Source organism: Candidatus Spongiihabitans sp. (assembly GCF_965237845.1).
GTDB lineage: Bacteria > Pseudomonadota > Gammaproteobacteria > Arenicellales > Poriferihabitantaceae > Spongiihabitans.
The window spans coordinates 1,151,798-1,209,468 of the sequence record NZ_OZ250154.1 but is presented as its reverse complement, the minus strand read 5'-3'; the positions used below and the strand labels follow the sequence as shown (position 1 = coordinate 1,209,468).

Annotated in this window: 47 protein-coding genes, 1 tRNA gene and 1 pseudogene (2 of these 49 running past the window's edge); 19 read left to right on the top strand and 30 right to left on the bottom strand. The window is 48.2% G+C overall.

The window, feature by feature from the left end; all coding sequences use genetic code 11:
- The 4 genes and pseudogenes from ACPXXB_RS05845 to dusA form a co-directional block, all read right to left on the bottom strand.
- A protein-coding gene (locus ACPXXB_RS05845) for a Trm112 family protein (protein ID WP_423910480.1) crosses the window boundary here: on the bottom strand, positions 1 to 163 show its 5' portion. 104 nt of this gene lie to the left of the window's left edge; the window shows 163 of its 267 coding nt (coding positions 1–163); the start codon lies at positions 161 to 163; the stop codon falls past the left edge of the window.
- A 64-nt stretch (positions 164 to 227) separates the two neighbouring features.
- Entirely contained in the window at positions 228 to 1,022 is a 795-nt protein-coding gene (locus ACPXXB_RS05840) for a sterol desaturase family protein (protein ID WP_423910477.1), read from the bottom strand.
- A 73-nt stretch (positions 1,023 to 1,095) separates the two neighbouring features.
- Entirely contained in the window at positions 1,096 to 2,004 is a 909-nt protein-coding gene (locus tag ACPXXB_RS05835; protein ID WP_423910475.1) for an aminotransferase class IV, read from the bottom strand.
- A 204-nt stretch (positions 2,005 to 2,208) separates the two neighbouring features.
- Positions 2,209 to 3,201, bottom strand: a pseudogene (gene dusA, locus ACPXXB_RS05830) (tRNA dihydrouridine(20/20a) synthase DusA); the annotation flags it as partial.
- 210 nt (positions 3,202 to 3,411) lie between these two features.
- Here dusA and gshA point away from each other — a divergent pair.
- The 5 genes from gshA to ACPXXB_RS05805 all read left to right on the top strand — a co-directional run bounded on the left by gshA (position 3,412) and on the right by ACPXXB_RS05805 (position 8,667).
- Positions 3,412 to 5,034 (top strand): glutamate--cysteine ligase, encoded by a 1,623-nt coding sequence (gshA, locus tag ACPXXB_RS05825; RefSeq protein WP_423910472.1) that lies wholly within the window; start codon positions 3,412 to 3,414, stop codon positions 5,032 to 5,034.
- Positions 5,035 to 5,123: 89 nt separating this feature from the next.
- Positions 5,124 to 6,311, top strand: coding sequence for a trans-sulfuration enzyme family protein (locus ACPXXB_RS05820; protein ID WP_423910470.1), 1,188 nt, complete (start codon positions 5,124 to 5,126; stop codon positions 6,309 to 6,311).
- Between the two features lie 81 nt (positions 6,312 to 6,392).
- Positions 6,393 to 6,469 (top strand) — tRNA-Arg (locus tag ACPXXB_RS05815).
- A 182-nt stretch (positions 6,470 to 6,651) separates the two neighbouring features.
- On the top strand, positions 6,652 to 7,962 hold the full coding sequence (locus tag ACPXXB_RS05810; protein WP_423910467.1) for a DNA methyltransferase: 1,311 nt from the start codon (positions 6,652 to 6,654) through the stop codon (positions 7,960 to 7,962).
- Positions 7,963 to 8,667 (top strand): MvaI/BcnI family restriction endonuclease, encoded by a 705-nt coding sequence (locus ACPXXB_RS05805; protein WP_423910464.1) that lies wholly within the window; start codon positions 7,963 to 7,965, stop codon positions 8,665 to 8,667.
- A gap of 105 nt (positions 8,668 to 8,772) precedes the next feature.
- Here the strand turns inward: ACPXXB_RS05805 and ACPXXB_RS05800 are convergent, their stop codons facing one another.
- From ACPXXB_RS05800 to ACPXXB_RS05785, 4 genes are read right to left on the bottom strand one after another with little or no spacing between them, the layout of a single operon-like run.
- On the bottom strand, positions 8,773 to 9,393 hold the full coding sequence (locus ACPXXB_RS05800) for a sarcosine oxidase subunit gamma (RefSeq protein ID WP_423910461.1): 621 nt from the start codon (positions 9,391 to 9,393) through the stop codon (positions 8,773 to 8,775).
- The gene (locus ACPXXB_RS05795) at positions 9,386 to 12,424 is read right to left on the bottom strand and encodes a sarcosine oxidase subunit alpha family protein (protein ID WP_423910458.1); all 3,039 of its coding nucleotides are present in this window, start codon (positions 12,422 to 12,424) and stop codon (positions 9,386 to 9,388) included. Before ACPXXB_RS05795 ends, ACPXXB_RS05800 begins: the two co-directional genes overlap by 8 nt.
- Positions 12,421 to 12,711, bottom strand: a complete 291-nt coding sequence (locus tag ACPXXB_RS05790) for a sarcosine oxidase subunit delta (protein WP_423910456.1) — start codon at positions 12,709 to 12,711, stop codon at positions 12,421 to 12,423. Before ACPXXB_RS05790 ends, ACPXXB_RS05795 begins: the two co-directional genes overlap by 4 nt.
- Positions 12,712 to 12,722: 11 nt before the next feature.
- On the bottom strand, positions 12,723 to 13,976 hold the full coding sequence (locus ACPXXB_RS05785) for a sarcosine oxidase subunit beta family protein (RefSeq protein WP_423910453.1): 1,254 nt from the start codon (positions 13,974 to 13,976) through the stop codon (positions 12,723 to 12,725).
- A 166-nt stretch (positions 13,977 to 14,142) separates the two neighbouring features.
- On the opposite strand from ACPXXB_RS05785, the gene ACPXXB_RS05780 reads away from it, so the two are divergent.
- Genes ACPXXB_RS05780 through ACPXXB_RS05770 form a run of 3 tightly spaced genes read left to right on the top strand, consistent with a single transcriptional unit; the run spans position 14,143 to position 15,818 of the window.
- Positions 14,143 to 15,045: a metFprotein gene (locus ACPXXB_RS05780; RefSeq protein WP_423910451.1), complete on the top strand. Its 903-nt coding sequence runs from the start codon at positions 14,143 to 14,145 to the stop codon at positions 15,043 to 15,045.
- 51 nt (positions 15,046 to 15,096) lie between these two features.
- A complete protein-coding gene (locus ACPXXB_RS05775) occupies positions 15,097 to 15,378 on the top strand; it encodes a nucleotidyltransferase family protein (RefSeq protein ID WP_423910448.1) in 282 nt (93 codons plus the stop codon).
- Entirely contained in the window at positions 15,375 to 15,818 is a 444-nt protein-coding gene (locus tag ACPXXB_RS05770; protein WP_423910445.1) for a nucleotidyltransferase substrate binding protein, read from the top strand. Before ACPXXB_RS05775 ends, ACPXXB_RS05770 begins: the two co-directional genes overlap by 4 nt.
- Before the next feature lie 47 nt (positions 15,819 to 15,865).
- On the opposite strand, the gene ACPXXB_RS05765 is transcribed toward ACPXXB_RS05770, so the two are convergent.
- The 6 genes from ACPXXB_RS05765 to ACPXXB_RS05740 form a co-directional block, all read right to left on the bottom strand.
- Positions 15,866 to 16,564 (bottom strand): LutC/YkgG family protein, encoded by a 699-nt coding sequence (locus ACPXXB_RS05765; protein ID WP_423910442.1) that lies wholly within the window; start codon positions 16,562 to 16,564, stop codon positions 15,866 to 15,868.
- Between the two features lie 17 nt (positions 16,565 to 16,581).
- Entirely contained in the window at positions 16,582 to 18,033 is a 1,452-nt protein-coding gene (locus tag ACPXXB_RS05760; RefSeq protein ID WP_423910439.1) for a LutB/LldF family L-lactate oxidation iron-sulfur protein, read from the bottom strand.
- Positions 18,034 to 18,042: 9 nt separating this feature from the next.
- Positions 18,043 to 18,837 carry a (Fe-S)-binding protein gene (locus ACPXXB_RS05755; RefSeq protein ID WP_423910436.1) on the bottom strand — a complete coding sequence of 265 codons (795 nt, stop codon included), beginning with the start codon at positions 18,835 to 18,837 and terminating at the stop codon, positions 18,043 to 18,045.
- Between the two features lie 20 nt (positions 18,838 to 18,857).
- Entirely contained in the window at positions 18,858 to 19,679 is an 822-nt protein-coding gene (pyrF, locus tag ACPXXB_RS05750) for an orotidine-5'-phosphate decarboxylase (protein WP_423910434.1), read from the bottom strand.
- An 11-nt stretch (positions 19,680 to 19,690) separates the two neighbouring features.
- Positions 19,691 to 21,970, bottom strand: a complete 2,280-nt coding sequence (locus tag ACPXXB_RS05745) for a LysM peptidoglycan-binding domain-containing protein (protein ID WP_423910431.1) — start codon at positions 21,968 to 21,970, stop codon at positions 19,691 to 19,693.
- Positions 21,971 to 22,333: 363 nt separating this feature from the next.
- On the bottom strand, positions 22,334 to 24,196 hold the full coding sequence (locus ACPXXB_RS05740) for an SLC13 family permease (protein ID WP_423910429.1): 1,863 nt from the start codon (positions 24,194 to 24,196) through the stop codon (positions 22,334 to 22,336).
- A 266-nt stretch (positions 24,197 to 24,462) separates the two neighbouring features.
- Here ACPXXB_RS05740 and ACPXXB_RS05735 point away from each other — a divergent pair, with 266 nt between their 5' ends.
- Positions 24,463 to 25,386, top strand: coding sequence for a lysophospholipid acyltransferase family protein (locus ACPXXB_RS05735; RefSeq protein WP_423910426.1), 924 nt, complete (start codon positions 24,463 to 24,465; stop codon positions 25,384 to 25,386).
- A gap of 81 nt (positions 25,387 to 25,467) precedes the next feature.
- Positions 25,468 to 26,853 carry an aminotransferase gene (locus tag ACPXXB_RS05730; protein ID WP_423910423.1) on the top strand — a complete coding sequence of 462 codons (1,386 nt, stop codon included), beginning with the start codon at positions 25,468 to 25,470 and terminating at the stop codon, positions 26,851 to 26,853.
- 199 nt (positions 26,854 to 27,052) lie between these two features.
- On the opposite strand, the gene ACPXXB_RS05725 is transcribed toward ACPXXB_RS05730, so the two are convergent.
- On the bottom strand, positions 27,053 to 28,240 hold the full coding sequence (locus ACPXXB_RS05725; RefSeq protein ID WP_423910420.1) for an MFS transporter: 1,188 nt from the start codon (positions 28,238 to 28,240) through the stop codon (positions 27,053 to 27,055).
- Between the two features lie 1,055 nt (positions 28,241 to 29,295).
- Between ACPXXB_RS05725 and ACPXXB_RS05720 the strand changes: the two genes are divergently transcribed.
- Entirely contained in the window at positions 29,296 to 30,492 is a 1,197-nt protein-coding gene (locus tag ACPXXB_RS05720; RefSeq protein WP_423910417.1) for an aromatic ring-hydroxylating oxygenase subunit alpha, read from the top strand.
- 56 nt (positions 30,493 to 30,548) lie between these two features.
- Here the strand turns inward: ACPXXB_RS05720 and ACPXXB_RS05715 are convergent, their stop codons facing one another.
- The 5 genes from ACPXXB_RS05715 to ACPXXB_RS05695 form a co-directional block, all read right to left on the bottom strand.
- A complete protein-coding gene (locus tag ACPXXB_RS05715) occupies positions 30,549 to 31,391 on the bottom strand; it encodes an ABC transporter permease subunit (RefSeq protein WP_423910414.1) in 843 nt (280 codons plus the stop codon).
- Between the two features lie 13 nt (positions 31,392 to 31,404).
- Entirely contained in the window at positions 31,405 to 32,370 is a 966-nt protein-coding gene (locus tag ACPXXB_RS05710; protein WP_423910411.1) for an ABC transporter permease subunit, read from the bottom strand.
- A 26-nt stretch (positions 32,371 to 32,396) separates the two neighbouring features.
- Positions 32,397 to 33,572: an ABC transporter ATP-binding protein gene (locus ACPXXB_RS05705; RefSeq protein ID WP_423910409.1), complete on the bottom strand. Its 1,176-nt coding sequence runs from the start codon at positions 33,570 to 33,572 to the stop codon at positions 32,397 to 32,399.
- A 127-nt stretch (positions 33,573 to 33,699) separates the two neighbouring features.
- Positions 33,700 to 34,815 (bottom strand): extracellular solute-binding protein, encoded by a 1,116-nt coding sequence (locus ACPXXB_RS05700; protein ID WP_423910406.1) that lies wholly within the window; start codon positions 34,813 to 34,815, stop codon positions 33,700 to 33,702.
- The gene (locus tag ACPXXB_RS05695; protein WP_423910403.1) at positions 34,812 to 34,961 is read right to left on the bottom strand and encodes a hypothetical protein; all 150 of its coding nucleotides are present in this window, start codon (positions 34,959 to 34,961) and stop codon (positions 34,812 to 34,814) included. Before ACPXXB_RS05695 ends, ACPXXB_RS05700 begins: the two co-directional genes overlap by 4 nt.
- Before the next feature lie 276 nt (positions 34,962 to 35,237).
- Between ACPXXB_RS05695 and ACPXXB_RS05690 the strand changes: the two genes are divergently transcribed.
- The 3 genes from ACPXXB_RS05690 (at position 35,238) to ACPXXB_RS05680 (ending at position 41,425) form a co-directional block, all read left to right on the top strand.
- A complete protein-coding gene (locus ACPXXB_RS05690) occupies positions 35,238 to 37,157 on the top strand; it encodes a hypothetical protein (protein ID WP_423910400.1) in 1,920 nt (639 codons plus the stop codon).
- Positions 37,135 to 39,174: a DEAD/DEAH box helicase gene (locus ACPXXB_RS05685; protein WP_423910397.1), complete on the top strand. Its 2,040-nt coding sequence runs from the start codon at positions 37,135 to 37,137 to the stop codon at positions 39,172 to 39,174. The genes ACPXXB_RS05690 and ACPXXB_RS05685 overlap by 23 nt, the downstream gene beginning before the upstream one ends.
- A gap of 163 nt (positions 39,175 to 39,337) precedes the next feature.
- Positions 39,338 to 41,425 (top strand): Zn-binding domain-containing protein, encoded by a 2,088-nt coding sequence (locus tag ACPXXB_RS05680; protein ID WP_423910395.1) that lies wholly within the window; start codon positions 39,338 to 39,340, stop codon positions 41,423 to 41,425.
- A 377-nt stretch (positions 41,426 to 41,802) separates the two neighbouring features.
- Here the strand turns inward: ACPXXB_RS05680 and tadA are convergent, their stop codons facing one another.
- The 9 genes from tadA to ACPXXB_RS05635 all read right to left on the bottom strand — a co-directional run bounded on the left by tadA (position 41,803) and on the right by ACPXXB_RS05635 (position 50,218).
- Complete coding sequence (gene tadA, locus ACPXXB_RS05675) at positions 41,803 to 42,282, bottom strand: tRNA adenosine(34) deaminase TadA (RefSeq protein WP_423910392.1); 480 nt, start codon at positions 42,280 to 42,282, stop codon at positions 41,803 to 41,805.
- Positions 42,279 to 43,868 carry a glutamine-hydrolyzing GMP synthase gene (gene guaA / locus ACPXXB_RS05670; RefSeq protein ID WP_423910390.1) on the bottom strand — a complete coding sequence of 530 codons (1,590 nt, stop codon included), beginning with the start codon at positions 43,866 to 43,868 and terminating at the stop codon, positions 42,279 to 42,281. The genes tadA and guaA overlap by 4 nt, the downstream gene beginning before the upstream one ends.
- 50 nt (positions 43,869 to 43,918) lie before the next feature.
- On the bottom strand, positions 43,919 to 45,379 hold the full coding sequence (gene guaB / locus ACPXXB_RS05665; RefSeq protein ID WP_423910387.1) for an IMP dehydrogenase: 1,461 nt from the start codon (positions 45,377 to 45,379) through the stop codon (positions 43,919 to 43,921).
- 123 nt (positions 45,380 to 45,502) lie between these two features.
- Positions 45,503 to 45,985, bottom strand: a complete 483-nt coding sequence (locus tag ACPXXB_RS05660) for a peroxiredoxin (protein ID WP_423910384.1) — start codon at positions 45,983 to 45,985, stop codon at positions 45,503 to 45,505.
- A 227-nt stretch (positions 45,986 to 46,212) separates the two neighbouring features.
- Positions 46,213 to 46,485: a nitrile hydratase accessory protein gene (locus tag ACPXXB_RS05655; RefSeq protein WP_423910381.1), complete on the bottom strand. Its 273-nt coding sequence runs from the start codon at positions 46,483 to 46,485 to the stop codon at positions 46,213 to 46,215.
- Positions 46,472 to 47,167 (bottom strand): nitrile hydratase subunit beta, encoded by a 696-nt coding sequence (nthB, locus tag ACPXXB_RS05650; RefSeq protein ID WP_423910378.1) that lies wholly within the window; start codon positions 47,165 to 47,167, stop codon positions 46,472 to 46,474. The genes ACPXXB_RS05655 and nthB overlap by 14 nt, the downstream gene beginning before the upstream one ends.
- On the bottom strand, positions 47,164 to 47,796 hold the full coding sequence (nthA, locus tag ACPXXB_RS05645) for a nitrile hydratase subunit alpha (protein WP_423910375.1): 633 nt from the start codon (positions 47,794 to 47,796) through the stop codon (positions 47,164 to 47,166). Before nthA ends, nthB begins: the two co-directional genes overlap by 4 nt.
- Positions 47,797 to 47,913: 117 nt before the next feature.
- Positions 47,914 to 49,281, bottom strand: coding sequence for a glutamine synthetase family protein (locus ACPXXB_RS05640; protein WP_423910373.1), 1,368 nt, complete (start codon positions 49,279 to 49,281; stop codon positions 47,914 to 47,916).
- Positions 49,282 to 49,321: 40 nt separating this feature from the next.
- Entirely contained in the window at positions 49,322 to 50,218 is an 897-nt protein-coding gene (locus ACPXXB_RS05635; RefSeq protein WP_423910370.1) for a DMT family transporter, read from the bottom strand.
- A gap of 271 nt (positions 50,219 to 50,489) precedes the next feature.
- Between ACPXXB_RS05635 and aceE the strand changes: the two genes are divergently transcribed.
- The 3 genes from aceE to lpdA are packed head-to-tail and all read left to right on the top strand — an operon-like array spanning position 50,490 to position 56,392.
- Complete coding sequence (aceE, locus tag ACPXXB_RS05630; protein ID WP_423910368.1) at positions 50,490 to 53,177, top strand: pyruvate dehydrogenase (acetyl-transferring), homodimeric type; 2,688 nt, start codon at positions 50,490 to 50,492, stop codon at positions 53,175 to 53,177.
- A gap of 9 nt (positions 53,178 to 53,186) precedes the next feature.
- Complete coding sequence (gene aceF / locus ACPXXB_RS05625; RefSeq protein WP_423910365.1) at positions 53,187 to 54,530, top strand: dihydrolipoyllysine-residue acetyltransferase; 1,344 nt, start codon at positions 53,187 to 53,189, stop codon at positions 54,528 to 54,530.
- Positions 54,531 to 54,577: 47 nt separating this feature from the next.
- Positions 54,578 to 56,392, top strand: a complete 1,815-nt coding sequence (gene lpdA, locus ACPXXB_RS05620; protein WP_423910362.1) for a dihydrolipoyl dehydrogenase — start codon at positions 54,578 to 54,580, stop codon at positions 56,390 to 56,392.
- Between the two features lie 211 nt (positions 56,393 to 56,603).
- Here lpdA and ACPXXB_RS05615 read toward each other — a convergent pair whose 3' ends face one another.
- Positions 56,604 to 56,966: a hypothetical protein gene (locus ACPXXB_RS05615; RefSeq protein WP_423910359.1), complete on the bottom strand. Its 363-nt coding sequence runs from the start codon at positions 56,964 to 56,966 to the stop codon at positions 56,604 to 56,606.
- A 182-nt stretch (positions 56,967 to 57,148) separates the two neighbouring features.
- Here ACPXXB_RS05615 and ACPXXB_RS05610 point away from each other — a divergent pair, with 182 nt between their 5' ends.
- Together ACPXXB_RS05610 and ACPXXB_RS05605 are read left to right on the top strand one after the other, a co-directional pair.
- Positions 57,149 to 57,445: a hypothetical protein gene (locus tag ACPXXB_RS05610; RefSeq protein WP_423910356.1), complete on the top strand. Its 297-nt coding sequence runs from the start codon at positions 57,149 to 57,151 to the stop codon at positions 57,443 to 57,445.
- A 47-nt stretch (positions 57,446 to 57,492) separates the two neighbouring features.
- A protein-coding gene (locus ACPXXB_RS05605) for an efflux RND transporter permease subunit (protein WP_423910353.1) crosses the window boundary here: on the top strand, positions 57,493 to 57,671 show its start. Its footprint extends 2,164 nt past the window's final position; only the first 179 of its 2,343 coding nucleotides appear in the window; its start codon is at positions 57,493 to 57,495; the stop codon falls past the right edge of the window.

Genomic DNA, 57,671 nt, shown 5'->3' with positions numbered 1-57,671 from the left:
CTTCCTGCAGTGGTTCTGAAATAGATTCGCCATCCATAGTTTGGAGAGATCTTTCGGATATTAATTTATTTAATTTCTGCAGTTTTTGTTCTTTCAAAATGAAAACCGGTAACTTTGTGATTGGACAGACCAGAATTTCCAGGAGCTTTCTATTTATAGGCATGGCGATTTATGGGCATGGTTTTATAGGTAGCATTTAACCGTCGGCTATTTCTCACTGCTATTTCTCACTGAGATCGAAAGGGCTGGGTGAGCAATTTATCCAGTCTTGCATCCTCTTTTTGGTTGAAAATCTCAAGCCCAATCGTCATTCCGCAATGCCCGTCTTTCGGTTGAGAGACGTAACTGCCAAACAATCGATCCCACCAGGACAGGCAAAACCCGTAATTAAAATCATGTTCATCCTTATAGACCGAATGATGCACACGGTGCATATCCGGGGTCACAACAATGTAACGAAGATATTTATCGAGCCACCGCGGTATTCGCACATTGCTATGGTTAAACATAGCCGCGCTGTTTAATATGATTTCGAATCCGATGACAGCAAGAATCGGCGCGCCAAGCAGAATGATTACAGCCCCCTTAATTAAAATAGACAGCAGTATTTCGATGGGATGAAATCGAAGCGCGGTAGTAACATCAAACTCAGTATCGGTATGGTGCATCCGATGAATTCGCCACAATAAACCAAACCTGTGAAACAATCTGTGCTGCCAGTATATTGCCGCATCCAATATCAGCAAGGTCAGTATAATCGAGGGCCATAGCGATGCCTTGAACCAGATAAACAATCCAAATTTATATTCCAGAGATAGCAAGGACGCCCCCAGAGCCGACGCTGGAATGACCACAAGCAACACTGAATTTATCAGGAAAATCCCGAAATTGGATGGCCAGCGCAGTTTCCTTAATATGTTTAAGCGTCTGGGCGCCAACAATTCCCATAACACCAGCGCCCCGAGCACAATTGAAAATGCATAAAGGCGAATAACCATGTCGGGGCTTAAATTTTCAAACATCCACAGTCTCGATAGTTATAATTGCTTTATGCAGCATAATTGAGTCGAATAATTAAGCATATTAATGAAAGGATTAGAACCAGGCATTTTCCTTGTTTTCTTTAACAAAATCTTCCAACATCCGTTTATAAAACTTCATGGCTTGGCGGGTCTGCTCCCCTCCCCCGGCTTTGAAATCAATCTTGTTTCCATCGACCGAATATAACGCACGGACCGGCATGACCTCGCGGGTGGCGCTGGTCACGAAACACTCCGTTGCATCAGCGAGTTCTTGATTATGAATGGGCCGTTGCACAACCTCGATATTGGCGTCGGCAAACAATGAAATTAGCGAACGCCGTGTCAGTCCGTCCAGGTTGCCGCCAACGGGCGTAACCAGTTTTCCATCCACAACAAACCAAACATTGCTGTTTGAGCATTCGGTGACCCGCCCTTTTGCATCGAGCATCAAACAATCATCCGCACCCAGTTTTTTGGCTTCGCCCAATGCAATAATATTGTTGAGATAATTTCCGCTCTTGATATTGGGGTCAAGACTGTTCACGCTATTGCGGCGCAATTTCGGCACCGCCAAGGTCACCCCTTTATCATAGAATTCCTGATTCCACTGAGGCGCGGCCTTGACAATGATAATCAACCTGGTTTGTAGCGACAGTCCAGGATTAAGATCAATCGGGCCTTCACCGCGCGTAATCTGGCAGCGCGTATAAACCTCTTCTCCCGCAGCCGGCAAACTTGCACGAACAGTGCGCTTCACTGCGGAAATGATTTCCTGTTTGCTTTGGTTGATGTTCATTTCGATTAAACGCGCTGAATTCAAAAGCCTTTGATAATGCTCATCAAACAGAAACGGGATTCCCGAATAAGTTCTAAACACCTCATACACCGAATCGCCATACAGAAACCCTCGATCAGCCACCGGAATGCGCGTATTCGCTAACTCACTGATCTCCCCATCAATATATCCAACCGCTTTAACCAAGTTAATCTCCCAGTAATGTAAGCAAGGGTTCAGTCACTGCATGAGCCACAGACAACATCGGCGTATCACCCATATACAGCCCTGCTGTTCATGGCTTCACTATGATACCGCTCTCAGCAAGTGCGCCTGCATTGGCACTGTTAAGCTGTGTGCATGTAGCGATCGGCAATCAGTTCGCACTGCGTTGACATCGGCATCCGCGTCAACCAATTTTAACGCTGCATGAATAACTTCAATACCTGCATTTTTCTTTGCACCCTGTTCAGACAGATACCTGCGCCATCTTTTAGCGCCAGGCTGAGCATGAAAAAGTCCCAGCATGTGTCGAGTCATACGACCTAGGTAAACCCCTTTGCTCAACTGTTTTTCTATGTAGGGTAAATAATCTTGCACAATATCCCGACGACTATGCGCTTGCACAGAACGAGATGAACCCGGTTTGCTGCTTGGCAAATTATTGCTGGCAAAAAAATAATCGTCAATTTCCTTAATTATCCAAGGGTTTTGGTAAGCCTCACGACCGGCCATCACGCCGTCCACCTTAGACAGATGAGTTTTAATTTGATCGATGCCAGTGATGCCGCCATTTACGGTAAATCGAACACTTGGAAAATCCTTTTTCAAGCGATATACCCGATCGTAATGCAACGGGGGCAGGTTGCGGTTTTGTTTAGGACTCAAACCTTTTAACCAGGCCTTTCGGGCATGAATAATAAAATGTCGGCAACCGGCATTCGATACGGCGTTAACGAAACTGACAAGGTGTTCATAACTATCGCAATGGTCGATGCCAATTCGGGTTTTAACCGTAACCGGAATAGCAACGCTGTTAACCATATGCTCAATACAGTCTGCCACTAACTGCGGTTCAGCCATCAAACACGCTCCGAATTGCGCGCCCTTCACTCGGTCACTTGGGCAGCCAATGTTTAGATTGACTTCATCGTATCCCCATTGTTCCGCTAATTGCGCGCAAAAACCGAGTTTCCCTGGGTCGCGCCCCCCGAGTTGTAACGCTACAGGATGTTCACAGGGGTCGAATCCTAAAAATCGTTCTCGGTCACCATGAATGATGGACCCGACAACCACCATTTCCGTATATAGCCGGACATTGCTGGAAAATAACCGAAAAAATGCCCGGCAATGCCGGTCGGTGAGGTCAAGCATTGGCGCAATGGAAAAATATGAATTCACAATAACAAGACAAAATAGTCAGGCGATACGATAGAAATTGATTTTACCACCAACTACCCATCAGGGCGCAATAACCGCGCGGTCTGCTGATGAAGTTTGCCAACCAAGACGGCATTTGACTGTTATTAAATGGACCAGGAAATTCACTAAAAACAGTTGATTTTCTCCCTGACTACCGCCACGCTATAGTCAATCAAAATAACAAGTCCGGCCGTGTCTGCAAATATCGAACAAACCCTGGATTTCCTTGTTTCCCGAGGACTCGAAAAACATCTGAGGAACTTACAACGGGGCCTCGAAAAGGAAAGCCTGCGGGTTGATTCGGATGGATTACTCGCGCAAACCCCGCACCCATGGAATTTGGGATCGGCGTTAACCCACCCGATGATAACTACGGATTACTGCGAATCCCTGCTCGAGTTTGTTACCCCGGTTCATAATAATATCGAGAACCTGTTAAAGGAACTCCAGGATATTCATCATTTCACCTACCAACATATTGGCGATGAAAAACTCTGGGTAAACAGCATGCCTTGCATCGTTGAAAGTGAGGAAAAAATTCCTATCGCACGCTACGGCTCATCCAATATCGCTAAAATGAAAGAAGCCTATCGCCGTGGTCTTAGTTACCGTTATGGCGCATTGATGCAAACCATCGCCGGCATACATTTCAATTTCTCCATGCCGGATTCATTTTGGAGTGATTATTTTGAATTTGATTCACCCAACCAATTATCCAATCAATTACAAGCGAAAAAGTCGGATAAGTATTTTTCGTTAATTAGAAATTTCCATCGTAATTCATGGATTGGAAGCTATTTATTTGGTGCATCACCTGCGGTTTGTCGATCTTTTCTCAGGGGGCGTGCAAAGTGCCCGACACAGAATATAGGGTTGGGTCAACACATGCTCGAAGATTTTGAGGCGCATAGTTTCTACGCCCGCAACGCCACATCATTAAGACTGAGTGGCTTGGGATACAGCAATGCTGCTCAGGCTGATATTGAAATTTGCTACAACGGCATTGATCACTTTGTTCAATCGTTGAGACGCGCCATTCAGACGGTGAATCCCGATTATGAAAAATTTGGAGTCAACGTAAATGACCAATACCAACAACTCAACGCCAACCTGCTGCAAATCGAAAATGAATTTTATTCCTCAATTCGTCCGAAACGGGTCGCCGCTTCAGGTGAAAGTCCCTCCACAGCGCTTCAGCAACGAGGCGTGGAATATATCGAAGTGCGCAGCATTGATTTAAACCCTTTCGCGCCGGTCGGAATTGATGCTGACTGTATTCGCTTCATGGACGTGTTATTACTCTATTGCCTGTTTTCGGATAGCGGCCCACTGAGCCCGGATGATTTTCGGGCAGCGCAAGCAAACCAACAAAAAATTGTCATGCGCGGACGAGACAAACATCTCAAAATTAATACTGAGCAGGGAGAAAAACCGGCTGAACAGGCAATGATGAAACTGCTTGGTCAAATGCGCCCAGTCGCGGAATTATTGGATCAGGTCAACAATTCAAATCGTTACCTGTCTATGATGGCACAACAAATCAACAAAGTTGAAGATTCGGAGCTGACGCCTTCGGCAAGAATTATTAATCAGATGCGCTCAGAAAATCTAAGTTTCTATGAATTTTCAACCAAGATGTCGGAAAACTCCGAAAGGCTGTTCAAACAAGAATCCCTTGATCCCGAGACCAATCAAAAATTTGAAAATCTTGCCACTCAATCCCATACCACGCAGATTGAAATAGAAAGCAGCGATAAGTTATCTTTTGATGAATTTCTTGAAGATTACTTCAAGCGGCAGAATTCACTTCAGTAAGTGGATAATTAACCAAACCAGATGTTTCCCAATCAATCGTGGTGCTAGAATCCGGGCTTATTTTGCAATTACACCAACCGGGATAACCAATGAACACCGACCAACAACCCGATGTTAAAACCCGGGCCGATTTTAAAACCAGAGAAGTACATGCTGGCGTCCGACCCGATCCGGTAACCGGCGCGATTTTAACGCCAATTTACCAATCAACCACCTATGTCCAGGAATCGGTGGACAAATATCTTGATAAAGGCTATTCATACAGTCGATCCGGCAATCCCACGGTGACGGCTTTGGAAGATCGGATTACTGCATTAGAAGGCGGTGTGGGCAGCGCCTGTTTTGCTACCGGTATGGCTGCGACCAGTTCGGTAATGATGGCAATGCTCAACGCCGGTGATCATGCGGTATTGTCAGACGTGGTTTATGGCGGCACCCACCGACTCTGTACCAGGATATTGACTCGATTTGGCGTGGATTATAGTTTTGTTGACACCGCAAATCCGAAAAACGTTGCCGAAGCACTGCGCAATAATACCAAACTGATTTTCACCGAAACCCCGGCAAATCCAACTTTAAAACTCACCGATATTGCAGCGGTATCTGAAATTGCCAAAGTTAAAGACATTCCTCACGTTTGTGATAATACATTCCTGACCCCGTACTACCAACGACCGTTGGAATTGGGCGCTGATATATCATTGCATAGCACAACCAAATTCATGGAAGGACATAATGTTAGCGTCGGCGGTTCAATCACCGCCGCGGATGAAGCACAATTGGAAGCGATAAAGTTTGTCCGAAATTGTCTGGGTTGTAATATGTCACCCATGGTGGCTTTCTATACCTTGCAAGGCTGTAAAACCATGAGCACCAGGTTGGAAGCACAATCCGCCAACGCGCTTAAAATCGCGAATTTTCTTGAAACCCATGCCATAGCAGAGCGAGTCACCTACCCCGGTTTAGATTCATTTCCTCAAAAAGCGCTGGCCGACAGCCAAGCCAGCGGTCACGGTTCCATGCTGTGGTTTGAAGTCAAAGGCGGTATGGAATCGGGTAAAAAACTGATGGCCGGGTTGCAACTATGGAGCCTGGCGGAAAACCTCGGTTCAGTGGAATCCCTAGTCACTCATTCCGTAACCATGACCCATGCCGACATGCCTCGGGAACAACGCATGACAGCGGGAATCACCGACGGTTTAGTGCGATTGTCCGTAGGACTTGAGTCTGCCGATGACCTGATTGCCGATCTAAAACAGGCACTGGACCGATTGTAAAAATGGATTGCAAGACAACTCGCACTCGCCGATTGGCTGATAAAATTTTTACCTCGGCACTTGCGATGCAATTCAATTCACGCCCCGGTAGCTCAGTCGGATAGAGCGGCCGCCTCCTAAGCGGCAGGTCGGAGGTTCAAATCCTCTCCGGGGCGCCAGTTTTTTATAAATTTTATCTGTCAAGCAACTATTGGCGTTCCATATCAGTGTTTTCCAGGGATAAGCCCCCAGAGACACAAAAGGATATTGATTGTCGTTTTCCGGCATAGCCTATTTCCGGTGACGGTCGAAATTGCGCAAATTTAACAGAGCAAGGGAAGCCGCCTGTTGATGGCATATAATGAGCAAAGAAAATACATTGCCGAAGGGCCGTGTTTTAGAGACTGAAAAGCATGAAATTCAAAACATGAAATACGAAGACTATAGTTGGGATTTTCGCGATGCCGACACCAAAGAACTTACGCATTGCATTCACGCCTATCCGGCGATGATGATTCCGCAAATTGCAAGAAGATTATTGCGAAAATATGGCTCTTCATCCGATCTCTTGTTCGACCCTTATTGTGGTAGCGGAACTTCGCTGCTGGAAGCGAATATGAAAAATATAAATGCAATCGGAACCGACTTGAATCCACTGGCTCGATTGATTGCGGATACAAAAACAACCCCAATCGATATGCAGGCTTTGGATTTGTATCTAAAGGATTTTCATGATTATTCCTTTAATTTCCAGTTTAATATCCGAAAAACATTTTCCATCGTTATTCCGCAATTTGACAATATTAATTTTTGGTTTAATGAAAACGCACAGAAAAAACTCGCCTTGATTAAAGAATATATCGACAATGTTAAATCACCAAAAATTAAAAATTTTTTTCTGACCGCATTTAGTGAAACGGTTCGTGAATCATCACTGACAAAAAAGAACGAGTTCAAATTAGTTCGTATTCCAGAAGATAAGCGCGAGGTTTTTAATCCTGATAGTTTCGGAATTATGCTTTCTAAATTATCTCGAAACAAACAGGGACTTTCAAATTTTATTCAGCAAAAACGAAATGGCTCATCCTCAAAAATATATGATTTCAATACTGTGAATTACATGCCAAAGAATATTGTTCCAGATAAATCCATCGATATTGTCATTACATCTCCGCCTTATGGTGATTCAAGAACCACTGTTGCCTATGGCCAATATTCGCGACTTGCCAATCAGTGGATGGGAATAAAAAATGCTTCAAATATCGACAAAAGTTTGATGGGAGGCGTGAAATATCACGCTGAGTTTGCTTTTGATTCCGCGTATTTACGCAAAACATTAGAGAAAATCAATAATAAGGATTCCAAGAGAAGCAAAGAAGTGGAATCATTTTTCATTGATTATAAAAACTCAATAGACAACGTTGCAAAAACGATTAAGAGAAAGGGAATTGTTTGTTATGTGGTCGGAAACAGAACGGTGAAAGATATTAATATCCCGATGGATTTAATCACTCAGGATTTTTTTGAAAACAATGGCTTCGGACATTTGGAAACCATCATAAGAAACATACCTAATAAAAGAATGCCGTCCGAAAATTCCCCTTCTAATATTCCAGGAAAAAAATCGACGACAATGAAAAACGAGTTTATCGTGGTTTTCGAGAAGCATTAAATGACCTTGCAGGAAATTCAGCGTCAACTTTTGCGCTTAAAGGAAAAGGATTTTATTCCGTCGAGAAGAATAGGCGCGACAGGAATCGGCCACACGCTTGAGCAAGAACTTAACTTAACCGAAACTAATTTATCTATTCCAGATATTGGCGGACGCATAGAATTAAAAGCCACGCGCAAAAATTCAAACTCATTGGTTACATTATTCACTTTTAATCGATCAGTCTGGCAAATGGATAAAAAAGAAATAATCGAAAACTATGGCTATCTTGACGAAAGAAATCGTCGGTCTTTGTATTCCACGGTTTTTTACGCGCAACAGAATCCACACAATTTAAGAATTGAACTGGACAAATCGAATCACAAGGTTCATTTACATCATCATTCCGGTGTGCTACTCACCACCTGGAGCATCTACACGATAATAGGAAAATTCATTTCCAAACTTGAAAGACTGTTAGTGGTTTTAGCGGATAGCCAGACAAATGAAGTTTCAGGCAAAGAAGAATTTTGGTTCAATGAAGCCTATCTTCTTGAAAACCCATTGCCCGATAATTTTTTAACCGCTTTTGAGAATTCACAAATCGCCATTGACCTAAGAATGCATCTCAAAACCACCGGCGTGGTGCGAAATCACGGAACAGGCTTCCGCATCAAGGAAAGCGATATTATTAATTTATACGCAGACAGAAGAAAAATTTTATAGCCATTTGCGGTACATAAAAACCACCCAACCTGCCCCGGCAAAATACATTCATCCTGGTCAACTTTGCCGCGCCAGCCCGAAAGCTTGAGACTAATTGAAACCTATTCATTGAAGCCGCGCTACATTTGGGGGCAATGTGACAACAATATGCTGGCAATGATTCCATAACGCCTGACCGAAACTACGATAGACATACATGTTCGCGTGTTGGCTATCTTTGAGATGGAGCATCACGTTGAAATGACCGAATTGTGTTGAGAAGCAAGAATCTGGCGGGCATTTGTCCAGGTCAATCGGGCAACCGGTATAAAGAAAATCAAGCAGGTTCTCGCCCTGCATTGCCAGGATGGTTCTGGAATGAGAAAGATCGGTTGCCGTGGCATCGGTGTCCTGCAGCACAGTATTTAGCTGATCGACAATACCGGATACTTTACTATCCCGACTGGTATTTTCACAAACCAGCATCCACATGCCGGGGCCATTCCATAACACCGTGGCCTCTTCGCGGCGATAAGCGCGGCCTGAATCAAATTGACCGTGATTAAATCCTGTCAATGACAACGCCAGTTGTAATGCTGATGGCTCTGTCGCACCGTTAATCTGAACGATGATTTGCGGACGATACTCGGTGATGCTCAAGCCATTAACCGATATTGAAGGCGCTTGATCGGCTGTTTGCTTCAATGCAGATTTTCTTGGCGCGGATTTTCTGATGATGTCAGCCACGGGCGCGGCCTCCTTCGGGGTCAATAAATACGGGATGAACGACTTTGACCGGCACATAGGTATCGGTTAACGGTGATGCGGCGTAGATGGTTTTTCCCATCCATTGTTGGCCTTTCTCCAGCAACCCTAATCCTATGTGCTGTTGCAGATTAGCGCTATAGTATTTCGATGAAACATGGCCAAGCATTTTTACCGGCGGTGTGTCTCCTGGTTTTTCAATAGGCCGTTTTTCAATAAGCTGGGAACCGCGTTTTATTTCTTCCCCGTTTTCAGAAATCAATCCTACCAGTATTTTGCGAGAATCGCAGACCATGCCTGGCCGGTCCAGCGCACGCTTGCCGATAAAATCCTCATCGGTTTTTTGCATGCCGCCAAACCCAAAATCCGCAGCAGTGGTTCGACCATCCAGTTCACCGCCGACGATGTGGCCTTTTTCAATCCGCAACATGGATAATGCTTCGGTGCCGTAAGGGGTAATGTCAAATGCCTTGCCGACCCGCATAAATGCTTCCCAGACCGATAATGCGTAATCGGAAGCAACATGTATTTCATAAGCCAGCTCGCCAGAAAAAGTGATTCTGAATATTCGCACAGGATAGCCATCAATAGCGGCCGCCTTGTAACCCATAAACCCAATACTGTCATTGCCGACATCACCCTCATCCACGGCTTTTTCCAGCACCTTCCTCGAATCCGGTCCGGCCAGCGCCATGCCACCCCATTGGTCGGTTATCGATGTGATATGAACATTGAGTTCTGGCCAAACCGTCTGGGCATAAAATTCCAGATGCGACATTACCGGGCCGGCGCTGGCGGTTGTGGTGGTCATGTAGTATTCGTTTTCGCTGATTCTGGTGGTCGTGCCGTCATCGGCGACATGGCCATCTTCACGCAGCATCAATCCATACCGGGCCTTGCCCACCGGCAGCTTCATCCACTTATTGATGTAAACCCGATTCAGGAACTCGGCGACATCTCTGCCACGAAGCGCTATGGTTCCCAAAGTTGAAACATCTACAATACCCACCTTTGCGCGTACCTGCTTGCCCTCTCGATAAATCGCTTCCATCATGGTTTCGCCAGGACGCTGATAGTGTTGGGCGCGCTGCCATGCGCCCACATTGACCATTGTCGCGCCATTTTCCACATGCCATTCATGCATCGGTGTACGGCGCAGCGGCATAAAGTTTTCGCCAGTTTCGTTGCTGGCAATGGCGCCCATGCTGATTGCGGAAAACGGCGGTCGAAAAGTGGTGGCGCCAACTTCGGGGATAGATCGGCCGCTAAGTTGCGCCATCATTGCCAGACCATTTACGTTACTGGTTCGGCCTTGATCGGTACCCATGCCCAGGGTGGTATAGCGTTTGAGATGCTCAACCGATTGATAGCCCTCGCGATGAGCCAGCGCGACATCGCTGCTGGTAACATCATTTTGGAAGTCGATGAATTGTTTGGCGGCTGGTTTGGATTTTTTGGCATTTGCGACTGGAATTACCCAGCAGGCTTGAATGGGGCTTTCTATTATTTTGTCACAGGTTGGGAGTGGTACAAATTCTCCAGGCATAAAACCCGCTTTCTCTGCAGCCAGCCGTCCCGCGTTTGCGCCTTCGGTTAAACAATTTCGGGTTGCAAATTCTCCATTGACAGAGCCTGCCATCATCTGCGGACGAACGGAAGTATGCGGAACGAAACAAGTCAGATTATCATCATAACGAAGTTTGCCCTGAGACTGTGAGAACAGATGCACGGTTGGATTCCAGCCACCGGAAACCGCAAGCAAATCACATTCAATAGTGCGCGACTGATTGCCAATTTCATCATGGCCAAGTTCACCCTTTGCATATGAATTTACAGCGACGCTGGTCAGGCATTTTCTACCATTAGCATTGACGACAACGGCATCGCTGATAACTTCAACTTCATGCTGGTTGGCAACATCCAGTGCCGCTTTGCCCGGCCCGGTTCGACTATCGACGATGGCGAGAACCTTGCCGCCCGATTCAATTAAAGCCGGAATGGTATGGTAAGCGGAATCGTTGTTGGTCATGACAACGGCTTTATCACCGCATCGAACACCGTGTTGACGGGCGTAGCTGCGCACCGCTGAAGACAACATTACACCGGGAAGATCATTATTTCCAAAAACAATTGGGCGTTCGATTGAACCGGTAGCAAGCACCACCTGGTTTGCACGAATCCACCATATTCGTTGCCTCGGCTGCCCAGGCTCAAGCCGATGCAAATGATCCCCGACCCGCTCACAGGCTAATAGTAAATTGTCATCGTAATAGCCAAATGCTGTGGTGCGGGTGAGGATACGGACATTTTCCATTTGCACAAGTTGTTGTTTTACGGCAGCAACCCATAGCACGGCAGATTCACCATTTAGGGTTTCAGCGCTATCGCGCAAAGCCCCGCCGAGAATGGCGTTGTCGTCGATCAATATGGTGCGCGCACCGCTTTTGCCCGCGCTCAGCGCGGCCATCAATCCAGCCGGGCCACCGCCAACAACCAGCACCTCACAATGGGCGAATCGCTTCGCATATCGGTCTGGATCGGGTTCTGTGGGAGCGACTCCCAGACCCGCAATTTTCCTGATTCGATGCTCGTATCTCATCCACCAACTTGCCGGCCACATAAACGTTTTGTTATAAAATCCGGCCGGGAAAAGTGGCGACAGGAGGTTATTTAGCGCATTGACATCGAAATCAACGCTCGGCCAGCAGTTTTGGCTGGTCGCTTCCAAGCCGTCGAATAATTCCGCCTGAGTACAGCGAATATTCGGTTCAGTTCGATTGCCGGTTCGCAGTTGCACCAAGGCGTTTGGTTCTTCTACACCAGCAGTCATTATTCCGCGAGGACGATGGTATTTGAAGCTGCGCCCCACTAATTTAACGCCATTTGCCAGTAACGCAGAGGCCAGGGTATCGCCTTGATAGCCGGTGTATGGTTTGCCATTGAATTTGAAATTCAGCGGCTTGGAGCGGTCGATGGCGCCGCCGGATGGTGTGCGGAACGGCTGTTGACTCATGCGTGCGCCTCTTCAATTTCATCAGCAATTTCACCGGTGGCATTGGCTGAACCTAATATTTCGTGGGTTTGTACGTTGCGTTTGACCTTTATCCACTGTCGGCAACCTGCGCTGTGCTGCCACCACTCGATATGCGGGCCGCACGGGTTGTCCCGAAAATAAATGTGATCCAGCCACTGCGCCTGGCTGGCAGTCGCCGGATCGGGGCGCTGTACGGTGGCATCGCCACGATAGGTGAATTCTGTTTGCGCCCTGTCGCCGCAATGGGGGCAGTTAATTAATAACATTTCATAATCTGCTAATGACTCATGGGAGATGCGCCAACCCCTTTCTCATCGATCAACCAACCCTGGTGAAATCGGTCCAGGGTAAACGCGGCATTGTATTCGTGAGGTGCATCGTTAGCGATAGTGTGGGCAAAGCAGTACCCGGACGCCGGGGTTGCCTTAAACCCGCCATAACACCATCCAGCGTTTAGATATAAACCTTGAATATCGGTTTTACAGATAATCGGACTGCCGTCCATGGACATATCCATAAGTCCGCCCCAGGTACGCATCAAACGCAGTCGGCTTACCGCCGGGAATAAAGTGATCACCGCCTGAATGATATGTTCGAGCACGGGAAAGTTACCGCGTTGCGCGTAGGAGTTGTAGCCATCCAGATCGCCGCCAAATACCAATTCCCCTTTATCTGATTGACTAATATACAGGTGTGCCGCACCGGAAGTAACCACGGTATCGAGCATCGGTTTTACCGGCTCGGTGACCATTGCCTGAAGCACATGCGACTCCATCGGCATACGCATATCAAGCATATCCATGACCCGAGTGGTATTGCCGGCAACGGCAACGCCAATTTTCTGCGCGCCGATTGCGCCTCGAGTTGTTTCAACACCGACCACCTTGCCGCCTTCTCTTTTGAACCCGGTCACTGCACAATTTTCTATAATATCTGTCCCACGGGCATCCGCTCCGCGGGCATACCCCCAGGCAACCGAGTCGTGCCGGGCGGTGCCGCCTCTGGGCTGGAGTAACCCGCCCATTATTGGGAATCGGGTTTGCGCCGAAGTGTCCAGCAATGGCACCATTTCCTTGATTTGCCGGAGGTTGAGTATTGCTGCATCGATGCCATTTAAGCGCATTGAGTTGCCCCGACGATGCAGGGCATCCATTTGAGCATCGCTATGGGCAAGATTCAAAACCCCGCGTTGACTGAACATAAGATTAAAATTCAAATCCTGGGACAAGCCTTCCCATAATTTCATGCCATGCTCATAGAAATGCGCGTTCGGTTCAAGCAGGTAATTGGAGCGAATAATGGTGGTATTGCGCCCGGTATTGCCGCCGCCTATCCAGCCCTTTTCGAGCAATGCGACATTGGTTATATTGTGGTTTTTCGCCAGATAATAGGCGGTCGCTAAGCCGTGACCGCCGCCACCGATGATAATGACATCGTAACTCGGTTTAGGCTCTGGGCTTTTCCAGGCTTCCTGCCAATTTTCGTGGTTAGTCAGGGCATTGCGCGCAAGGCTAAAAATAGAATAACGCATGGGCTAATGTTCACACAGATTGATCGGGGTTGATGCTAAATACTCTTAGGCGGAAATTGAATAGTATAAGTGAATTTGTCAATGAGTATAAAAATATCCTATAATAATCGGTTGCGCCATAATTATCACCATAAGTATCTTTGGCTCTTTTCGATTATCAGTGAACATGTCAACGGAACAAAATATTCAACAATTTCTAACCGGGTTTACCGCAGAAACCACGCCGGCAGCAGCGGCAAAAATTCCCGATTTCAGAGAACACCTCCGCCCAGGGACAGTAGTGTATATTACGTTTTTGCCGGGTTCGGATTTTGACGCTACCGTGGCGGTGGCCGCGCGCTTGCGTGATGAAGGTTTTATACCGGTGCCGCATTTCGCTGCGCGCAGCATTAGCGACCAAAAGACCCTGAATGAAAACATTGCACGGGTTGTCGGTGAAGCGGGCGTGGACTGGGTGTTATGTATCGCCGGTGCGGTGGATAAACCGGTCGGGGTGTACACCGATTCCATGCAACTTCTGGATTCCGGTTTGTTCGATAAACACGGCATAAAACGTATTGCCTTGGCCGGACATCCCGAAGGCAGTCCTGATATGTCCGAGCAGGCGATCCTTGCTGCGGTTAAGTGGAAAAATGAGTTTCAAAACAAAACCGATGCGGCTATGTACCTGGTCACCCAATTTGCGTTTGAAGCAAAACCGGTCATCGCCTGGGACAAAATGTTACAGCACGACGGTAACAACTTACCCATCCATATTGGCATCCCCGGCTTGGCGACATTAAAAACACTGTTATTACATGCGAAAGCCTGTGGTATCGGCGCATCCATGAAATTTCTCACCAAGCAAGCCAAAAACGTCGCCAAACTGCTGGCAGTCAATGCCCCGGATAAACTGGTCAGAGACCTGGCGGACTACCAAGCCAACGACCCTGATTCCGGTATTACTGGCGTTCATATGTATCCATTAGGTGGCTTACGCCGCAGTGCAAAATGGAGTTACGCGGTCACCGATGGGCTGTTTACTCTGGACAATAAAGGCGGGTTTAAAGTGGATGTTGAACTGGACTGATTTTATGGCTTCAAACAAGGCCCCGGATTTTTCTGATAAAATCTTTCCTATATGAGACTCACAGATCAGGAACGCGCCACCATTACTGAAACCATCATGAGTTTTGACAAGGACGCTCGGCTTTATCTATTCGGATCCCGGGTGGATGACAACCGCAAAGGTGGTGATATCGACTTATTGGTGTTGACCGACAAACTAACTTTCATCGATAAGCTGAAGATCAAAGCGCGTTTGTGGGAGCGCCTGGGCGAGCAAAAAATCGACTTGTTGATTACTGATGACGAGTCTTGCCCGTTTGTGCAGATTGCGTTGGAAAATGCGATTCGGTTATGAACCAAAAAAAATTTGACCTGTTGCGCGACGAAGTGGCTCTTATGGATAAAGCCGCCAACCACCTCCGTTTTTCCTTGCAACGATGCGTGGAAATACAGGGCAAGAATAATTATAGCCCGGAAGAATTGGAACGATTTGAATCTCTCGCCGGCCGCTTTGCACGCTTGAGTGATCTGGTAATCCAAAAAATGTTCCGCCTTATCGACCAGATAGATTTGGAAAACCAGGAAACAGTAAGAGACCGCATTAACAATGCGGAAAAAAAAGGGTTGATAAAGAACAGCGAAACCTTTGTTGAAATCAGGGAGTTGAGAAACAGCATCGCGCATGAATACACAGAACAAGCGATGCGGAAAATATTCAATACCGTAATCACCTACTGCCCGGATTTGTTGGATGCCGTGGAACGCATACAATACTATATTCGGCGCTACTATTAAACTTTAACTTGTTTCAGTCACACCATTTTGGCAGTGATTTTGCCGGGCTAAAGTCCCTTCCGATTGTCATGCCTCATAAATCTTGAATCCGAATCAGAGGAATTTGATTGACGCGGGTTTTTAACGATGATGACGTGGAAGTGTCTGGGGCCGTGGGCGCCATAAACGAGGGTTTGTTCTATGTCCGCGGTTTTCGAGGGACCAGTGATAAAATTTATCGCCCGGGGCTGTGCTTTTATCCTGGGCCAGAACTGTTCCATAGTCGCTGCTAATCGTGACTCCATGAGTACGACAATATTAATTTCCGGCAGAAAATTAAGCGTAATCGGTGATTGGGCAGAGGACACCATGGCGATGGTTCCGGTTTCAGCGATGCCTGCAAATGCCATGGTAATCGAAGCACAATCGGATTTTTTAGCGGCTCTTGATTCAACCACCATGTCCCCCCAATCCAACTGGGTCAACTTTTCGTCGGTTGCGATAACGGCGCGTAATTCCGTACCCGCCTTTATCAGGTAGTTGGCCACGGAAACGGGGACATCGCCTAAGTTTTCGAGAATTTCCCAGGTGCCATGCACCTGAGCCAACATTGCAATAAATTGATCTGTTTTGCTTGCTTCGGTTTTATTTGATTCGATATCAAATTGGTAATCCGGTTGTGGTAACTTGATAGAAAAATCAGGCGCCGGTCCAAAATCCAATGAACCAGCATCTAATGAACCGGTTGCCTCACGAATTTTTGACAATATGGCTTCCCGGGCACTCATGTTTTATGGCTATGCCGGGCTTTCCATAGTTGCTGAAAAGTGGATTGAGCGGGGGTCGGAAAATCCCGTGTCGCGGTCCACGGTCGGGCCAATGGCAGCCATCGAAACCTTCCTCTGGTAGCCGTCGATTTAAGAGATTGAAGTCTTGCCAGGATGGTGATGAATATTCTCGTAATCTGGTTATACCGCTTAGGCCGGCTTGCCAATGAATACCAACACCAGAGACCGAACTTTTGCGCCCATGAATGCGCCCCCATTTTCACCAAATCCACTCGGTGTTGACGCAATAATGATGGCAGGGGAATTTTTACCGGGCAAACCGTTTGACATCGGCCATTTAAAGTACAGGCATTGGGCAAGTGCATTGCCTTTGTTTGCCCCACTAATAACGGCGTCAGCACCGAACCTATGGGACCCGGATAAACCCAGCCATAGGCATGGCCGCCGATGTTGGCATAGACCGGGCAATGATTCAAACAAGCGCCGCAACGGATGCAGCGAAGAATGTCCCGGTATTTGCTTTTGAGTATTTCAGTGCGACCATTGTCCAGCAACACCACATGAAATTGGTCGGGGCCATCTAAATCATCTTTTCGTTTGGGGCCATTAAACAACGTCGTGTAAACACTCATAACCTGGCCGGTTGCACTACGGCCAAGCAAGCGCAGGAATCCGCCCAGTGAAACCAGATCGGGAATCACTTTTTCAATACTGGAGATAATGATATGTACGTTGGGCAAAGACGCTGTTAAATCACCATTTCCTTCGTTAGTCACGATGACTGCCGAGCCGGTATCGGCCACCAAAAAATTTGCCCCGGTGATGCCGACATCGGCGCTGCAAAAGTGATCTCGCAGTATCCGCCGAGCCTGATTGACGATATCTTCGGGTTCGGTAACCTTTTCAGAAAAGCCAAGTTTGGAATGGTGCGCATGAAATAAGTCGGTGACGTTTTGTTTCGACTTATGCACAGCGGGTGCAATAATATGGCTGGGAGATTCCCTGGCCAATTGAATAATATACTCGCCCAGGTCAGTTTCGATGACTTCGTAGCCATGCTCTTGCAACGATTTGTTAGTCGCCGCCTCCTCCGAAACCATTGATTTTCCCTTAGTTATTTTCCTGGTTATTTTTTGGGTGTCGGCAGCGGAGCAGATATCCAGAATGATTTTATTCGCTTGTTCTCCGTTTTCAGCCCAATGAACCTGGCCGCCACTTTTCGCTACCTTGGTTTCAAATTGGGTCAGGTAATAACCCAGATGTTTTAGCGTGTGATCTTTAACCTGCTGTCCATATGTCCGATAATCCTCAAAATTTCTTAACTCGGCAACCGCTTTTTTTCGGGTATTTACAAATCCCCCCTCGGCCCGGTCAAGCGCGGAACGTAAATCATCATTAAGCAAAGCGGCTTTAGACGCTGAGTTAAAATTTTGTGATAAAACTTTCACTTGCCTGTTTTATGTCTTTGGCTTTGTCTCTGCGATGCCCGCTTCAGGCTGTTCATCCAATAACCATTCAGCAAAATGAAAAACCTGAGTTTGTTTGCCGCATCGTGTTAAACGCCCGGCAATATTCATTAAACAACCGAGGTCGCCTCCCAACACAATATTTGCTTCAATTCTATCGATGCCTGAAATTTTATTATCGACCAAGCGTGTGGATATTTCAGGGTATTTGACGCAAAATGTACCGCCAAATCCGCAGCATATTTCAGAATTATCCATCTCATCAATGCTGATCCCGGCACGCTGGCTTAAAAGTTTTCGAGGCTGAGAACGAATTCCCAACTCCCGCAATCCAGAACAGGAATCGTGGTAAGTAATCTTTGTATCGCCCACATGCTGTTTCGATTTTAACGGCAGTTTTAACCGCATTACATCGACCAGAAACTGGGAAAGTTCATAGGTTCTGTCGGCCAAATTTTGCGCGCGGCCCGACCAATCCGGATGGTCGCTTAACAGTTTTGGATAATGCGCTTTAACCATGGCCGCACACGAACCGGATGGTGCAACCACGTAATCGAATTGTTCAAATTTCTCGATCATATTTTTTGCAAGAGCCCGCGTTTTTGAATCATCGCCATTGTTGTATGCGGGTTGACCGCAACAGCTCTGTTGCGGCACTGAAACATTACACCCGCATTGCTCGATTAAGCGTGCCGCCGCAAATCCGACCTGCGGCCTGAATAAATCCGCCAAACAGGTAATCAATAAACCGACATTGTGCGCCGGATTGTTGTCTGAGTCGGTCATGGATGACAAGCATGCCTCTGTCATATCGAGCGATACTGATTTATCCGCTTGCAAATGCTTTGCGCCTGATTGGCCGCGGCTGTTAAAAAATCTGGTCCCTCGCTTGCAAATATAATCCCTCGGGATACATTGATTATCAAGCCATTTTTTTGTTCGGTTAATCCATTTTTTAGCACGCCCTCCAGAGCACCGCCCTGCGCGCCAATACCGGGTACCAGTAGCGGCATGTTGCCTACGATTCGCCTGACTTGTTTAATCGCTTCTGGATATGTTGCACCTACCACCAAAGCGACATTATTATTTTTGTTCCATTGCAATGCTGCCAGATGAGCAACATGTTGATAGATCTCCCGGTCGCCGCTGATCAGTTGCTGAAAATCACCAGAACCAGGATTGGAGGTTCGACACAGTACGATGATGCCGTGATTTTGAAAGCGCAGAAACGGTTCAAGTGCATCCCCGCCCATGTATGGGTTGACCGTTACGGCATCCGCCTGATAGCGTTCAAATGCTTCGATTGCATACATGCGTGCACTGGATCCAATATCACCGCGCTTAGCATCCAGGATCGCCGGGATGGCAGGATATTCAGACTTTATATAGCGAATCGTTTTTTCTAATTGAATTTCCGCACCGACTGCCGAGTAATAAGCCGCCTGAGGCTTGTAGGCACATGCCCATTGCGCCGTGGCATCAATTATTTCCTTGTTGAATCGGTAAAGTGGGTGCTTATCATTTTTAATGGATTTCGGGAGTCTAGCTACATCAGGATCAAGACCAACACAAAGCAGTGAGTTTTGCTTATTCCAGCTATTGGTCAATTTTTTGTAAAAGCCGGACATGCGCCTACCAATTATTTTTCCTGTAGTTTTGGCAGCAAAATTTTTTGTCCTGTCTTTAAACTTGAGAGTTTTAAAGCCGGATTTAAACGATATAGTAACCACACCGGAAATTCAGACTGACTGGATAACAACCAGATCGAGTCTCCAGATTGAACAGTATATTGCTCGATTCCAGTTAGTGAATAATGTTCTTTTAATGATTCACTCAGCACCTGATGATATTCGATACGCTTATGTTCAAATGCGGTCACCTTGTCTCCCGAAGTGACAGGAAGTTTCAGCGTTCTTCCTATGTGTAAAGTATGTCCGTAAGATAGTTTATTTAATTTTCTAATCGCCTTTGTTGAGCCCAGGCCCAACCAGTCAGAATAGTGTCCCAGCGTTTCGTCGGCTTCAACCCAAATTCGGTAAACCGGATTCCCCGCTGACCCGGTAATTGAAATACTTAAATCCGACAACGTATCCAGTAAATTTGATAATGCGGGATACGCTGCGGCCTGATTAGTTGTCACGTCGTCAACTTGGCCGCCTGCTTGCCCCGTGGTCATAGCGATTTCGAGGTCAACTTGGGCTAACTGTTGCGCTGTTTGCGTGGTGTCAGGAACCTCTAAGCCTGGAATTTTCAGTTTTTGACCGGGGAAAATAACAGCTTTTTTATTCAAGTTATTCAAGTCTCTGAGTGCAGCACAATTCACCGAGAAACGTGAGGATATGGAACAGGCATAGTCACCCTTGCGCACGATATACATGTTATTTTCATCCAGGTCCGCTATCTGACCGGATTGGGATATAGACCCCGGTATGGTCAGTTTTTGGCCTGCATAGATGGTGGCTTTTCGATCCAACTGATTCGCGCCAATCAATACACGACAGCCGACATTAAATCGTCTGGCAATCTTGCACGCGGTATCTCCGCGTTTGACGCGATAAATTTCATTGGGTCGTGGTTGACTCGATTTGATAATTACTGGCTTATCACTTCCTTTGCTCCCTGCCTGAGCGACTACAATTAACTTTCCAGGAATCGACAGTTTCTGCCCAATGCGAATAATCGCCCTTTTCCCAAGCCGATTAATGTTAATTAACGCTCGGCAATTCACTCTCAACGCCCTGGCAATACCGCAGGCGGTGTCGCCCTTGCGAACGATGTAATTTCTTGAGCCTGGCGCAACTGTTTCAGGCGCCATGGATGCTAACTTTGTCATCGCGGTTTGATATTGGCCGCTGTGACCAGGCAATTTTAATTGGTAGCCTGCCGGAATCATGCGCCAGCCATTCCATACAAATCGGGTTAGACCTAAATTTAACGGTTTTAACTGGGCTTCGGTTACCTTGAAAATTGATTTTATTCGCATCAAAGAGGTTGGATGTTTTAGCACCAGGGTTTGATATTGAATTTGTTTGTCAAGATTAACGCCGCCAAAATACTTTTGCGCGTTTACGGTAACATGCCGCGCAGCCAGGAAACTGGCGTAAAAGTTTTTTACTGCGACTTGAAATTTCGGGGATTTATAATTTTGCAGCACACTTAAATAATCGGGTTTTATACTGGTGATCGCCCGGCGCATACCACTTAAACCATAGTTATAAGAGGTAATGACGAATGGATTTATTTCGTGGTGGGTGATATTGGGGTTTATGGATTTTGCGAGCTTGGTTAATGAGTTTCTGGATTTAACCAGATACCTGGCGGCAGCATGGGTTGCCGCTTCCGGATCTAGTCTTTCATCAATAGTAGCGTTTAATTCCAGTCCCAGAGTTCGCACCGTTCTCGGCATGATTTGCCACATGCCGGCCGCGCCCGCCTTGGAATACGCTACTGGGTTATAGGAAGATTCCACAAAAGGCAAATAACGTATTTCCAAGGGCAGTTGGTATTGTTTTAATACGGTGTCAACCAGATATCGGTAGCGATGAAACCGTTGCAAGCCCTCTAAAAAACTATCCATTACACCACTTTGGCAACGAATGTTTTTTCCGGAAAATCGAATTTGCCTAGACGTTGACCTGGATGTAGACCCGGGCGCTTGTATTGGAAATAATTGTGCCAAATGAATTTCGTCACCCGATTTTAGTTTGCTCCCAGATTCGATTTTCGCCGCAACATTGTACAAGGCTGTTTTTAACCTTTTCCGCTCTTTCTTTAATTTTCTGGAAACCCTGTTGCTGCAACCTTCACCAGTGTCAACTACAGAATACACCCGCTCTGGAGTATTTGAGTCGTGAAAGATTGCGATTCCCTTGCCCCAACCCTTAAAAACCTGTATCCAAAAATCGATCCTGCGTTTCAATTCTTTCGGGCATGGAAAGTTATCGCTACATTTCAATTGGTGTTGAGGAAGCAAATGATGTGCATGGGCCTCGTGCCAGGGTATGGTTGCCACGGCTATATAACAACCAATTGTTATTAAAACTAATCTGATAAATTTCACAACTTGTCTTGGAAACTAAGGCTTGAACGGGAGCTACCTATTGTACGCGAATTTATCATTCAATTTAGTTTGGCAATTTAATTTGGCGATTACTCGCATTAAAATCACCCAATTCCATGAATTTACTAACCATTTGAGGCAAAATAACCAGGTTGGTCGCGTCGACCTCGTTGACAAAGAACAATAACTCGCTGGTTAAATACTCGTTTATTAGAAGCCGTCCTATAAGTAAAACGTATTCAGCATGGCCACGACAACGAAGATAAACATGATGGTCATAATGCTGCCTGCCTTGAGGAAATCAGCGACTTGATAACCCCCTGGGCCCATTATTAAGGCATTCACTTGATGAGTAGGAATAAGGAACGAATTGGATGTGGCCAGCGCAACGGTCAGCGCAAATACGGCTGGATTGGTGCCGGCCCCGATTGCAATATTGATTGCTAATGGAACCAACAGCACGGTTGCCCCGACATTGGATATGATTAACGTAAATAATGAGGCCAGTACAGCGATGACAGTTTGCAATACCCAGATTGGCACACCATCGAGATAAAACAAAACTTGTTGCGCGATCCACGCAGCGGTACCGCTGTTTTCAACTGCAATGCCAAGCGGAATCAAACTAGCGAGCAGAAACACGCTCCGCCAACTTATCGCCCGGTAAGCTTCTTCAATATTGATAACTCCGGTCAGAATCATACCCACCGCCCCGGTCATCAACGCAACAGATAAACGCACATCGGTAAATATAATCAGGAATAGCGCAAGCGCAAAAAATACGGCCGCAAATTTAAGTTTTTCTGGTCGTTCATCTTCTCTCGGAAAATCTGTCACCACAACAAAGTCATTTCTGGCATCCGCAATTGAACTCAGATTGCTCCAGTTAATATGCAATACCAAGGTGTCCCCGGATTGCAGCACGAGTTCAGGAATACCGCTGTCAATAACATCGTCGGCACGAAAAACAGAAAGCACCGTAGCGTCATAGCGCTTCCTTAATTCAACTTCCCGCAACGATTTGCCGATTAGAGATGAGTCAGGCGGTATTACAACTTCCGCAATTCCGGCACTGCTTGAACTGAGCACATCAGCAAATACATCCATTTCGTTTTTTACATGCAATGCGTATTCTTTGGCAAATTCATAAACCGCATCTCTGCGGCCCATAATCGCCATTTCGCTGCCATCCCAAAAATCTGTATCGCCCCGCGGTGCGACTACTAACTCATGGCCATTTCTGATTGCAACAATCCATCCGGCCCTGCCGGCAGCGTCGATTTCTGAAAGCGTCCGCGCTATTAATGGGCTTTCCTTAGTCACCACGCATTCATAGACCTCGCCCTCAATACCATAGACTTCTCTAAAATATTTCAGCATGTTGCCAGATTCGCCGGGCTTATCCTTGATCACTGGCAATACAAAACGTCCAAGAAATACGAAATAACAAATCCCGCAAAAAAGTAATACCAATCCGATGGGCGTGACCGAAAACATACCAAATTGCTCCACTGCCACTGGTCGGTCTGGCATCGCCTGATTGGAGTTTGCGATCAGGTCATTGAGCAAGATCAATGGACTGGACCCAACCATGGTTATCGTACCCCCTAAAATCGCACAAAACCCCATAGGCATGAGCAGCCTCGAAATCGCAAGATTTCCTCGCCGCGCAATCCGATTGACCACCGGTAAAAATAATGCCGCGGCGCCAATATTTTGCAGGAAACTGGAAATTAATCCCACCACACTGGAAAGAATCATAATTACCCGGCCTTCCGTATTACCGCCCATTTTAAGAATTTTATTGGCAAGCCGGCCCATCACACCGGTACGGTCCAGGCCAGCGCCGATTATCATTACCGCAATGATGGAAATAACTGCGTTGCTGGAAAATCCGCTAAACAATTGGTTTGAAGCAACCATGCCATCGTAGCCGGGAATGAGCGCAGTTAATCCAATTAACACCATCACTGAAACCGCCGCCACATCAACTCTAACAACTTCAAAGGCAAACAAGCAAATGGCCAAAAGCAGAATCGCCATTACTGCACCCATTTCCACAGTAAGTTGAAGGCCTTCAGTCACACTCTGTATCCCAATTGTCAGGTCTCTTAATTATTATGCACCAGAATTATTATGCACCAGAGATTCTATTAGCCAGCTCACTTCGATCGTCCTGATAATCAGTTTCATATCTGTGATAATGAATCTTTTTGCAGTTTGGAGTCGATGATCCATGGACACCAAATTCCTGGTTCATTTTATCACTATCCGAATAGACTGTCAGATTTTGCCGTAATTAAATGCAGGCTTTATTAAAATATTCTACAAACTCGTAATACAATACAGCGATGCATAGCACCACCGGAAAACCTGTTTCAGGCAATTATTCACTAAAAAATTTTCCGCAGAAACTATTGTTTGCTTTCCTTCGGGTTTTCAGTTACCTGCCCTTGCCGATCATTTATTTTATCGGGGTGGGCCTGGGTGAAATTGTGTACTGGCTGTATGGTTCCCGAAGGCATGTTACCAAAATTAATCTAACAACTTGCTTTCCAGACTATCCGCCTGGAAAAATTCAACAACTTTCCAGGCATCATTTTCACGCCATGACAATCGGCGTGATGACCATGGCCATTGCATGGTGGGGTTCTACGACAAGATACGAACGCCTTACAATTTTTAGAAACAAAGAAGTCCTGGATAACCTGGTTAACGCCAAACAAAATATAATTATTCTTGCTCCTCATTTTGTTGCCCTTGAGTTTCTCGGTTTTTATTTTTCCAACCAGATGAGAATGACCAGCATGTATCGGAAACACAAGAATCCATACATCGATCAATTTATATTTCAAAAACGAACGCGGTTTGGCAGCCGAATTTATAACTATAAGGACACTTCGACCAGCCTAATCAAATCAATCCGCAATGGGGTGCCTTTTTACTACTTGCCGGATCAGGACCCGGGGGGGAATCGCAGCGTGTTTGCGCCTTTTTATAATATACAAACCGCTACCTATCCGGCGTTAAATAAAATATCCCGGTTGGGTAACGCCAAGGTGGTTCCGTGCATGGCACGGTTAAGAAAATTCGGGCGTGGAATTGAAATAATATTCGAACAGCCATTAGAAAAGTATCCGTCAGGAGATGACGTGAAAGATGCGACCACGATGAACCAGGCCATCGAGAAATTAATAGCCTACGCGCCCGAACAATATTTTTGGTCGCATAAACGTTTTAAGACCCGCCCTTCAGGAGAAGAGCCTTTTTATTAGTTTTTGATGGTTATATTCCTTGTGCACAAACCGATATGATCATTTCCACAACAAAACATTAATTTCACAATTAATTCAGCCATGTCAAAACCAGTCACCGAATCCATCCAGTTGCAGGATAATCAATTTTTGCATCCCTGGGAAGACATTAAAAAAGTCGGCCAGAACAAACGCACGGTAATCGCCAATGCTGACGGTGTTTATATCGAGGATTCGGATGGCAACAAGTTATTAGATGGTCCGGCAGGCATGTGGTGCGTCAATATTGGTCACCGCCGTCAGGAAATGGCCGATGCTATCGCCGATCAAATCATGCAATTAACCTATGTCAGTCCATGGAGTTTAACCAACACGCCGGCGGTGAAACTCGCTGACAAACTTGCTCAACTGTCGCCGGGTGATTTAAACCACGTTTTTTACACGACCGGCGGATCTACTGCTGTTGATTCAGCACTCAGGTTTGTAATGTTCCGTAACAACGTTCTTGAACAACCACAAAAGAAACACATCATTTCCAGGACAAATGCTTACCACGGCAGCACTTATCTTTCGGCATCGGCATCCGGCAAATCCAAAGACAAGAACTATCTCGATTTCATGGATGACACTTTTCATCATATTGCCGATCCTAATTTGATGGACAAACCCGTTGCAATGAGTGAGCAAGAATATTGCAGGTTACGGGTAGGCGACCTCGAAAATAAAATTTTGGAAATAGGACCTGACAAAGTAGCTGCATTTATTGCAGAGCCTATTCTGGCTTCGGGCGGCGTGATTATGGCGCCTCAGGGATACCACGCTGGTTGTTTGCAGGTTTGTCGAACATACGATGTGGTTTATATCTCAGACGAAGTCGTTACTGCATTTGGTCGATTGGGGCATTTTTTCGCCTCACAAGCGGTCTTCGATATCGTCCCGGATATCATCACTTGCGCCAAAGGCATCACCTCGGGTTATGTGCCGTTGGGCGCATTTCTGGTATCCGACAGATTATTGCAATCAATTGATGCAAAAGATTCCAGCATCGTCTTTTCCAATGGCTTTACCTATTCAGGGCACCCTGTAGCCTGTACCGCCGCGCTTAAAAACATAGAAATCATGGAGCGGGAAAACATCATGCAACATGTACGCAAGGTTGCGCCTTATTTCCAGGCTCAGTTGGCAACCTTGAATGACCTCCCTGTCGTCACCGATGTTCGGGGAATCGGATTGATGGCTTGCGTGCAATGCGACATTAATAAAGACGGCGACAATACGCCAGCGATGGATTATGCGATGGACTATGCCATTGGAGATCGAATTGATCGGCATTGCCAGCAACTCGGACTGCTGGTTAGGCCGATTATAAATATGTGTGTTATGTCGCCGCCGCTAATCATTAATGAAGCGCAAATAGATGAATTAGTCGAAAAACTAAAAAAGGGAATAGCGTTGGCTGTCATTGATGCCGAGTCTGACGGTTTGTGACTGGGTTCGTGGCAGGAAGAACACCATTTGTTTTAACAATGAATCAGGGCCGCAAACTCATAGCACTGCGCGCTGACCGGAAAGATACGCGCCATGCACGGCATTTAATGCGTCCGCCGAAGTCTTCGCCAGCAAAATACAAATATTCATCATTACGCACCCCGGCGACGGCGATCACGATTCGGTGTGCGCAAATCTTTTATTTTCGTCTGCCGACGACGACAAGAAACGCAACTGCCGCAACCGCCGCGGCCAGCATAAATCCGTGCAGCGGAAAGATTTGCAACGCCGCGCCCGAGGCCGCCGGACCGATAACGCCGCCAATGGTGTAAGCGACGGCGACGGTCGATAATGCCGCGACAAGACGAGCACCGCCGGTTTTTTCACTAGCCTCCATCACCGCCAATGTATTCATCCCCCCGGCCGCTCCGCCCCAGAAAAATAAAACGACCCATGGCAAAACGCCGGTGCCCGCTTGCAAATTGTCGCCGTCGATGGCGAGCGGGAATACGGCGGCGCCGACAAGGGTGACAATGGCGGCGACAATTTGCGCACGGGCGCAACTGATTTTGTCGGCAAGCCAGCCAAGGGGAAATTGTAAAAGCGTGTTGCCAGCACCGAAAGCGGTAACCAGCAAAGCGGCGGCAGCGGCACTCATTCCAAGTCCGGCGGCCGACGCCGGCAACAGAGAAATCGCCGAGGTCTCAATAAATCCACAGACAAACGCCCCCGCCAATGCCGTCGGCAAAATCGCAAGTAATACAAAAAATCCGTCGCCGTCACTGGATTTTTTCGTGTCCGCCGGACGAGCATCCCACTGCAACGCCACCGAGAGGGGAACCAGTGCGAGCGCGAGCACTCCCGCGCACATCGCAAACGGCGCGGCGCCGTCGATGCCGGTGGCCACCAACATACCGGGGCCAACCGCGATTCCGAGTCCCATCAACGTCTCGTGTGTGCCAATCGCGCATCCGCGCCAGCTCTCGCCGGCGATTTGTAAAATCCACAGATCACAAACTATCCAGCGTAAAATAAGCCCGAAACCGGTGGCGAAATTGAACGCCAATAAAATCCAGAAATCACTCGCCGCCGCCATCCCGGCGACCGAGACGATGCTCGCGGCAATCGCAAGCGCGCCGGCGCGAACCAATCCAAGATTGGTGATCAGGCGCGGAACAAAACGCGATACCGCTAAAATCATCAACCACGGGGCGGCGGAGAAAACGCCAATCTGCGCCGCGGGGATTCCGCGATTTTGCAAAATCAGCGCGAGCAACGGCGGCAGAATCCCCAATTGCGCGATTTGCGCGAGCGTTGATAGCGTGCAGACGAGCGCGAGTCCGTGCCAGCGGACACGGCCCGACGAGGAATTGTTTATGCGCTGCATTTGTTTGTTATACTACGCATGAAATCAAGAAAAACCTCATCTAAAGTTCACCAGACCCTTCCATGATACACTAATCGCGTTGCTATGATTCAGTCCGAAAAGTTGTTGCGGGATTGGCTGGCCAATTGTCTGGGCTGCGTCTCCGGTCGGCGAGAATTTCAACTCGATTGATACATGGTGAAAGCGGTCAAAAACTGTCAAGATGTATTAAGCCTACGATGATTTTGTCGCTGCTCTGAAAGAAAAAGCGGCCGTCGCGTGCTTGTTTGTCCTCGATGACTTGCCCGGCATATATTCGTCTGACGGCGCCAATGCGATTGTACAAATCAATTAAATCGCCGAAATGATGGTGGTCTTGTCCGAAGAGCCGGTCCGCGATTTGGTTAACGATGGCAATTTAAACAAACAAATTTGCTTGCCTTGTCCAGTTACGGGGCAAATGACAATGTTTAATGATTTCGACCTAGTCGCATTTTACCCCGCAGCTGGAGATAAAGCGGGGCACCTTTATGATCATCTTATGGCCACCCCTGTATCGTGCGCTAATTTGAGTTCTGACATATATGCTTTTTCCATGTTAGTAACGATTAACAATTACATTCAAATTACTGATTCCCTGCGGTTGTCCGAGTTTTCTTACCGACGACCATCGTCACTGGTACGCCAACCACCAAGACCCCGCTTTTGCCGAGACCTACAAAAATCTTTATCGGCATGATATGCCAATCATTTATCTTCGGCGTCTGATTCAATCGTGGATGAACTATTACAAAAAGGGTGTCCTACCAAATCTGGACAACGTTACCGAACCGGGAACTTTTGATTAATACCCCCGACAATGAGTGAAGACCAGCCATATCACTGCCATCGACGACTTGTCTCGGAATATCTTCAAAGTAAATGGGGGAACAGGGTTAGCGTGACGCACTTGGTTTAATAGTCTAGTGAAATGCCAGCAGGTTGCGCGGGTATTTTTTCTATATGCTTATTTTCTATATTGAGCGTTTGTTCAATCAATTATAATCGCTCAATTATTGTTTCAATGCGCGTTCAAAATGCCGTCCAACGACAATGCAAAACCAGTCCAAGCCCGAATAAATTCGGAAACAAGCGACTGTTTGGCGCCGTGGACTTATTACGATGAAGAGTTATTGGAACTGGAAAAAAATCAGATTTTCAGGAAAAACTGGCTGCTGGTCGGGCATATAAATGATATGCCTAATCCCCGTGACTATCTGACAATGGATGCGGTTGGCGAACGAGCGTTGGTGGTCAGGGGAAACGATAACCAAATTCGAGCTTTTCACAATGTCTGCCGTCACCGTGGCGCAAAACTGTTTGACTCACCCTCTGGACAATGCGCCCATGCACTAACCTGCCCGTTCCACGGCTGGACCTACCAGCTTGACGGTAAATTGATCGGCGTTCCCGCGGAAAATACATTTCGCAACCTGGACAAATCGAGAAATGGATTAGTGCCGTTGGATCTCGAAGTATGGATGGGATTCATTTTTATTCGTTTTGAAAACGCAAAACAATCCCTGGCTGAAATGCTGTTGCCAATGCAAAATGAAATCGCACCGTATAAAATTGCTCGCATGCAGCCGCTTGAAAATACCCGGTATGACGATATTCGACCCTACAACTGGAAAGTGTTTCACGATATTGATAACGAAGGCTATCATGTCCCGGTCGGCCACCCCGCCCTGCAACAACTCTATGGCAAAAATTATTCCGACCAATTGGTGGATGGCTTGCCTGTTTCATCTGGTGTCATCAATGACCAGCCGGCAAAATTATGGAGCGTGAGAAACTATCAAAAGTTGCTCCCTGGATTTGATCATCTGCCAGAGAAAAACCAAAAACTGTGGTTGTATGGCGGAATTTTCCCGAGCATGGCACTCGGACTGTATCCCGATAGCATTGAATTTTATATGACCCTGCCTGTGTCTGCGAATAAAACACGGGTCAGGGGCGGCACCTACGCGCTTCCCGACCATCGCCCCGAAATCAATGCGGTTCGATACCTGAACAGGCGCATTAATAACGCAACCAGCGCGGAAGATGAAAACTTCGTGCGCCGGCTTCAAGACAGCATGCAATCCAGCGTTTTCCCGCAACCGAATCTGTCCTCCATTGAACACGGAGTTCGTGAATTTCATCGCCAGTTGCAGGAATTATTGCCGGTTGCCCGATTGAAACACCATCCCGGAAAGGGGCAAGTGGCGCAGACAAATATCAGCCTCTGTTAATTTCTTGTCTTAATTTCGGGCGCCTCTGTTCAGGCAACGCGGCCCTATTTATTGTGTTATTTATTGGTTGCGGTCGCCAACTGCATATCCCTTTCCTTTTGCTTCTGCTGGCGGAACATAATCCAGCCAGCGATAATGACACCTATCGCCACGGTAAATATAATGATGGTTGCCAACGCATTGATATCCGGCTTCAGGCCGGTTTTTATCCGCGAATAAATCAGGATCGGCAGTGTATTCGAGCCCGGGCCGGTTACGAAACTGGCGATAACCAAGTCATCAAGGGATAAGGTAAATGAGAGCAACCATCCCGCCAGCATTCCAGGCGCCAGTAACGGAAATGTAATATCGACTAAAACCCGCAATGGCTTGGCGCCTAAATCCTGCGCCGCTTCCTCCAGCGTCTGCCCCATTCCGGCTAACCGGGATTGAATAATGACGGCCACATAAGCCATGGAAAATGTGATATGCGCGATGGCAATAGTGGAAAATCCGCGCTTATCCGGCCATCCGAAAAATTCTTTCAGCGTTATAAACAACATCAACAATGACAAACCGGTAATCACTTCCGGCATAACCAGCGGTGCGGCAATCATTCCACCAAACAATGTTCTGCCACGAAATTTGCCAAAACGCACTAAAGCTAATGCGGCCAGGGTTCCGAGCAGGGTTGCAAAGGTGGCATTGACTACGGCAATTTTCAGGCTCAATGTCAGTGCTGACCATATTTTTTCGCTTTCAAACAAAGACGCGTACCAGCGCGTTGAAAAACCGCCCCAAACCGGAACGATTTTGGAATGGTTGAAGGAATACGTTATCAACACCATCAGTGGGATATACAAAAATGCCATGCCAAAGCACAACACCGAAAACAGGAACCTGGAACGTTTTTTCTCCATGCCGCCTTCCGCGTTAGTCCTCTTTCGCCGCCTTGGCCTGGACGCGTTGATAAAGCATCATCGGCACCACCAACAATACCAGCAACGCGATCGCCACTGCCGAGGCCACTGGCCAGTCATGGTTGGAGTGGAATTCGCCGTACAGCACCCGACCAATCATCAATACATTACCGCCGCCCAGCAAATCGGGAATCACAAACTCCCCGGTTGCCGGGATGAACACCAATAATGACCCGGCGATTATTCCAGGCATGGTCAACGGTAGGGTCACGGTCAAAAATGTCTTGAACGGCCGCGCGCCCAAATCCGCGGCCGCTTCGTGCAGGGTCATATCCAGTTTTTCCATGTTGGCATACAACGGCAAAATCATGAACGGCACATAGGTATAAACGATGCCGACATAGACCGCGAAATGGGAATACAGCAACCTTACCGGGCTCTCAATAAATCCGAGCCAAATGAGCAGGTCGTTGATCAGCCCTTGGTCTGCCAGCAATCCCATCCAGGCATAAACGCGCAATAAAAATGAGGTCCAGAACGGCAATATAACCAACATCAATAAAACATGCTTTGCGGTATGCGACGAGGTTACGATGGCATAAGCGATGGGGTAGCCAATCAATAAACACAATATCGTGGAGATAAAGGCAATTTTGACCGAGCTTAAATAGGTGTTGAGATACAGCTCGTCTTCCCAAAGATAAGCGTAATTATCAAAAATCACGCGGATGCTCATCGCGCCGTCGCTGGCCCATTCAAACAACGGCGAAAACGGTGGGCTGGCGATCAGCGATTCCGCCATGCTGATTTTCAGGATGATAAAAAACGGGGCTAAAAAGAATAGTAATAGCCAAAAATACGGAATGAAGATAACGACTGTTTTCCAGCGCGACTGCAATAGTTCGAAAATTTTTGGAATATGCGCGCGAGCAATGGGGTGCGCCTTGAATTTGTCAATAATGTCGGTCGCCGGTCGCATGATTATTATGATGTTATCTGGCTATGTTATTTAGTCAGCACTACCGGGCTGGCGGCATCCCATCTCAGATATACTTCATCTTCCCAATCGACTGCATGGCGTCCGTCTTTTGGTCGCACCTGATTAGGAACGGTAACCGCAATGATCTTGCTACTGGGGAGTTTAATTCGATAGGTTGAAATATTTCCCAAATAGCCTATATCCTGAACCACGCCTGTTAGATTATTTGCGCTTGAATTATTTGCACTTGAATTATTTGCACTTGAGTGTTCAGTCGGCGTTTTGGATATTTTGATTTTTTCCGGCCGCACCGCGACCCAAACCTTGCTGCCCACCTTGATGGATAATCCGTGATCGATAAAAAACTCTGCATCATGGTCATCTGAGCGCACTCTGACATGATCCGCGCCATTTTCAGTAATTCGACCTTCAAACATATTTGCCGTGCCAATGAAATCGGCCACCATTCGGGATGAGGGGTACTCGTAAATTTCCGTTGGCGTGCCGATTTGCACAAATTTCCCCACATCCATTACCGCAATGCGGGTCGACAATGTCATCGCCTCTTCCTGGTCGTGGGTCACCACAATAAAAGTTACCCCAAGTTTTTCCTGGATGTTCATTAACTCAAACTGGGTTTGCTCTCTGAGTCGCTTGTCCAATGCCGCCAGCGGCTCATCCAGCAGTAATACTTTGGGTCTCTTGACCAAAGCCCGTGCCAACGCCACCCGCTGACATTGCCCGCCGGACAATTGATGGGGCTTGCGCTTGCTGAATTCGGCAAGTTCCACCATCGCCAGCATATCGGCGACGCGCGACCTGATTTCTTCCTTATCGATGCCATCGCATTTCAAGCCATAGCCTACATTATTATCCACATCCATATGCGGAAATAACGCATATGACTGAAACATCATGTTGACCGGCCGCTTGTAGGGCGGCACCTCGCTCATTTCCATGCCGTCGATATGGATGGTGCCCGAACTTGGCGTTTCAAAACCGGCCAACATTCGCAAAAGCGTGGACTTGCCGCAACCGGATCCGCCCAAAAGGCAGAACAATTCCCCGCGATAAATATCCAAATCAACGCTGCTTACCGCGGTGAAATCACCAAAATTCTTGGTAACGCTCTGGATACGAATAAACGGTTCCGCATCGGGATCTAACCATGGCTCGCACTGAAAATCAACCGAATCAACCATGACTCACCTCATTGAAAGTTCTAATGAAACGGGAAATCCGGCGCGCCATCGTAAGCCGACACATTAAAAAAAACTTACTGCGCCAGACTTGCATTATGATGCTATTCCCATGACGCACCGAATTTTTCTAATTACCCGCTTTGAAATTGGTCCAGGTTCGGGTAAGCAAACGCTCTATTTTTGGCGGCAACACCGCAGAGGTGTACATTAACGCCACGGCTTCCGGTGGCGGGAAAGCCGCTGGACTGCTGGTCACCGCGGTATCGATTAAATCGAAGGCATCTTTATTTGCGGTCGCATACCACAAATAATTGGTGTCCGCCGCGCCAACCTCAGGACGCATCATATAGTTCAAGAACAGGTGTGCATTCTCCACATTCTCGGCATCAGCCGGAATCACCCAACCATCCACCCAAAAAATAGCCGCATCCTTGCCGGGCGGAATGAAAAAGTTCAGTTCCACGCCGGTATCCAGTTCTGCCGCCTGGGACATCGCCAACAAGCCGTCCGGACCCCAACTGGTTACCACGCAAAACTCCCGCTCGACCAATCGTTGATACGCATAATTATCGAAAGTCTTGATATAAGGGCGGATTTTTAACAGCATTTGTTCAACCGCCGCATAGTCGGCCTTATTGGTTGAACTTGGGTCAAACCCTAGATAAGACAACGCCATTGGCACCATATCGGTCGGCGCGTCCAGGAAGGCCACGCCACAGGCATCAATTTTAGAGATATGCTCTGGATCGAAAATCAAGTCCAGCGAGCCAATCGGCGCATCCGGGTAGGTTTCCTTGACCAACGCTTCGTTATAAGTAACGCCATGCGTCCCCCACATATACGGCACCACATATTGATTGCCCGGATCCCAGTCCGCGCCTAACTGAGCCATAACGTCCGGGCGCATATGCTTGAAGTTGTCCAGCTTGGACTTGTCAACTGGTTGCAGAATACCGGCCGGAATCAATCTCGCAATTGCGCTGCTGGCATGACTAACCACATCGTAACCGGAATTCCCGGCCAGAAGTTTGGAATCAATGGCTTCCTGGGATTCGTAAACATCATAGATAACTTTGATGTCATATTCCGCTGCAAAATTTGAAATAGTGTCTTCGGCGATATATTCATCCCAGTTGGTTACGTTTAATACCCCGGCAGCCGATGCTGAACCCGCACCAAATAGCAAGACCAAAGATGCAACGCTGGCCACACCGCCCTTCAATAATTTAGATAGTTCTATCATTTTTTTCCTCCCACAGCGATAAATTCAAGAATCACAGGCACAGTATAACGTAACTTTTGCAAAAATCCATACACTTCGATAATGATGGCCACGCTTAAATTTCCTTGATGCAGTTCACGGCAAAGAAAAACCTGGCTGATTGTCAATTCTTAAAACCGGTTCAGTATATGTTCTCGTTCCCGCGTGGAAACGAGAAAGCGTTTAGGCTTGCCCTTGAGCGTGAGCACCATCGGGCGGGTGCGCATGCGGTCGGGAGCCCATGCGCAACCTTGCGAGACTTCGGTTTGCCTCGCAAAACTCTGCCGGGGGTTGGGTTTAAATTTTGTTAGTATGGCGTTAATATGGCGGTAGCACGGTAACCAATCAGAACGATGTTTTTAGAAAACGTAAAGGGCCTTATCTGTTGCATTCGTGACTTAGTCATGAATATTTTCCGACTGACAAAACCCACTGGCGGAAATGCGATTCCCAATGGCGGTAAGCAACCCGGCACTGATACGCCGCCGGAAACTGAACCGGAGGATGCGCAACCGGGGGACGCTGGAATATCAGATTCTGGTGACACAGCTCCGTCGCCAGAAACACCACCAGAGGATCAACCCGGGGATGCTGAAACCATAGATACTCACACACCCACACCGCCAGAGGAGCGATCAAAACCGGAAGAGTCATCGAAAAAACCGTCGTCGTACAAAGGAGCACGTGGAAAAACTGATTCCAAAAATCTGTCCCACAAGAAAGAATCGCCACCTAATCCTGAGACCAAGCCCGAATTAATTTGCAGATATTCAACTGCCACCAATAAATGGGAAATTCTATTGATTCTTCCGTCGCATAAAAATGCGGACGTGACGCAGGATGGAGTTGCATTGTTACCAAACAGCAGCGATGAATATCTGCTACCGAATTTCACCCATGAGGTGACGGTAACTTGGGCGGAGAACAACACAGATACAATAAAATTGTTTGACGAAGACCATCCGTTAATCTTTAAACATCGCAAAAACTGGACAGGTGACGGGAGACGGATCAAACGAGTGTCCAGCGGGTATTCCATGATTTTCACGCCAAACTCATGGACAAGGAAAATCAGCGCGCCTGTTGAAAAAGCAAGATGCACCGACCAAGGTTTTTCGGCGCATTATTTTTTCACCACCGGCAATGACGAAGCGGACGGGTTTACCGAATGTGATTCTTTCTTTTCAAACAAGCGTTTCTTACTCAAAGGTACAACGATCGCGGATGACTCGGATGCGGGCGGCTTATTTATCGGCGATGCCTTGGAATTGATTGACAAGAAAAAGTGGAAAGGCGTTTCTCGGATTAGGGTGGGGGAAGAAGGCCATGGTCAATGGGGAGAAAATTTTAGACCGGAAGAATTAAACAAAAAAACGCTCGCACTGGTTTTGGAAAATCTCGACGGATGGTTTTATGTTCGCATTTATGACCAAGACGTGAAGCTGATAGAAAGTTTCGATTTTCGCCGACAGAAAAATTTGAAACAAATCCTGGTTGATGGAAATCCACATTCATCGGAAAATATTGTGGCACCTAGAAAGACAGGACACACGGAAACTACCATAAAATTCATCGGCGATGGAATTTCTGTTAAAAACAAAAACATTGACAACGCGAATGCTGAAAAATATCAGGTAACGATGATGGGTAATGATACGGCAATGATTGCAGCGCACCCGGATGCCGACAAAACCAAGTGGATAGTAAACGGGAAAACGGAAGTTGTTATTTGTCTGCCGCGTATTTGGTGGCGCACCGAAAAATTCGATAAGGAAATTGATGAATGGCGCGACACGAACCTTGAAATGTCACGGGATGAGTTTCGCAAAAATTCTAATACGCGAATAGTTTTCCGTTTGCCCGTAACCGCAACAAAAATTAATGTAGGATTTAATTCATTCAGCCAATACGATGGTGCGCGCACATATCAAGTCATATTCAATGAAGACCGCGAAACTAAACATGCTGAATTCAGTATGCGAGATTTTTGTTATCACAGCAATATAGCAAATGTTTCGTCCGAAGAAGTAGCCTTGCGGGTTCAATGCGGTAGAGCAGAATTTTCGATTGTTTGCATCCCTGCTGATAAACCGAAACCAGATTCGGGACCGAAACCAAAACCGAAACCAAAACCAAAACCAAAACCTGTTCGTCCACTTACCAAGAACAAAGGGTATAGCCGCGGCGAATTGGAGGGTGCCGGGCTATCCCTTACCGAGGTAAAGCACAAGGGAATCATTGTTGATCGTAGGCGAAGGTCGATACATAGCGTCAACGTAGACACACTAAATAATTTGCCTCATGGGGGAAGCCATGCCGACTGAACAAGAGATTGACCATTGGAAAGATACGCTTCACACCCGATATCTTAACTACCTGAAAACATCTTTTTACTTTAAGGATACCGCTTTGCGCAAATCTTTTGCGCAAGCGTTGGAAAAGTGCCAACTGATGAAAGGACCATTCCCGGAATCAGCGCATAAATTTCGGGCGGGAATTAATGCACTTTCGATGGCGAAAGAATGCTTCACAACATCGCACACCGATCTTTTGCCAGCATTGCTTGACCAATCTTTGTACGACCATCAGGAGCAAGCGATTCGCAAGGTACATAGCCAACAACAAAACGTTGTTGTCGCCACCGGCACCAACAGCGGAAAAACGGAAAGTTTTTTGTATCCAATCTTGTTTGATTTGTACCAACAGCATTTGGACGAGAAATTATATGAGCCTGGTGTGCGTGCGTTAATTTTGTATCCGATGAATGCGCTTGCCAACGACCAGAGGCGGCGGTTAGGGGAAATATGTAAGAAGTTAGAAACTGCAAACTCTGATTTCAAACCAACTTTTGGTCAGTACATCGGCGCTACACCAAAAAATATAAAGGATAACTATCGCCACGCCAGTACGCATGAAGAAAATAGACTTTCCGGGGAACTGGTGTTTCGTGAGGAAATGCGCAACAACCCGCCGCATATCCTCTTGACCAATTACTCCATGCTGGAGTATTTGCTCATTCGCCCCGACGACAGTAAATTATTTGACGATGGCCGTGGGCAACACTGGAAATTTATTGTTTTAGACGAAGCGCACCAGTATCGCGGAGCCAAAGGTATGGAAATGGGTATGTTGGTGCGTCGACTTAAACAACGCCTACGCGCCGGTGGACGCACGCATGGGTTTCGCTGCATCGCCACCAGCGCAACCATTTCATCTGGCGTAAGTCAAGAAGACAAACAGGCGGTTGCGGCGTTTGCTAACACCTTGTTTGGCGAATCATTTGCTGACGAGAATGTCCTTTTCGGCACACAAGAATCTACAGATGACAAAAAACCACAACGATTTCACTTATTCATGAGTGCGCTGGAGGGCGCATTTTTATCTTATCAAAACGCTAAAGACACGATTATTCTAAACCGCAATACAGAAACAGAAGGTGATGAAACAAGCAAGGCATTGGAAATCGCATTGTGCCAGGAATGTGGGCAACATTATTATGTCGGTCGTGAAGACGGCGGTTATCTTATTGAAGCAACGCGAGACCCAAGCCACAGTGAGTTTGGAGTGGATTTTTACTTGCCGTTAGAAAACGGTTTGGATAAGCAAAGCACCCACCAATTATGCCGCCAGTGTGGAAGCCTATCCCAAGGAAACAATCGCTCAGTTTGTGAATGCAATGCAACTATTTCGGTGAAAAAGTGCGAGCATCACGACACGCATCCAGATCGACTAAAAAAATGTGAAACCTGCGGCTATGAACGTCGTGGAATTGGCGATCCTGTGCAGGAAATTGTACATGGTTCCGATGGCCCAAACTCGGTTATTGCCACTGCCTTACATAGTTTACTGCCAAAAGGAAAACGAAGAAAAATACTATCCTTTGCCGACAGTCGGCAGGAGGCGGCATTCTTTGCATGGTACGCGGAAGACTCGTATCAAAAAGTACGCGATAGAAATTTTATTTTACGTGCGTTAAAACAAAATGCGGTTAACGAAGAAGGTTTATCAATTAAAGATTTACAGAGCCGTCTGGAAAAAATTTGTAGTGACAACATGGTGTTCTCCAAGTCTGATACGGCTGAAACGCGGAATCGTGAGGCATCACGCATGATTTTCCGTGAGTTGTTGACTAATAAGAAACGTATTTCACTTGAAGGCACCGGTTTAACCAAGTGGCACATGGCATTTCGTGAAGATTTACAACTCCCTGACTTAATGAGCAAACCACCGTGGAATTTCACACCAGAAGAGGGACAGGAATTACTCAGTTTTCTTCTGGATCGCTTGCGGTATGAACGAGCGGTGAGATTGCCTGAGAGCGCCCCCCCCCGCTTGGAATGAAGTATCCGCATGGCCACAACGGCCGGTTACTATTGGCACGGGCACCAAATATACATTTTCATGGGGAAGCGCAGGAACTGGTATTGTACAACATTTTCTTTGTCGTTTACATCAAGACAACACATTATCCGACAAAGAAAAATGCAAAGCAGGCAAAGAACTGATGGATTCCCTGTGGGACTGTATTCATAATTACGACAGTAGTTTTAAGGAGGACGATAGACTGTTGTTGCGCGCATCAGCCGATGGCACCTTTTTGTTAAATCCTGCCTGGCTACGCGTGAAACTTCCGTCACCAAATGAATGCTTTGAATGCGACACCTGCGCCAGACTGAGCTTTTACAATATTCGCGGGGTTTGCCCACGCAACAAGTGCCCGGGCGAACTTGTCCTTGCTGACCAAGTAAAGTTAGCGCAAAACCACTACCGTGTTTTGTATGAAGATACAAAAATGCCGGCACAGTTGCGCGCCGAAGAACACACCGCACAATTAGAAAGCGCGGAAGCACAAAAGCGACAAACTGAATTTATCGACGGCGATATTGATTTACTCAGTTCGTCAACAACCTTTGAGGTAGGCGTTGATTTGGGCGATTTGGAAACAGTCTTCTTGCGTAATGTTCCGCCGGAGCCGTTTAATTACACGCAACGCGTCGGGCGTGCTGGGAGGGGTGGCGAAATACCCGGTCTTGCACTCACCTATTGCCGACGCAATCCGCATGATTTGTATCACTACAATGACCCGGAAACACACATATTGAAAGGGCAAATCCGCCCTCCGCAACTTCGATTGCAAAACGAAAAAATTATACTTCGACACATCACCGCGACCGTACTATCAGCGTTCTTTAGAAATCCTTCGAACCGCGAACGATTCAAAAAAGTTGAAAATTTAATAGGCAGCGACTGGGAAAACCCAAGTGCGGTTTCCGAAGTTATGAATTTTTGCCGAGACAACACTGCTCTCGCGTCTTCTCTGCGTGAGATTGTTCCGAAAGAGATGCATGCTAAAACAGGACTGGACAACAACAGTTGGATGAATCTTATTGCTGGTAAAAATAGCCGCTTCGCTAATGCTGAGGCAGAGGTTTGCTCAGAATATCTCTTAGTTGAAAGACTGAAAAAGGAATTTAGCAGGGAGGACAATTTTACAAAAGCAAAAAAATTTCAGAATCGTGCAAATACTATTGCCGCCGACAAAACACTTAACTTTCTTTCCCGCAAAGCGATTATTCCAAAATACGGCTTTCCGGTGGATGTGGTGGAACTGGACACACGCCCATACAGCCAGCAGGAAGCACGCAAAATTTCTCTGCAACGGGACTTATCGCAAGCTATCGCCGAATATGCGCCCGGCGGCAAGGTTGTCGCCAACAAAAAGGAATGGCAATCCTGCGGAATAAAAATCATTGCCGGCAAAACCCTCGCGGTCAAAAACTACTACTACAACAAGGCACGCGACTTCAAACAATGGAATGAAGACGATGACCAAGCGGGTAACCCTGATCCAAAGGGCAAGTACCTGTCGCCGGAATTCGGCTTTGTTACGGCATTGTTAGAAAAACCTAAAGAGCCACAAGGACGTGCCGGGCGTTTATACACCACCCGCCCGTTTTTTGGCGGGTTTGTTGAGGGTCAGCAAGAAACAAAAAAACTCTTCGATGTGGAAATCACGCCAGCATTACCGGGGCGCATGGTAGTGTTATGTGAAGGGAAAAACGGCGGTGGATTTTATATTTGCCTTAGTTGTGGCGCGGGCAGTGCGGAAATAAGTGGTTCGCATAAAACTCCGGAAAGCAACGAGTGTAAATCTACCCTTAAACGACTTTCCCTCGGCCATGAATTTGTAACCGATGTTGTTCGTTTGCAATTTCCCGGACTCAACGACGAATGGCATGCGTATTCGTTGGCATATGCCATGTTACTGGGTGCTGCGCAAAGATTAAATGTACCGGACACCGATTTGAACGCGACCATCACAGTAGGCAAAACACTCGACAAAACGGCAATAGTTTTGTACGACAACGTACCCGGCGGTGCCGGTCTGGTTGCCAATTTAGAAAAGCAAGACGTGTTTTTAGATGTGCTTAAAGAGGCGAAAAAACGGGTGAACGGTGATTGCGATTGCACCAAGAGTTGTTACGGATGTATTCGTAGTTATCGCAACCAGTTCGCCCACCCGCATTTACAACGCAAAGATGCCTTAGGATTTCTGGAGTCTGCTTTGGAATTAAGGGGACACAACACTTAATTCAAGTATTGATTCGGTATCCAATGTGTTGAAGTTGCATGACTCGCCTTCTGCATCGGAGTGCTAAATGTATCTGAGCTTATACAGGCTGGAGAATTGTTTTCGTTCCCACGTTCCCGAGTCGGGCCGAGAACAACCACTACAGATGGCGGGACTAAAGTCCCACTTCTGAAAGCCGGGGCCGTCATTCTTGCGGAAGCAGGAATCCAGTCAACCATTTGTCCCGCACCGCGGGACACGACAGCCAGGGACGGTGGGGGCGAGGGGCTGGTCTATGTCCTACGCTTGATATGGGCAGGTTTTTGATCCTGCAAAACCTGCATTTCCGCCATCCCTGGCGGTCACGTCATTGGATTTCGGTTTTGCTCTGCATCTGGTCATTGATGCCGTTTCTGTTTGAAGAACTGTTGGATCAATTCCTGGCACTCTCGCTGCATTATTCCGGCGGTGATTGAACATCGATGATTCAAGAACCTGGACTGTAGCAGATTAAGTTGGCTGCCCGCGGCGCCAAATTTCAGGTCGTGGGTCGCAAAAATCAGATGCTTGATGCGCGCATGCAAAATGGCGCCGGCGCACATAATGCACGGCTCCATCGTTACATACAAACTGCATTTATCGAGGCGATAGTTTTCGATGTTTTTACCGGCAGCGCGCAACGCCAGGATTTCCGCGTGCCCGCTGGCATCATGATTTCCTATTGAGCAGTTGAATCCTTCGCCAATAATTTTTTCATTTTGCGCGACCACGGCGCCGACCGGAATTTCATCGCTGTCCTGCGCCATGATTGCCAACTCCAAAGCCCGCGCCATGAACTGATGGTGCAGTTGGCATCGCGTCAGTCCACTTGATGTCATTCCCACTCTATCGTGGCCGGCGGCTTGCCCGATATATCATAGACCACTCGACTTATTCCTCGCACTTCATTGATGATGCGATTAGAAATTCCGCTCAGCACATCATGCGGAATCCGTTTCCAATTGGCGGTCATAAAATCCACGGTTTCCACTGCGCGAAGGGCAATGACGTATTCATAGGCGCGATTATCCCCGACCACGCCGACGGATTTAATCGGCAGGAACACCGCAAACGCCTGACTTATTTCGTCATATAAATCATGGGCATACAACTGTTCAAGAAAAATCGCATCGGCTTGGCGCAAAATTTCCGCATACTCCTGTTTAACTTCGCCAAGAATTCTCACGCCCAATCCGGGGCCTGGAAATGGATGCCGACAGACTATTTTTTTCGGCAGCCCCAACGTCAGGCCCATGTTTCGCACCTCATCCTTAAACAACTCGCGCAATGGCTCCAATAACTTTAGATTCATATCCGCCGGCAGTCCACCGACATTGTGATGGGATTTTATGACTTTCGCTTTTCCGTGTTTATTTCCCGATGACTCGATGACATCCGGGTAAATTGTTCCCTGCGCCAACCATTTCGCATTTTTAATTTTGCGCGACTCCCGTTCAAATATTTCTATAAAAAGGTTGCCGATGATTTTTCGTTTTTGTTCAGGATCATCTATGTCTTTCAGGCGTTTGAAATAATCACCCGCAGCATTTACACGAATGACTTTTACCCCCAGATGCTCGGAAAAAGTTTCCATAACCTGGTCGCCTTCGTACAAACGCAGCAACCCGGTATCCACAAAAATACAGGTCAACTGAGCGCCAATGGCGCGATGCAACAGGGCCGCCACAACTGCGGAATCTACGCCGCCGGAAAGTCCCAGTATCACGTGCTCATTGCCAACCCGATTTTTAACCCACTGCAACTGGCTTTCAATAATATTCGCCGAAACCCAGTCCGCGCCACAGCCACAAATGTCATGAACAAAGCGCGATAAAATCCTTTTGCCGTCCACGGTGTGGGTCACTTCGGGATGAAACTGAACGCCATAATAATCCCGGTCTTCATCGGCGACGATGGCGTAAGGGCAACGGCTGGTGGCGCCGATGACCTTGAATCCCGCCGGCAATTCGCTCACTCGATCGCCGTGACTCATCCATACCGTCAGCACCTGACCGGCTGGCCCGCACAATTTGCTATTGGCGCAGGTGTTGACTACGGCATGCCCATATTCGGCATACCCATTTTCAGCATATCCATATTCCTGGGCGGTCGTATTTTCAACCACACCCCCAAGCTGAGAGACCAATGTTTGCATTCCATAACAAATTCCAAGGATCGGCAGTTCCGTATCAAAAATTATGCCGGGAGCATTAGTTTCGTGATCCTGACAGGTTGACGCATGGCTGCCTGAAAGAATAAAACCGTTTGCGGCAAATGCCTTTATTTTGCCGGAGTCAACATCAAACGGAAAAATTTCACAATAAACCCCCAACTCCCGCACGCAACGCCCAATCAACTGAGTGTATTGCGCGCCAAAATCCAGTATCAGTATTTTTTTTTGCTGCGGGTCGTGGAATGTGTTCATGCGCTAATCAAAACGACAAAATTTATCGGCGCGAAAATTGCTGAAAATTGCTAACTGGTTTGATAATTCGGCGCTTCCTTGACGATGGAAACATCATGCACATGGCTTTCTTTCATGCCCGCATTGGTGATGCGAACAAATTGCGTTTTGTGGCGCATATCTTCTATCGTGCCACTGCCGGTATAGCCCATGCTGGCGCGCAGTCCGCCCATCAACTGATGAATAATATTCATCATCGGGCCCTTATAAGGCACACGCCCCTCAATCCCTTCCGGCACTAATTTATCCGCGCTATCGACGCTTTCCTGAAAATACCGATCCTTGGAGCCCTTCTGCATGGCGCCGATGGAGCCCATGCCCCGATAAGATTTGTAAGAGCGTCCTTGAAATATTTCGATTTCACCCGGCGATTCATCGGTACCCGCTAAAATACTCCCCACCATCACCGCATTCGCGCCGCAAGCGATGCACTTGGCAATATCGCCGGAAAAGCGGATGCCGCCATCCGCGATGAAAGGAACATCCGTTCCCTTTAAGCCTTCAGCAACTTGCTGGACCGCATAAATCTGCGGCACGCCGACGCCAGCGACAATTCGGGTAGTACAAATCGAGCCGGGGCCAATGCCCACTTTGACCGCATCAGCACCGGCATCGACCAAGTCCCTGGCCGCTTCCGCTGTGGCGATGTTACCGCCTATCACCTGCATATCAGCGTAAGTTTTTTTAATCATCGCAACCCGATCAAGCACCCCGCGCGAATGACCATGGGCGGTATCAACCACGATGGCATCGACCCCGGCGTTCGCCAGACATTCCACTCTTTCATCGGTGTCTTCACCAACGCCCACTGCCGCCGCTACCAGCAGCCGTCCTTGATCATCCTTACAGGCATTGGGGTAATCACTGGATTTTTGAATATCCTTTACGGTTACCAACCCTTTAAGTTCATTGTCACCGCTCACCACCAAGACTTTTTCTATACGATGTTGATGCAACAAGCGCTGGATTTCGTCCGAAGATGCACCCTTACCCACCGTAACCAGATGCTGTTCCGGGGTCATCACCTTATCCACCGGCGTATCCATATTCTTTTCAAAGCGCAAATCACGATTGGTGACGATACCAATAACCTTTCGGCCATCAACCACGGGAACGCCCGATATTGAATACTTTTGCATCAGCTGCAGAACATCCTTGACCCGAGCGGTTTTTCCCACCGTTACCGGATCGGTAATCACGCCACTCTCGAATTTCTTTACCCGATTGACTTCCTTGGCTTGTAATTGAGGCGTTACATTTCTATGAATCACGCCCACACCGCCTTGCTGTGCCAGACAAATCGCCGCCCTGGCAGCGGTTACGGTGTCCATAGCCGCAGAAACCAAAGGAATATTTATTGTGAGATTGCGGGTAAAGCGGGTTTTTAGATCCGCATCCTGGGGCAGAATTTCGGATTTTGCAGGAACCAGCAAAACATCGTCGAAGGTCAGCGCTAAATCAATGAGTTCCATCTACGGATTATACAGCATTAAATATCGGTAGAGAAATAGAATCTTTAACTCCCCTAAAAAATCTGCTCATATTGATCGCAAGCGTTAACGCGTTTAAGGTGGTTGCCCGCTTTACAACAACCGTTACAACAGCCGCAGGATAGTTTCGGCATCGCTGACCTCGAAATTGGCGCCTTGCTCGACGTTTAGATGGGTAACCACGCCATCATCGACAATCATGGCATAGCGTTGCGAGCGAACCCCCATATGGCGCGCAGTTAAGTCCAACTCCAGCCCGACCGCCTCGGTGAACGCACCGCTGCCATCAGCCAGCATCAGTATATTTTTCTCGACATTTTGTGCTTTGCCCCACGCTGCCATCACAAACGCATCGTTGACCGACAGGCAGGCAATGGCATCGACCCCTTTTTCTACAATAGCATCGTGATGCACCACATAACCGGGCAAGTGCGCCGCCGAACAAGTCCGGGTGTAGGCTCCAGGCAGGGCAAAAAGCACCACTTTTTTATTCGCGAAAATTTCATCGGTGATCAATTCCGTCGGCCCGTCCGATGTCATGATGGCGATGGTGACATTGGGTATTCGATCACCGATTTTGATAGTCATTTCAAATCCTCGTCTATAAGTACACATTGAGCAAACAGGAGGGAACAACTATCCCCTTGCGAAAATGCAAGGCAACTCAACAATAGCCGCTCTCGCAAAACAAGTCTATTTTAACACTCTCCCGATTGTTTTACTGATAGGCAACACATGCGGCGTAGCCGCAATCCTGGCAACGACGAGAAGGGATTGCCGCCCCCTTAACTGTCGGAACATCATTCACTTATTAATCACAAATTGCAATCACAATTCAGTTTCCCCGCGACGATTTGCTCCAGGGTTTCCTGCCATAGCCGATAGTAGGCGTCGCTGTCCTCAATGGTGTTTTGCTTCTCGAACTCGGCGATATTGTGCGCCAGTTGCGCGGCCCATTCCTTCCACTCGAACAGTCCCGATTGGTTGAGTTGAACCGCCATGGCGAAGGTTCGCGCCTGCCACGGCGCGGCGAATACCAGTTCGCCGTCGGCTTGGGGTTGCCCGGGAATTGGCTCAGGGCTCGACATCCGCCGCCACCAGGTAAGGCTCGAACAGATCGACATACACCGCGGCCGGTGCTTTTCCAGCCAGCCCTTCCCCATCCGCTTCACCCCAAAGATCGCGCGCTTCAAAACGGACATTATAAAGATGTTTCGGTTGTTTTTCACCGCTCGCCGCATGCTGGTCCGGGAAAATATGCGCACCGTGATGGAGCATGATCACGCCTTCACATCCGTGCGTGTAGCGAGGCGCGCGGGTATGGGATTTGAGCGTGCCATTTCGCACCTTGACACGCGCGCCGCTGACGAACCGAGGCGTGGCTTCAGCAGGCAAAATGGTCGGCGCGCCTTGGCCCAGAATTTCCGACACGCGCTCAACCGTAACCGCTTGCAACCGCCCCTTACCCGTCGCTTTGCCGGTTTGTAGCTCGGCCGTGCTGAGCAAACCGCGATCAACCAGCAGTCGTTCCAGGCCATGCAGCCAGTGTTCGTAATACGAACTGGCAAGATAATGCGCCGGCTGCATTTGCTCACGGGCACAGCGCGTTTGGTCGAGGTTCCACTGGCCCAACATGCCGCAGGCCAGAGTCATGCCGAATACCGTTGCCTCCCATTCATTGGGAAACAGCGCGGTCTGCCCATCACGAATAAACATGTCGTCAATCGCGCCGAACCCGCGTAGCCCGCCGAGATCATGTGCTGCATTCATTTCAAATCAGCCACTGGCATCGCCAAGGCAACGCCGATCATGCAATCGCGGGTGACTAGGCGTGCCAGTTGCTCAGCACTCAGGTTTTCGCTGCCGCGCGGTCTTTTCGGCAACACCAGATAACGGATTTCCGCAGTGGAATCCCACACCCGCACTTCAACGTCGCGCCCAAGAATAACGCCGAATTCGGCCAGCGCCACATGCGGTTTGCGCACCGCTCTAGCGCGGTAGCTGGATGCCTTATACCAGGTCGGCGGCAGGCCGAGCACCGGCCACGGGTAGCAGGAGCACAGCGTGCACACCACCATGTTGTGTACCTGCTCGGTGTTTTCCACAACCCGCATGTGTTCGCCTTGGCGGCCGGCATAGCCCATTTCCCTGATCGCGCTGGTGGCGTCCGCAAGCAAGCGCTGTTTGTATTGAGGATCAGTCCAGGCCCTGGCGACGACCTGCGCGCCGTTCCTGGGGCCGACCCGGTTTTCATAGGTATCGACCAATTCGTCCATCGCTGCGGCATCCACCAGCCCCTTTTCGATCAACAAGTTTTCCAGCGACTTGACTCGTTGCTCGATATCGCAGGGGCCGTCGTGGTGATGCGGATATTCGCGTTCGCCCTCGTGTTCGCTCATGGGATCTCTTATTCAGGGTTTGTTCGACGGTTGCGGCTGGTCCACCGGACCGAGCTGCGCCGATTCAAATAATCGATCGCAGCGGTGTTCTCGGTGCATATTTTATCTCAGGCAAGTTCACAGATACCAACTGGTCTCGCTGTGACCGCTTTCGATGAAAGCTTGGTACTCTTTCAACTTGCAACTGCTGTATGCGTTCAGGTATTGCTGGCCGAAATAGCCGGGCAAAATCTTGCTGTGGCGGCATTTCTCAAAGGCGCTTTGCGCATCGAACGGCATTCCCGGATGCAGTTGCTGGCCAGCATTTCCCGAAGTCGGTTGACCCGCATCAATGTGGTTGCTGAGGCCGTGGTGAATACCAGCCAGCAACGCCGCCAGGGTCAAATAGGGATTGGCGTCGGCGCCGGCGACACGGTGTTCGATACGGCGCGCGCTGCCCGAACTTTTAGGAATGCGAATAGCCACCGAACGGTTTTCATAGCCCCAACTCGGGCTCACCGGCACATAACTGTTGGCGACGAATCGCCGATAGGAATTGACGTTGGGGGCAAATATCGCCATCGATTCGGCCAGGGTTTGCCTGAGCCCGCCGATGGCGTGCCTGAGCTGCGGGCTGGCGGGTGTGCCGTACGTATCCTCTTGGCCGCCGCCATCGAATACGTTTTCTCCATCGTCGTTGAGCAAACTGATGTGCAGGTGCAGTCCGCTACCGGAGCGCGCCACATAAGGCTTGGCCATGAAGGTGCCTTGCAGTCGGTGTTTTCTGGCCACGCACTGAACCGCACGGCGGAACATCACGCATTGATCGGCCGCTTCAAGTGGTTGGTCGCTGTGGCGCAGGTTGATTTCGAACTGGCCGGGGGCGTATTCCGCCGAGATCGCGCCGATTGCTATGCCCTGCCAGGCGCAGGCGTCATTCACCTCGTGCAGATAGTGGCTGAAATCTTCAACCTCATTGATACCATAGACTTGGGTGGCGTCGCTTCGCTGCCCGCTGAGCGGCGCCAGCGGCGGTTGGATGCACTCGCCGTTGTCGTGCGCCGGGTCGAGCAGATAGAACTCCAGTTCAAACGCCACCACCGGCCTGAGTCCCAATTCACCGAAGCGCTCGATAACTCTGGCCAGGACGTTTCTGGGTTCAAAATAATAGGGTTTCGCATTCAGGCTTTGCAGGGTCAGCATCACCTGCGCGGTGGGATAACGCGCCCACGCAGCCGGCACCAAAGTGCCGTCGATGGGAATGGCGACTTCGTCCGGGTCGCCGTCGGAAAACCCCAGGCCCTCTGGATCATGCGAATCGCCGGTGACGGCCAGCAAAACCGACGAGCCGGGCAACATCATGCCGTCGGTGAAAATTTTGTCGGCCAGGTCAATCGGGTAACGCTTACCACGAATCACGCACGACAAGTCGCATAGAATGGCGTCGAGATACTGCGTCTCTGGATGCCGCTTCAGGTATTGGTCAAGGGGTGTGTAGTTGGTCAAAGTACGGGTGCTGGTTGTAAAAAGGTTAGGTGTTACGGCGCTAAAGCAACTGTGCGCGGCGCATCAGCTTGTATTCCCGATGGGCGATAAAAACGCCGCTGCCGACGACGATGCCGGCGCCCAGCAGCGTGGCCGGGAAAAGCACTTCGCCGTACAGCAAAAATCCGATGATGATCGCCCATATCAGCACAAAGTAATTGAACGGTTGCAGTATAACCGCCGGAACCAGCGCCAACGACTTGATTAACAGCAGATGGCCGATGATGGATGTAACGCTGATCAGCAATAGCCAGATGGCTTCAGTGGCGGCGACAGGGCGCCAGTAGAAGGGCGCGATCAGCATGGCGCCGGCGAAGCCGACCACGCCCATGTAGAGCAACGAAGTTTCAAAGGAATCGTGGCGCGAGACCTTGCGGGTGAGGATGTTATAGAGCGCGAACATCAACGCCGCGGCCAGGGCGATGGCCGCCGCTGGCTGGAAAACCCCGCTGTCGGGGCGCAGGATAATCAACGTGCCGATGAATCCGAAAAACACCGCGAGCCAGCGACGCCAGCCAACGGACTCCCGCAACAGCGGCACTGACAGCGCGGTGATCAGGAGCGGGAAGCAAGCAAACAGGGTGTGCATTTCAGCCAGCCCGAGAAACTGAATGGCATAGGCGAACACAATAATTTCACCGGACAATAGCAGCCCGCGAAAAATCTGCAGCCACGGCCGTTGTGAACGAAATGCCGTGGCAATGCCGATTCTGCGACTGACATAGGCGAGCGCGAACAAGGCGAAAAAGAAAAACCGCACGGCGACAATCTGCGAAGCGGGCAGGGTTTGCACCAAGTGCTTGGTCAAGGCATCCTGCGAAGCGAAAAACAATGTGGCGATTACCAGCATGACGATCGCCTTGGTGGTCGGGTCGGCCCAGCGATGGCCAGCGGTCATATCGTTTTTGACATGAATAGAAAAACCGCTCTCATTAAAGTATAAAATTAAAGTACAGAGATGACCTGAACAGTCTAATCGACCTCCCTGTGGTAGTGCAATATGTTTCTGAACCTATACAGTGCCAACGGTTTCTGGGCTTGTGCGGGCGCTCTTAATGCGGGTGGCGGTAGCTATCGGGGATTGAACTTTTGTTGATTTTTGAGGTATTTTAAGTTGACGTGTTACACTATCGCTTATGTTTAATAAGACTAATTAAGGTATAGGGTTTATGTCCGACAACGAAAGGCTAATCGATACCGATGCGACAGAAACCAGTGAATGGCTTGATGCGCTTTCCTCGGTCATCGAAACTCAGGGGCATGAGCGCGCGCATTTCTTGATTGAATCGCTGATTGATACGGCGCGCCGCTCTGGCGCCCATATCCCGTATCGGGCCAATACCGCTTATCTGAATACAATTCCGGTGCATCAGGAGCAGCCAAGTCCCGGGGACCACGGCCTGGAAAGGCGAATTCGTGCCTTAGTGCGTTGGAATGCCATGGCCATGGTGATCCGAGCGAACCGTATTTCATCGGAATTAGGCGGGCATATTGCCAGTTTTGCGTCTGCCGCCACCCTTTATGACGTTGGATTTAATCATTTCTGGCGAGCCGGCGTGTCTGGACAAGACGGGACCGAACATTTAGGCGATATGTTATTTATTCAAGGACATTCTGCGCCGGGAATTTATGCGCGCGCCTATCTGGAACGGCGATTGAACAAGGAAGACTTGCGATTATTTCGTCAGGAAGTGGATGGCACCGGCCTTTCCTCCTATCCGCATCCCTGGTTGATGCCAGACTTCTGGCAATTTCCCACGGTCTCTATGGGGCTCGGTCCGATTATGGCGATCTATCAGGCGCGTTATATGAAGTATTTGCATAATCGTGGACTGATTGACGCCAAAGACCGAAAGGTCTGGGCATTTCTTGGTGATGGCGAAATGGATGAACCTGAATCTACCGGTGCGCTTGCGATTGCTGGCCGGGAAAACCTGGACAACCTGATTTTTGTGGTCAACTGCAACCTGCAGCGACTGGATGGGCCAGTGCGCGGCAATGGAAAAATTATTCAGGAGTTGGAACGCGATTTCCGTGGCGCTGGCTGGAATGTGATCAAGGTAATTTGGGGGGGTTATTGGGACAAATTGTTACAGCGCGACGACAAAGGACTACTCAAGCAACGTATGGAGGAAGCGGTTGATGGCGAGTATCAGGCTTTCAAAGCCAATGACGGCGCCTATGTGCGGGAAAAATTCTTTGGCGACAACCCGGAATTAAAAGCGATGGTCGCCAATATGACCGATGACGATATTTGGCGGTTGAATCGGGGCGGACACGATCCGCATAAAATCTACGCCGCCTATCATGCCGCAATCCGGCATAGCGGTCAGCCAACGGTGATCCTGGCTAAAACCGTAAAAGGTTATGGCATGGGCGAAGCCGGCGAGGGCCAGAACACCACGCACCAACAAAAGAAAATGGGGGAAGAATCCCTGCTGGCATTTCGCGATCGTTTCAATATTCCCTTGACCGATGAAGAAGTCGCCAAAGCGCCGTTTTATCGCCCGGGAAAAGATTCAGTAGAGACCCAATACTTACTTGCTCACCGAGAAAAATTAGGCGGATTTTTACCGGCCCGCCGAAGTCTGAGCGCGCCAGCGCTTAAATTGCCGGCCTTGTCAATTTTTAAATCTCAGTTGGAGGGCACCGGTGATCGAGAAATTTCCACCACGATGTCATTCGTGCGCATCCTCTCCGCTCTGGTACGAAACAAGGAACTTAAAAATATTATTGTTCCAATCATCCCCGATGAATCGCGGACCTTTGGCATGGAGGGCATGTTTCGGCAATTGGGAATTTATTCTCCCAAAGGACAGTTATATGAACCGGTGGATTCCGAGCAGTTGATGTTTTACCGCGAAGATAAAAATGGGCAAGTGTTGCAAGAGGGCATCAATGAAGCGGGGGCCATGTCTTCGTGGATTGCGGCCGGCACGGCCTATAGTAATCATGATATATGCACCATCCCGTTTTACATTCTCTATTCCATGTTCGGCTTCCAGCGCATCGGTGATTTATGTTGGGCCGCTGGCGACAGCCGCGCGCGTGGATTCATCATGGGCGGCACCGCCGGACGCACCACGTTGGCCGGGGAAGGTCTGCAACACCAGGACGGGCATAGTTTAATCCTGGCGGCAACGGTGCCCAATTGTATTTCCTACGATCCGACTTATTGCTACGAACTGGCAGTCATCATCCACGATGGTATGCGGCGAATGTATCAACAGCAGGAAAGCGTTTATTACTACATTACCGTAATGAATGAAAACTATACCCATCCTGAAATGCCAAACAATGCTAATGAAGGCATTCTGCGTGGTATGTATTTACTCAAGCAGGTGGGCAAGAAGAAAAATAAAAACAAAGTGCAATTGCTGGGCAGCGGGACCATATTAAGGGAGGTTGAAGCTGCGGCACAAATGCTGGATACAGAATTTAGCATTAGCGCGGACATTTGGAGCGTAACCAGTTTCAATGAATTAACCCGTGACGGGCAGGATGTGGAGCGTTACAATCGACTCCATCCTGATGAAAATCCGAAACAAAGTTATGTGGAAATGTGCATGGGAAACACCGAAGGCCCGGTGATTGCCACAACCGATTATATGCGATTATACGCCGAGCAAATTCGCGCCTTCGTTCCCAATCAATACTATGTGCTCGGTACCGACGGTTATGGACGAAGTGATACACGGCAACAGCTAAGAAAATTTTTTGAAGTCGATCGTCACCATGTCACGGTCTGTGCCTTGAAAGCGCTGGCCGACCAGGAAGCCGTAACCAATGAACAAGTTGAACAAGCCATCGCCAAGTATGGCATCGACCCGGAAAAACCCAACCCGGTAACGGTGTGATAGAAATCAATGGCTGAAGTAAAGGTTCCTGATATTGGTGATTTCGATGCGGTTGAAATCATTGAAATTTTAGTGAGCATTGGGGATACGGTTTCCGCGGAAGACCCGTTGTTAACCCTGGAAAGTGACAAGGCGGCTATGGATATACCTGCGCCGGGCAAGGGTATCATCACCGCTATTAGTGTCGCTGTCGGTGATAGCGTATCCGAAGGAACGGTGATAATGCACATTGACACTGTTAGCGATATTGCTGGCGAAGTTGCCAGCCAGGTGGTTCAAAAGCAAGATGCTCAAAAGCCAGCCGAAAAAGAAGTCCAAACAGCCGACATTAAACAACCCGCCAATGCGGCTGTGGAAACGCCGGTGACTGAAGCACATTCCCCGGCACACACCCCTGCTTCCAGCTTACCCACTGCAATGGAAAAATCCGACGGCGCGCTTCATTCCAATCCGCCTCATGCCAGCCCGGGGGTACGCAGGTTTGCCAGAGAACTTGGTGCAGATCTAAGTCAAGTCGGCGGCAGCGGGCCGAAAGCACGAATTCTTAAACAGGATGTCATTGCCTGGGTCAAACAAAAACTTTCATCGCCATCAACTGCCAGTGAAGCAATCGGCTCTGGAATCCCGCCCATGCCTGATGTTGATTTCTCCCAGTTTGGGGGAATTGAAACCATCAAGTTATCCCGAATTAAAAAATTGTCCGGCCCCCACCTGCAACGCGCCTGGTTAAATATCCCCCATGTTACGCATCATGATGAAGCGGATATTACCGAACTCGAGCAGTTTAGAAAGTCGTTAAAAGACGAAGCGGAAAAAGACGGCGTAAGAATCACATTGCTGTCATTCGTAATGAAAGCATTGATTGGCGCATTAAAAAAATATCCCAATGTAAACGCATCCCTTGCTGCCAACCGCGAGGAGTTAATATTAAAAAAATACTACAACATCGGCATAGCGGTGGACACGCCCAATGGACTCGTGGTCCCTGTAATCAGGGATGTTGATCGAAAAAGTGTTTTTGATTTGGCGAGAGAGATGGCGGACATTAGCGAACGATCAAGAGATGGAAAACTAAAACCCGATGATCTTAAAGGCGGATGCATCAGTATTTCCAGCCTGGGCGGCATTGGCGGAACCGCCTTCACGCCTATCATAAATGCCCCAGAAGTAGCCATACTGGGCGTATCGAGATCGAAGATGATGCCGGTGTGGAATGGAGAATCATTCGACCCCCGACTAATCTTGCCGTTGGATTTATCTTACGATCATCGCGTCATTGACGGGGCGGAAGCGGCCAGATTTGTCGCCTATCTCACTCAATCTTTTGGGGATATCCGCAGACTGTCTCTGTAAGCCCCGTCTCTATAAGATAAGTGCCAATTTGTTAGCAACCCTTATTTATGACCGATCTGATTGAAATTAAAACCCCTGATTTGGGCGAGTTTGAAAACGTCCCTGTCATCGAAATTTTTGTGCAAGTTGGTGATGTCATAGCAACAGATGACCCCTTGATCGCTATAGAAAGTGATAAAGCCACAATGGAAATTCCTGCCAGCCATAGCGGTGTCATTAAGGAAATGAAAATTGCGGTTGGCGATGAAATTTCCTCGAATCAAGTTTTGTTAGTGATCGAACCAAGCACCGCCGCAACCGCTGTGGTGAAAGAATTCGCGGAACAATTCGTGCAACAATCGGCGCCGGTTAAAAGCGAATCCGCGAATCCGCCTGACCATGCCCCAGACCATGCCAAGTCTGGTGCACCGACATCCAAAGCCGCGGCCAAAGCAGGGGAATGTATAAATGGCGATAAGCATGCCACGTTGGTGGTATTGGGGTCTGGACCAGGTGGCTACACCGCAGCATTCCGCGCCGCGGACCTTGGACTCGATGTTATCTTGATCGAGCGCTATGAAAATCTGGGCGGGGTTTGTCTCAATGTTGGCTGTATCCCATCCAAGGCGCTTCTGCATGTCGCAAAAGTTGTCACTGAGAGCGAGGAGTCTAAAGAAATTGGGCTCATTTATCGCCCGCCCGAAGTGAATATAAAGCAAACGCTTAAATGGAAAAATGGCATTGTCAATCAGCTGACTCAAGGGCTGGTTGGCTTGGCCAAAAAACGAAAAGTTACGGTTATTCATGGCCTGGGGCAATTCATAAGTCCAAATATGCTTGAAGTTACCTCCGACTCGGGAACTGAATCGGTCTCATTTGAAAATGCAATTATTGCGGCTGGATCACAACCGATTGAAATACCGGGCTTCCCTCATGATGATCCAAGACTGCTGGATTCAACCAGCGCATTAGAACTGGACGATATACCTAAAAAACTGCTTATTGTTGGTGGCGGCATCATTGGCTTGGAAATGGCAACCGTTTACCATGCGCTGGGAAGCAAAATCAGCGTCGTGGAAATGTTGGATGGACTTATGGCCGGCGCCGACCCGGATTTGGTTCGGCCATTGCAAAAACGAATTAAATCTCAGTACGAAAATATTTGGCTACAAACCAAAGTCACGCAGATGAAAGCGCTAAAAAATGGCATCAAAGTCAGTTTTGAAGGAAACCAAGCACCGGAAAATGAAACCTTTGACAAGGTGCTGGTGTCGGTTGGCAGAACGCCCAATGGCAATAGAATAAATGCACAAGCAGCCGGTGTCAGTATTTCAGAGCATGGATTTATAGCGGTTAATGATCAACAACAAACCAATATTCCGCATATCTTTGCCATCGGCGATATAGTGGGTCAGCCGATGCTTGCACACAAAGCGGTGCATGAGGGCAAGGTGGCTGCTGAAGTCGCGGCAGGATTAAAAAGCGGGTTTGATGCCAGAGTGATTCCGAGCGTGGCTTATACCGATCCAGAGGTGGCCTGGGTTGGCGTCACCGAAACCGAAGCCAAAACACAAGGCTTGGACTATGGGAAAGGCGTTTTTCCTTGGGCCGCCAGTGGACGATCTCTGTCTCAAGGCCGCAGTGAAGGGGTGACCAAACTTCTTTTTGATAACCATACCCATAGACTCATTGGCGCTGGAATCACCGGCAGCAATGCCGGGGAACTTATCGCCGAAGCAGCGCTCGCTATTGAGATGAATGCGGATGCCGCGGATATTGGATTGTCGATACACGCCCACCCTACCCTGGCCGAAACTTTGGGCTTGGCAGCGGAAGCGTTTGAAGGCACGATTACTGATTTGTATATGCCGAAGAAAAAATAATTTATTTCAGGGATCCTCAAACCAATTACATTTATTCGGGGAAATCGTAGGGGCAACCGCTCGTGGCGAATCACTACCCCAACACGGCGCAAACGTGACCGGCCCACACGATCTGAGTACGTCATAGAATATTATATTTGTCCGCGTTTCCCAATATAATTGGGTATCTACTGATGGAGATTGAGCCAATGAAACCAAAGATTATATCCGATCAGTTGCCCAACGTTGTTCTCAGGAAATTAGTTGCACTAACGGTAAATCCATACACAGATATACGTGGATTTATACGTGAAGTTTCGACGATCATGCAAGGTTTACGAAAGTCGGCGCCGAAGTACTGCAAAGTTTTCGAGAATATTAGTTGCAGAAAGGACGCAGGGCCATAAAGTACATATCCTCCGCAACTGCCCAATAGATTAAAGACATTCCAGTTTACTGCAAGAAACAACCGGTTGAGGATAAATAACAGAATAAAACCACCTTCGTAGGCGAGGGGTTTTTGTTGCTGGTGTCCATGCTTACCTGTGCGCCAGTTCTCGCTTATGAAACAAGAAATAATGGTGACTTTTTCCATGATGTTTACGCTCAAGAAAACCACGCATACAGGTTATATATACTATGATTATCTTCCCATCTATAAGTGTTCGCTTCCTTTGAAAATCTGATTAAGAGAACCAACACTACCTTCCCGCTAACTTTCCGAATGATGCGCCAACGAGCGACGAAAAATACGCTCTTAATACACCGAGCAGGTAGATGGCCAAAACAACGCTAAAATACGAGGGCGATATAAATCTCGGCATCGCTTTGATGATGCTGTCTGCCTTACTGTTTGCGCTCGCCGGGACCGCTGTAAAATTTGCCGCCGCACCCGCCGATAAAGTCAATACTTGGAGTTATGCGTCCGTGGTTATCGCCGCAATCATCGGATATTTGGTTTGGGGAGAATCATTGGAAGCATCCGCTATATTAGGAATAGTGTTAGTGATGTTGGGCGCCCATATAACATCAAAGGAAAAAATTCATCGAAATTTTGCAGAAATTTTAAAATGATTGAAACAATGAGATCAAGGTATTAAATTTATTTCAGGTAATTTTCAATGGAACAATTCGCAATCAAGTGGGGAAGTTGGGTTACCCGTAATCGAGTTTTGACGCTGACGCTTTCTTTGATGCTCGCCGTGGCGGCGGCTTCCGGCGTTCAGTTTCTGGGATTCACCAATGATTATCGCGTGTTTTTTTCTGGCGATGACCCCCATTTGCTGGCATTTGAAAACCT

Bases quoted from the DNA above. Each gene is read 5' to 3' on its own strand.
- ACPXXB_RS05610 (WP_423910356.1), top strand. From the start codon at position 57,149: ATGGCCAAAACAACGCTAAAATACGAGGGCGATATAAATCTCGGCATC.
- ACPXXB_RS05775 (WP_423910448.1), top strand. From the start codon at position 15,097: ATGAGACTCACAGATCAGGAACGCGCCACCATTACTGAAACCATCATG.
- nthA (WP_423910375.1), bottom strand. From the start codon at position 47,796: ATGAGCGAACACGAGGGCGAACGCGAATATCCGCATCACCACGACGGC.
- ACPXXB_RS05755 (WP_423910436.1), bottom strand. From the start codon at position 18,837: ATGACCGACTCAGACAACAATCCGGCGCACAATGTCGGTTTATTGATT.
- ACPXXB_RS05730 (WP_423910423.1), top strand. From the start codon at position 25,468: ATGTCAAAACCAGTCACCGAATCCATCCAGTTGCAGGATAATCAATTT.
- aceF (WP_423910365.1), top strand. From the start codon at position 53,187: ATGGCTGAAGTAAAGGTTCCTGATATTGGTGATTTCGATGCGGTTGAA.
- ACPXXB_RS05805 (WP_423910464.1), top strand. From the start codon at position 7,963: ATGACCTTGCAGGAAATTCAGCGTCAACTTTTGCGCTTAAAGGAAAAG.
- tadA (WP_423910392.1), bottom strand. From the start codon at position 42,282: ATGACATCAAGTGGACTGACGCGATGCCAACTGCACCATCAGTTCATG.
- ACPXXB_RS05780 (WP_423910451.1), top strand. From the start codon at position 14,143: ATGTCAACGGAACAAAATATTCAACAATTTCTAACCGGGTTTACCGCA.
- ACPXXB_RS05790 (WP_423910456.1), bottom strand. From the start codon at position 12,711: ATGTTATTAATTAACTGCCCCCATTGCGGCGACAGGGCGCAAACAGAA.
- ACPXXB_RS05685 (WP_423910397.1), top strand. From the start codon at position 37,135: ATGGGGGAAGCCATGCCGACTGAACAAGAGATTGACCATTGGAAAGAT.
- lpdA (WP_423910362.1), top strand. From the start codon at position 54,578: ATGACCGATCTGATTGAAATTAAAACCCCTGATTTGGGCGAGTTTGAA.
- ACPXXB_RS05635 (WP_423910370.1), bottom strand. From the start codon at position 50,218: ATGACCGCTGGCCATCGCTGGGCCGACCCGACCACCAAGGCGATCGTC.
- ACPXXB_RS05690 (WP_423910400.1), top strand. From the start codon at position 35,238: ATGAATATTTTCCGACTGACAAAACCCACTGGCGGAAATGCGATTCCC.
- ACPXXB_RS05710 (WP_423910411.1), bottom strand. From the start codon at position 32,370: ATGCGACCGGCGACCGACATTATTGACAAATTCAAGGCGCACCCCATT.
- ACPXXB_RS05700 (WP_423910406.1), bottom strand. From the start codon at position 34,815: ATGATAGAACTATCTAAATTATTGAAGGGCGGTGTGGCCAGCGTTGCA.
- ACPXXB_RS05715 (WP_423910414.1), bottom strand. From the start codon at position 31,391: ATGGAGAAAAAACGTTCCAGGTTCCTGTTTTCGGTGTTGTGCTTTGGC.
- ACPXXB_RS05820 (WP_423910470.1), top strand. From the start codon at position 5,124: ATGAACACCGACCAACAACCCGATGTTAAAACCCGGGCCGATTTTAAA.
- nthB (WP_423910378.1), bottom strand. From the start codon at position 47,167: ATGAATGCAGCACATGATCTCGGCGGGCTACGCGGGTTCGGCGCGATT.
- ACPXXB_RS05770 (WP_423910445.1), top strand. From the start codon at position 15,375: ATGAACCAAAAAAAATTTGACCTGTTGCGCGACGAAGTGGCTCTTATG.
- ACPXXB_RS05720 (WP_423910417.1), top strand. From the start codon at position 29,296: ATGCCGTCCAACGACAATGCAAAACCAGTCCAAGCCCGAATAAATTCG.
- ACPXXB_RS05785 (WP_423910453.1), bottom strand. From the start codon at position 13,976: ATGCGTTATTCTATTTTTAGCCTTGCGCGCAATGCCCTGACTAACCAC.
- ACPXXB_RS05840 (WP_423910477.1), bottom strand. From the start codon at position 1,022: ATGTTTGAAAATTTAAGCCCCGACATGGTTATTCGCCTTTATGCATTT.
- ACPXXB_RS05655 (WP_423910381.1), bottom strand. From the start codon at position 46,485: ATGTCGAGCCCTGAGCCAATTCCCGGGCAACCCCAAGCCGACGGCGAA.
- ACPXXB_RS05615 (WP_423910359.1), bottom strand. From the start codon at position 56,966: ATGGAAAAAGTCACCATTATTTCTTGTTTCATAAGCGAGAACTGGCGC.
- aceE (WP_423910368.1), top strand. From the start codon at position 50,490: ATGTCCGACAACGAAAGGCTAATCGATACCGATGCGACAGAAACCAGT.
- ACPXXB_RS05795 (WP_423910458.1), bottom strand. From the start codon at position 12,424: ATGAGTCAACAGCCGTTCCGCACACCATCCGGCGGCGCCATCGACCGC.
- pyrF (WP_423910434.1), bottom strand. From the start codon at position 19,679: ATGTCCGGCTTTTACAAAAAATTGACCAATAGCTGGAATAAGCAAAAC.
- ACPXXB_RS05705 (WP_423910409.1), bottom strand. From the start codon at position 33,572: ATGGTTGATTCGGTTGATTTTCAGTGCGAGCCATGGTTAGATCCCGAT.
- guaA (WP_423910390.1), bottom strand. From the start codon at position 43,868: ATGAACACATTCCACGACCCGCAGCAAAAAAAAATACTGATACTGGAT.
- ACPXXB_RS05660 (WP_423910384.1), bottom strand. From the start codon at position 45,985: ATGACTATCAAAATCGGTGATCGAATACCCAATGTCACCATCGCCATC.
- ACPXXB_RS05680 (WP_423910395.1), top strand. From the start codon at position 39,338: ATGGATTCCCTGTGGGACTGTATTCATAATTACGACAGTAGTTTTAAG.
- guaB (WP_423910387.1), bottom strand. From the start codon at position 45,379: ATGGAACTCATTGATTTAGCGCTGACCTTCGACGATGTTTTGCTGGTT.
- ACPXXB_RS05725 (WP_423910420.1), bottom strand. From the start codon at position 28,240: ATGCAGCGCATAAACAATTCCTCGTCGGGCCGTGTCCGCTGGCACGGA.
- ACPXXB_RS05735 (WP_423910426.1), top strand. From the start codon at position 24,463: ATGCATAGCACCACCGGAAAACCTGTTTCAGGCAATTATTCACTAAAA.
- ACPXXB_RS05810 (WP_423910467.1), top strand. From the start codon at position 6,652: ATGAGCAAAGAAAATACATTGCCGAAGGGCCGTGTTTTAGAGACTGAA.